This is a genomic window from Mesorhizobium sp. Z1-4, from assembly GCF_004000235.1.
GTDB lineage: Bacteria > Pseudomonadota > Alphaproteobacteria > Rhizobiales > Rhizobiaceae > RCIO01.
On sequence record NZ_RCIO01000002.1, the window covers coordinates 54,719 to 108,863 of the forward strand.

Below are 54,145 nucleotides of genomic sequence, written 5' to 3' on the forward strand. Positions count from 1 at the left end.
AGCGTGGCCTCCTTCTCGCCAAGCACCTGCAGCGCAATTGCCAGCCAGTGACCGGGAGGCGTTGGCGTCAGCATCGGGTCATCCGACCAGAAGCGGGCAATGGCCTCCTGATCTTCGGTAAGGCTCAGCGATACGTCATAGACTTCGCGCGCCTCGATGAAAAAGGACGAGCCGGGCTCCTCGCTATAGGCAGGAGGAGGCGGGAGACCACAGGTTGCTCCGTCCGGCATGGCAAATGTCCGGTTGCGGCCCCAATCGGGCAGCAGCGGAACCTGCTGCTGGCCGATAGTGCTGGTTGGCACCCAGTGTTCGGGGCCCGGTTTGAGTTCGTACCGGAACGGGAAGCCCATGTTTTCGACCACCGCGCCACCGTCCTGCGCGGCCCAGGCCAGCATATGCTCACCGAGCGCCTGGCCATAAGCGGTGCTGCGGTCGGCGATATCGGGATCCACCCCGGCCCGGGCAACCGCGTCGAGCTTGCGGGCAATCGCATCGATGGCCCGCTGGCCGGTCGGGCCCGTGTTCGCGAACAGGCTCTCCATGAGGAGCGAGACCGATGCCTGCAGGGCCATGGCGTCGTCATAATCGCGCCCGGGCTCGCGAACCGGAGGCGGCGTGAGGCCATTAAGCTGGCCCGCAAGCGTTGCGAACCCGTCGCGACCGCTCGCAACGGTCTCGTAGGCGGTGACGCCGAGATAAGCGAAGGCGCGGCTGGCAACAGGCGGCGAATAGGTCGGCGTGTGGCGGACAAGTTCCAGCGCCAGCCTGTACCAGGTGCCCAACACTTCCAGGTTGCGCGGTTCAGCCGATTGCGCCGGGGCAGCGAGGGCCGCCGTTACGGTCGCGATCGCCAATATCAAGCGGCAGGCCGCCGCGCGGAATGCAATGCGCACGATAATTCCCGCCATCCTAAATCGATTAGACAGCCTGCCGCAGCTAAGCACGGCAGTGCCGATGGCGACAAGGGGCGAGGGGACTATGCTTCCTTGATGGCGTAGCCGGCGCCGCGCACCGTGCGGATGACGTCTGGCATGCGGCCGGTGTTGACCGCCTTGCGCAAGCGGCCGACATGCACGTCGACCGTGCGTTCGTCGATATAGATCGTCTCGCCCCAGACATTGTCGAGCAGCTGGGCGCGCGAGAAGACGCGGCCGGGATGCTGCATCATGAATTCCAGCAGCCGGAACTCGGTCGGCCCCAGCCGGATTTCACTCTTTTTGCGGTAGACCCGGTGGGCCTCGCGGTCGAGCATGATGTCGCCGACCTTGAGCACCGACGACAGCACCTCGGGTTTGGCGCGGCGCAGGAGCGCGCGGACGCGGGCGATGAACTCAGGCGTGGAGAAGGGCTTTACGAGGTAGTCGTCGGCGCCGGTGGCCAGGCCGCGCACGCGGTCGCTCTCCTCACCGCGTGCCGTGAGCATGATGATCGGCAGCCGCTCGGTCTCGGCGCGCATGCGCAGACGGCGGCAGAGCTCGATGCCCGAGATCGCCGGGACCATCCAGTCGAGCACCAGGAGGTCGGGCGTGCTTTCCTGCAATCTGAGCTCGGCCTCGTCGCCACGATTGACGATCTCGACCTGATATCCCTCGGCCTCAAGGTTGTATTTGAGCAGCACGCATAGCGGCTCCTCATCTTCGACAACCATCACTTTCGGAGCGATCATCGGTGTCTTCCAATTATTCCGCGAGCGCCGCGATGGCGGTTTCGTCCTGCTTGGGACGCTGCGCGGGAAGCTGCTCGCCGGTGACCGTATAATACGCGTTTTCGGCGATGTTGGTGACGTGGTCGCCGATGCGCTCCAGATTCTTGGCGCAGAAGAGCAAATGCGTGCAGGCGGTAATGTTGCGCGGATCTTCCATCATATAGGTCAGGAGCTCGCGAAACACGGCGGTGTATTTGATGTCGATCTTCTCGTCGCGGTTGCGCAGCTCGCGCAGCGCTTCGGCGTCGCGGGCAACATAGGAATCGACCACGCCCTTCACCTGCACCAGTACCATTTCCGACATGGTTTCGATGGAGAGCGCCAAGGATTTCTGCGTTGGCGTCTGCACCACTGCGCCGACCCGCTTGGCGATGTTCTTGGCGAGGTCGCCGATGCGCTCCAGATCGGCCGCCATGCGGATTGCACCGACCACGCTGCGCAGATCGAGCGCCATGGGCTGGCGCTTGGCGATCAGCGTGATGGATGCCTCGTCGAGTTCGCGCTGGCGCGCATCCATGACGGAATCGTCGGAGATGATGCGCTGTGCAAGCGCGTTGTCCGAATTGACCAGCGCGCCGGTCGACGATTTGACCATCGAGCAGGCAAGATCGCCCATGTCGCGAATGAGCCGGTCGATATGTTCCAGTTCCTCGTCGAAGGAGGTGACGGTGTGCTCGCCCATAACAGGTCCTCGTGTGGTCGATCTCAGCCGAAGCGGCCGGTGATGTAATCCTGGGTGCGCTTTTCCCTCGGGCTGGTGAATATCTGGTCGGTCGGACCTTCTTCCACGAGCACGCCGAGGTGGAAAAACGCAGTGCGCTGCGAAACGCGTGCCGCCTGCTGCATGGAGTGGGTGACGATGGCGATCGTGTAGTTTTCGCGCAGTTCGTCGATCAGTTCCTCGATCTTGGCGGTTGCGATCGGGTCAAGAGCCGAGCACGGTTCATCCATGAGGATCACCTCGGGCGACACGGCAATGGCGCGTGCGATGCAAAGACGCTGCTGCTGTCCGCCGGAGAGGCCCGTTCCGGGTGCATCGAGACGGTCCTTCACTTCCTCGAACAGACCGGCCTTACGCAGGCTTGAAACCACGATCTCCTCGAGGTCGGTCTTGTTCCGGGCGATGCCGTGAATGCGCGGGCCATAGGCGATGTTTTCGAAGATCGACTTGGGGAACGGGTTCGGTTTCTGGAACACCATGCCGACACGGGCGCGCAGCTCAACAACATCGACGGCCTTGTCGTAGATATCTTCGTTTTCCAGCGTGATCTTGCCGGTGACGCGGCAGATATCGATGGTGTCGTTCATGCGGTTGAGGCAGCGCAAATAGGTGGACTTGCCGCAGCCGGAGGGGCCGATCAGCGCAGTCACCTGGTTTTCGCGAATGTCGAGATCGACATCGAAAAGCGCCTGCTTTTCACCGTAGAAGACGCAGACCTTGTCGCCACGCATCTTTACCGAATGTTTCGTGTCTGCCACGGCCACGTCTCCAGCCTGCAAAGCCACCTGATCGTTTGAATACATGTTCATGGACCTTGATTCCATTACCAGCGACGTTCGAAGCGGCGGCGCAGAAGTATCGCGATGCCGTTCATGACAATGAGAAACACCAGAAGCACGATGATGGCGCCCGATGCACGTTCGACAAAGGCGGGGTCGCCGCGCTGGGTCCAGTTGTAGACCTGGACCGGCAAGGCCGCGGCGGGGTCGAACAGGCCGCCGGGCGGTGCGTCGGGGAATTCGCGCACGAAGGCCACCATGCCGATGAGAAGCAGCGGCGCAGTTTCGCCGAGCGCCTGGGCAAGGCCGATGATCGTGCCAGTGAGAATGCCGGGCGCAGCCAGCGGCAGCACGTGGTGGAAGATCGTCTGCATCTTCGATGCACCGACGCCAAGCGCGGCTTCGCGGATCGAAGGCGGCACGGCCTTGAGTGCTGCGCGCGTGGCGATGATGATGGTGGGCAGCGTCATCAGCGTCAGCACCAGACCGCCGACGATGGGGGCGGACTGCGGCAGGCCAACATAGTTGATGAAGACGGCGAGGCCCAGAATACCGAAGACTATGGAAGGCACGGCTGCGAGGTTCGAAATGTTGACCTCGATAATGTCGGTCAGCCAGTTCTGCGGTGCGAACTCTTCCAGATAGATCGAGGCGGCCACGCCGATCGGAAGCGCCAGCGCCAGCACGATCAGCATCATATATGCAGAGCCGAGAATCGCGACACCGAGCCCGGCGGCCTCCGGCCGGGTGTCGGAGGCATCCGGCGCAGTGAAGAAGGCGAAGTTGAAGCGCGTCGACAGGGCGCCGGCGTCCTTCAGGGCGTCGGCCAGCATCAGCTGCTGCGGCGAGACATTGCGGTCGAGTTCGGCCGACGCCATCGTCACGCGGCCCTTGTAGTAACCGTCGACACGGCCGTTGGCGAGAAGCTCGAAGGTAACCGTTTCGCCAATCATGGAGGGGTCTGCCAGCACCGCATTGCGCAGCGTGGCGGGCGCTTCCTTGGAAACGATCTCGGCTGCGGCCTTGGCGTTCAGGCCTTCGATCTCGATTCCGGCCCCTTCCATCTTCGCCGCCATGGCTGCGCTGATCAGCGGCGCATACGAGAAGGTCGTCAGCTTCTGCAGCTCTTCGGGGTCGCGATTGCCGGACTTATCGAGCTTGGCCGGGTCGAGATAGATGTCGAGCGTGACGTAGGTCTGCCAGAAGGACGACGTACCGTTGTAGAGGATCGAGCCCAAGAGGCCGAACAGCGCCAGAATACCGAAGGTGACAGCCGCCAGGCCGAGCGCGCGGAACCGGCGCTCGGCGGTATGACGGCGGCGCGTGCGTTCGCCGCGCTCGTATAGCGAGCCGCCTTTTAGCTGCGCGGCAGCGGGAGATGCTGCGGTGACGTCGGTCATTCGTACTGCTCCCGGTATTTGCGCACGATGTAGAGCGCCAGAACATTGAGGCCGAGGGTGAAGGCGAACAGCGTCAGGCCGAGCGCGAAGGCGACCAGCGTCTCCGGGCTGGCGAATTCGGTATCGCCGGTCAGCTGCGAAACGATCTTCACGGTGACGGTGGTCATGGCCTCGAAGGGGTTGAGGTCGAGCCGGGCGGCCGCACCTGCACCCATGACGACGATCATGGTTTCGCCAATGGCGCGGCTGGCGGCCAGTAGAACCGCCCCCACGATGCCTGGAAGTGCTGCCGGCATGATGACACGGCGGATCGTTTCCGACTGCGTGGCGCCTAACCCGTAAGAGCCGTCACGCATCGATTGCGGCACGGCGTTGATGATGTCGTCGGAGAGAGACGACACAAACGGAATGAGCATGATCCCCATGACCAGGCCGGCGGTCATGACCGAGGATGACGAACTGCCGAGGCCAAGCGGCTGGGCGATCCAGTCGCGCAGGAACGGGCCGACCGTGATGAGCGCGAAGAGGCCGTAAACGATGGTCGGGATGCCTGCCAGAATTTCGATGGCCGGCTTGGCAAAGCCACGTAGCGAGCGGCCGGCATATTCCGACAGGTAGACCGCGATCATAAGGCCGACTGGAACGGCCAGGATCAGCGCCACCAGCGACACGTAGAACGTGCCCCAAAGAAGCGGGATGATGCCGAGATCGGAGCCGCCGCGGAATTGCGGGTCCCAGACGGTGGAGAAGAAGAACTCGCTCGCCGGGTACATGCCGAAGAAGTTCAGCGTCTCGAAAAGCAGTGAGCCGACAATGCCGAATGTCGTGAGAATGGCGACGAGCGACGAGCCCATCAGCAGCGCGCGGATGAAGGTTTCGCTCACATTGCGCGCCCGCATGGCGGGGTGAATTCGGCTCCATGCCCAGAGGCCAAAGCCGATCGCGGCGGCAAGCACCAGTATGTTGCGCGCCAAGGCGCCGGTCTTGCCGATCGCACGATATGACTTGGCGGCCTCGAAAACAGGCACCGATACGTCTGAGCCGAGCGCCACGCCCGCATTGGCGAGCATGTCGCGGATGCTGGTCGTTTCGGCGCTCAGGCCGGCGAGGTCGGTTTCGGTGAGCGAACCCCGGTCGACGATGATGTCGAGGCCGTCGGCGATGCGGCGGACATCGGACATCACGAGGCTTCGTACGCTGCCTTCCGGAATGGCGCTGTCGGGGATCTGCGTGCTGACTTGGCTTTCAATGAAGACCGGCTGGAGAAACAGCCATGCGCCCAGGAGAAAATAGGCGGGGATGGCGATGAAAAGCGCAACGCTCTGGCCGTAATAGTTCGGCAGGGAGTGAAGGCGTTCGCCGGAGGCGGAGGATCGCGCCAGGGCACGCTGCCGGCCGGCTATGTAGCCGACGATCGTAAGCGCCAGCACGATTAGTGCGAGAATGCCAGGTGTCATGCCACGTCCGCCCCGTTGAAATCGGGCGGCGTCCTGAAGGCGCCGCCCGATACTTTAGTACGCTTACTTCAGCGGGCCCATCGGGGTCCGGTTGGCGACCATTTCCTGGGTCTTGGCGAGCTCCGGATCGGAGACGAGGCCGTAGGCGGCCAGCGGGCCGTCAGGTCCGGCGATTTCGTCGGAAACGAAGAACTCGACATATTGCTGCATGCCCGGGATCACGTCGAGATGCGCGTTCTTCACGTAGAAGTAGAGCGGACGCGAGACCGGATATTCGCCGGAGGCGATCGACTCGACCGAAGGCACGACGCTGTTCATCGTCGCGACCTGCAGCTTGTCGGTGTTGTTCTGGTAGAACGAAAGACCGAACACGCCGATGCCGTTCTTGTTGGCGTCGATACGGGCAAGCGTCTCGGTGTAGTCGCCGTCGATGTCGACGGAAACGCCGTCGGTGCGCAGCGTGGTGCAGGCGTCTTCAGCGGCATCTTCGTCGCCGCCATTGGCAGCCATCAGGGCTTCCATGGTGCCGTTTTCCTCGCAGCCGTCCAGAATGACCTTCTCGTCGAATACTTCGCGGGTGCCGTGCTTGGTGCCCGGGATGAAGGCCAGGATGTCCTGTGCCGGCAGGTCCGGGTTGACGTCGGCCCAGGTCTTGTTCGGATTGTCGACGACCTGACCGTCCTTCACGACCTTGGCGGCCAGAGCGGCGTGCCAGTCAGCCGGGGTGAATGCGAATGCTTCGCCGTTGATGTCGGAAGCGAAGACAATGCCGTCATAGCCGATACGGACTTCCTGGATCTCGGTGACGCCGTTGGAGGCGCACAGATCGATGTCCGACTGCTTGATGCGCGAAGAGGAGTTGGCGATGTCGATGGTGTTTTCGCCTACGCCTTCGCAGAGCTTCTTGCGGCCTGCGCCCGAACCGCCGGATTCAACCACCGGGGTCGGGTACTCGAAGTTTTCGCCAAAAGCTTCGGCAACGATCGACGCGTAAGGAAGAACGGTCGACGAGCCGGCGATCTGGATCTGGTCGCGCGCGGCGGCGGAGCCAGCAGACATCGCAACGGCAATCGCCGCGGCCGATGCCGTGAGAAGGATTTTCGTCATGGAGCCTACTCCTGTTCGGAATTCGAGATTGCCGCCGTTCTTGGCGACAGGGCAGGCCATATCGACCCTGTGTAACAGTTCGATGACAGATTTGTGTAGCCGGCATTGCAGCCCTGCCGGCAAGAAAACCGTGCAATCTGAATCGGTTGCCGGGGAACTTTGTCGGCGTTGCATTTCATCGGCCAAAATCAGTGACTTGGCCGCTGCCCGCCGGGCGCTGGCGGGGCGTTCGGTGCAAGCTGGCGATGTTCAGAAAAAAAGCCGGGCAGGAGCGCGGTATCTTGGCTGCAACCGCCGCCGACCCCGACACAAGGCCGGAACGGGACACATTGGGGCTCAAAGTGATCCCGTCACTGGATCAGCGGGCCGCCTCTCCTGCCCGGAAGTTGCGAACCGGAAAACCCCCGTCCGCGGTGGTATTGTCCAAGGAATGGTCGCGCGCGACTATTGCGCGATCGCACCATATGGGATCAGGTCCGGTTTTGCAGCATTTCGATGCTGGTCCAGGGCACCAACGGAGAGAGTTTCATGACGGCGCGGGCCACGGCAATCGGCTTCTCGGCGGTCATCATGTGGGCGCTGCTTGCCCTTTTCACCGATGCCTCGGGGCACATACCGCCGTTCCAGCTTTCGGCAATGAGCTTCACGCTGGGCACTGCGCTCGGCTTCGCGCTTCGTGCGGTGATGAAGAGTGAGGCGCCGACTGCGCGCCCGCCGCTTGCCGCATGGGCGGTCGGTATAGCCGGCTTATTCGGCTATCATTTCTTCTATTTCACCGCGCTCAGGAACGCGCCGGCGGCGGAAGCCAGCCTCATCGCCTATCTGTGGCCGCTGTTCATCGTTGTCGGCTCGGCGCTGATGCCCGGCGAAAAGCTGCGATGGCATCACGTTGGCGGTGCTCTGCTTGGGCTTGGCGGCACGGCGCTGATCGTAACCAATGGCGGCGGGGTTGCATTCGATGCGCGTTTCGCGACCGGCTACGCGGCAGCTTTCACCTGCGCCTTCGTATGGTCGGGCTATTCGCTCTTGTCGCGCCGCTTCGTCGAGGTGCCGACGACGATCGTGACCTGGTTCTGTGCCGCGGCGGCGGTGCTTTCGGCGCTTTGTCATCTGGCGCTTGAGGAAACTGTATGGCCGGCTGACCCGATGCAATGGCTGGCGGTCGCGGGTCTGGGGCTGATGCCGGTGGGGGCGGCGTTCTACGCCTGGGACTTCGGAGTGAAGCGCGGCAACATTCAGGTGCTGGGGGCGGCGAGCTATGCTGCCCCGCTGCTTTCGACGCTGGTTCTGATCGCGGCAGGACGGGCACCGGCCACGGCGACGATCCTCGCCGCCTGCGTGCTGATCACCGTCGGCGCGGCGCTGGCCGCCAAAGACATGATCGGCCACAGGCGCCCGGCGGGCGCGGCGGAGGCCTGAGGTTATGCCCTTCGCAGGTGGGATCGAAGCAACGGAGAACGGATTGCTGCTTCTTTCGGCGGTGGCGGCGATCCTCTTTGGCTTCATGGTTCATCGTCCCGCCTCGTGGCGGCGCACTATAGCCAAGACCGCGGGTGTTTTCCTGCTCGGCCTGCTTGCATATTCCGCAGGCGGGCCGCTGCTTTTGGCGCTGGCGCTGATGGCAAGCGCGGCAGGCGATGCCGCTCTGGCCGCGGAAGAGGAACGCTGGTTCCTGCCGGGGCTCATCGCCTTCCTGATCGCGCATCTGCTTTATGTCGTTCTGTTCGTCACCGGCAGTGCCGGCGCGGGCATACTGATCGCGGAGCCGTTGCGCTGTGTTTGGGCGGGAGCGATCGTAGTTGCTGCCGCCCTGCTGCTGATGCGCCTGTTGCCTGCTCTTCCGGACGCTATGCGAATACCGGTGATCGTCTACACGCTGGCGATTGTGGCGATGGGCGTCGTTTCCGTTACGGTGCCAGGCTACGCGATCGCAATCGGCGCAACGCTCTTCATTGTCTCCGACGCGATCCTGGCGATCCGCAAATATCTGATGGCGGAAACATCTCCCCACGAGATCTGGGCGGGGTACGCAGTCTGGGTGTTCTATTACACCGCGCAACTCGTCATCACGCTCGGCGTATTGCTGGCTTAGGATACCGGCTCCCAGTCCGGCGCTGCCATCTCGAAACCTGCAAATTCGAAGCCAGGCGCCACCGTGCAGCCAACCAGCGTCCAGTCACCGAGGCTTCGTGCGCGCTGCCACCAGTTTGCCGGCACGATGTGCTGCGGCCGGGCCCCGGTCTCGATGTCGGGGCCGAGCGTCAGCGAATGCGCACCCCTGCCATCGGCGTCAGCAATCTCGAGGCAAAGCGGCGCGCCGGAATAAAAGTGCCAGACTTCGGCAGCGTCGCGTACGCGGTGCCAGGCCGACTGTTCGCCGGCTTTGAGCAGGAAATAGATGGCGGTCGAATAACCGCGTTCGCCGAGCGTGCCGCCCGGCGGCTTGTCGCGGAATGTCTGCCGGTACCAGCCCCCTTCGGGATGCGGTTCGAGACCAAGCCGGGCAATCACCGCATCGGCGGTTGCGGCCATCGTCAGAACAGATCCTTGCGTTTGCGGATTTCAGCGAACACTGCCTCATCGGAAGCGTCTTCCATGCCCAGATTGCGGCGGATCGCCGGGTCGTGCCAGCGCATGAACGGGTTTGTCGCCATCTCCTCGCCGATGGTGGTGGGAGCTGTCGGCTTGTTTTCAGCCCGCAACTTCCCGATCCGTTCTGACCGCTCCCTGAGCGCGGAGTTGGTGGGGTCGACGGTAAGGGCGAAACGTGCATTGCCGAGCGTATATTCGTGGCCGAAATAGACGGTCGTCTCGAGCGGCAGTTCGGCCAGTTTGCGCATGGAACCCAGCATGTCGGTCGGCGTTCCCTCGAACAGGCGGCCGCAGCCCAGCGCAAAAAGCGTGTCGGCGGTAAAGGCGATGCCGGAGTCCGGAAAATAATAACTTACATGACCGGCAGTGTGGCCGGGCGTGGAAATGACGCGGGCCGGCTCACCGGCGACGTCGATCGTTTCGCCGTCCTTCACGGTGCGGTCGATGCCGGGGATTTTCGACTTTTCGGCTTCCGGGCCGATGATGACGAGACCGAAACGCTGCTTGAGCGCCAGATTGCCTTCGACGTGATCGGGGTGGTGGTGGGTGATGAGGAGCACATCAGGTTTCCAGCCGGTGCGCTCGATGGCACGCATGATCGCGGCTTCTTCCGGTGCGTCGACCAGAAAGACCGTGCCGGTCTCTTTGTTGCGGGCGAGAATGCCGAAATTGTCGTCACGGCAGGCGAATTGCTCAATTTCCAGTGTCATGCGGTGTCTCCTGTCGCGGCCAACATAGTGAGCGCGGATATAAAGACAATGACTGCCGGGCTGTGGTCTGTTGAACAGCGGATGCTGCGTATATAGCTTCGGCGATATGTTCTCGGATATCGTCGACCTGCGCAATTTCTATGGCTCGCTGCTCGGGCGGCTGGCCGAGCGCTCCATTTCGCTCGCGCTGTCGTCTGTATGTCCAAAATCAAAAAACGAACGCGTCCTGGGACTGGGCTATACCGTACCCTGGCTCGACCGGTTCAAGCCGGATGCGGAGCGCGTGCTGGCCTTCATGCCGGCTGCACAGGGCGCGGTAAACTGGCCGGCGCAGGGGCCATCCGCCACGGCGCTGGTGTTCGATGAAGAGCTGCCGCTGTTCGATTCGTCCATTGACCGCGTGATCATGGTGCATGCGCTCGAACATGCGGAAAACCCAAGAGAAACTCTAAAAGAGGTCTGGCGGGTGCTGGCGCCGGGCGGGCGGCTCGTCATCGTGACGCCGAACCGGCGCGGTGTATGGGCGCGTTTCGAACATACGCCTTTCGGCACCGGTCGCCCGTTCTCGCGCGGACAGCTCACCGAGCTCTTGCGCGAGACGAACTTCACGCCGGGCGCCTGGACCGAGGCACTGCACTTTCCGCCGTCGCGGCGGCGTTGGGCGCTCAGATTCTATCAGCTGCTCGAAAAAGCCGGGCGACGCTTCTGGCCGATCTTCTCGGGCGTGATCGTGGTGGAGGCGCAGAAGCGGCTCTATCAGGGTCTGCCGGTGGCACAACGCGTTTCGCGGCGGGTTTTTGTGCCGGTGCTGGCGCCGCAAGGCGCTACGCGGTCGCTATCCGAAACGTCTGAGCCATTGTCGCGCAGCGGCGCCTGAAAGGACGATTGCCATGTGGCCCGATACCCGCATCACCGATCTCTTTGGCATCGAACTGCCGATCCTGCAGGCGCCAATGGCTGGCTCGCATGGTTCCGAGCTGGCCATCGCGGTGAGCGAGGCCGGCGGGCTCGGCGCGCTGCCCTGCGCGATGCTCTCGATCGACAAAATACGCGCCGAGATGGGTGTGATCCGCCAGCGCACCAACCGGCCGGTCAATCTCAATTTCTTCACGCATACCAACCCGGAACCGGACGCTGCGCGCGAGGCCGGTTGGCGCAGGCGGCTGGCGGGCTATTATGCCGAATTCGGCCTTGATGCAGATAACATTCCGGCCGGCCCCGGCCGCAACCCGTTCGACGAAGCGGCTTGCGAAGTGGTCGAGGAAACAAGGCCCGAGGTGGTGAGCTTTCATTTCGGGCTGCCGGAACCGAGCCTGCTGGGCCGCGTCAAAGCAACCGGCGCCAAGGTGATTGCGTCGGCAACGACCGTTGCGGAGGCGCGCTGGCTCGAAGCGCATGGATGCGACGCCATCATCGCGCAGGGTGCGGAAGCTGGCGGCCATCGCGGCATCTTTCTGGAAGACGATATCGCTTCGCAGCCGGGTACGATGGCGTTGGTGCCGCAGGTCGTGGACGCGGTATCGGTGCCTGTTATTGCCGCCGGCGGCATTGCCGATCATCGCGGCGTAGCCGCGGCGTTCATGCTGGGTGCGGCGGCAGTGCAGATCGGTACCGCCTATCTGCAAAGCCCCGAGGCGTTGACCTCGTCGGGACACCGCGCCGCGCTGGCCGAGGCCCGGGATGACCGTACGGTACTCACCAATGTGTTCACCGGCCGGCCGGCGCGCGGGCTTGTCAATCGCATTGTGCGCGAAGTGGGACCGATGAGCCTCGAGGCTCCGGCATTTCCGCTGGCGACGGGCGCAATCGCACCGCTGCGCAAACATGCCGAGGCCGCTGGTTCAGTCGATTTTTCGCCGCTATGGGCCGGGCAGGCGGCGGCTCTGGGCGCGGCGCAGCCGGCAGGCCAGTTCACGCGGGATCTGGCCGCTGAGACGCTGCGGTTGCTGAGCCGCCGTTAGCCGCCGTCCTTCCCGATCTCGTTCAGATCGTAGGGTGTGGTCTGGTAGGCCTGGTTCAGCCAGTTGCCAAACAGAAGATGCGCATGCGAGCGCCAGCGGTTGAGCGGTTTCCGGCCGGGATCGTTTTCCGGATAATATTCGTGGGGAACCTCGATCGACGTACCGGCGGCGACATCGCGGTCATACTCTTCCTTGAGCGAGGTGGAATCGTATTCGATGTGGTTGAACATATAGAGCCGGTTACAGGTCTTTTCCGAAACCAGGCATGGGCCGGTTTGATCGGACTCCATCAAAAGCTCCAGGTCTGGCACAGCGGCGATGTCGCTTGAGCGCACCTCGGTCCAGCGCGAAACAGGAATGGCGAAGTCGTCGGAGAAACCCGCAAGATAAGTCGAGGCGGGTGCGTTATTGCGGTGCCTGAACACGCCGAACGCCTTCTTGTCGAGTGTGTATTTGGGCACTTTATGAAAGTGCCAGGCGGCAGCCATCGCGCCCCAGCAGATGAAGAAGGACGAATGCGCATTGGTTTTGGTCCAGTCGAGAATGCGCGTCAGCTCATCCCAGTAGGTAACCTCGTGAAAGGGCAGCAGCTCGATGGGCGCTCCTGTGATGATGAAGCCGTCGAACTTGCGGTCCGCGACCTCTTCCCAGGTTTGATAGAACGAGATCAGGTGCTCTTCCGACGTGTTTTTGGCGCGGTGCGCGCCGATGCGCACCAGCGTGAGCTCCACCTGAAGCGGTGACACGCCCAGGAGGCGTGCGAGCTGGGTTTCGGTGCGCGTCTTGTTCGGCATCAGATTGAGCAGGCCGATCTGCATGGGCCGGATGTCCTGGCGCATTGCAGTGTGCTCATCCATCACGGACACGCCTTCGCGTACCAGAATATCCCGGGCGGGAAGCTGATCGGGGATCCTGATCGGCATTGTGCCAACTCCAAACAAAAAAACCGGCCGCAAATCGCTGGCCGGTTCACACGGTCCTTTAGCGACTTGTTTAACGTGGCTGCAAGCCGACCGGCCAAATCACCNCCGCAAATCGCTGGCCGGTTCACACGGTCCTTTAGCGACTTGTGTAACGTGGCTGCAAGCCGACCGGCCAAATCACCACGGGTTCGACGTTTTTCTAGTGCCGGGTCGGCTTTGCGTCAACGCAAAAGCTCTGATAGAGGCGATGGCGATCTTTGTGAGACCTTCCCAGATGAACCAGACAAACCGCCCACAGCCCAATCCGGGCATTATGGATATCGCCGCCTATGTGCCCGGCAAAGATGGCGCGCCAGGTGCCGCGAAAGTCTACAAACTCTCGTCGAACGAATCCCCTTTGGGTGCTTCCCCGGCCGCGCGTGCAGCGGCGCAGAAGCTGCTCGATCGCGCCGAAATCTACCCCGATGGCGCATCCACCGCGCTGCGCGAGGCGATTGCTGCCGCGCACGGGCTGAATGCGGCCAACATCGTCTGCACCAACGGTTCGGATGAGGCGATCTCGCTGCTTACCAAGGCCTATCTGCAGCCGGGCGACGAAGGCATTTTCACCGAGCATGGCTTTCTGGTCTATCGTATCGACATTCAGGCGGCGGGCGGCGTTCCGGTCTCAGTGCCCGAGACCGATGAGCGGGCCGACGCCGACGCTATCCTGGCCGCGGTGACGGAGCGGACCAGGATTGTCTTCCTGGCCAATCCCAACAACCCCACCGGCACCTACATGCCGGTGAATGAGGTGCGGCGTCTTCATGCAGGACTGCCGAAGAACGTGCTTCTGGTGCTCGACGCGGCCTATGCCGAATATGTGCGCCGCAATGATTATGAGTGCGGCATCGAGCTGGTGTCATCGAACGAGAATGTGGTGATGACGCGCACCTTCTCGAAGATCCATGGCCTTGCGGCGCTGCGCATCGGCTGGGTTTACGGGCCGGCGCATATCATCGACGCGCTGAACCGTATCCGCGGTCCCTTCAACGTGAACTCGCTGGCAATCGCTGCCGGCGTGGCAGCGGCCGGCGACCGAGCGCATGTCGAAAAGGCCGTGGCGCATAATGACGAATGGCTTGCCTGGCTGAACCAGGAACTTACCGGCCTGGGCCTGCGTCTGACGCCCAGTGTCGGCAATTTCGTTCTCATTCACTTCGACGGCTCCGGCACGAGCGCCGAGGAGGCGGACGCCTATCTCACCGAGTGCGGGTTTGTGCTGCGCAGGGTGACCGGATATGGTTTCCCTAACGCGCTGCGGATGACAATCGGGCCGGCTGAGGCCAATCGCGGCGTTGTGGAGGCGCTGCGCGCATTGCTGGGCAAATAGGCCATGGCACAAATTATCGGAAAACTTGCCGTTATCGGGCAGGGACTGATCGGCTCATCGATCACGCGCGCGGCCGTGGAGCGCGGCATTGCGCGCGAGATCGCGGTGACGGACGCCTCGGACAAGGTACGGCGCCGCGTGCGCGAACTCGGCCTCGGCGAAGCACGGGTGACCGAGACGGCCGCCGAGGCGGTTGCCGATGCCGACCTCGTCGTGATCTGCGTGCCGGTGGGCCAGATCGCCCAGGTTGCGCTGCAGGTTGCGCCTGCAATGAAGGCCGGCGCGATCCTGTCCGACGTAGGATCGGTGAAAGCGTCGGTCGTCGATGCCATCGTGCCGCAATTGCCGGAGCATATTGCGCTGGTTCCTGCGCACCCGCTTGCCGGAACCGAGCTATCCGGGCCCGAAGCCGGATTGCCGAGCCTTTTCATCAATCGCTGGTGCATTCTGACGCCGCCGGAAGGAGCCGACGCGGGCGCGATAGAAAAAGCCACGCAATTCTGGGAGGCGCTGGGCTCCAAGGCGGAGATCATGACGCCGCAGCATCATGACTACGTGCTGTCCATTACCAGTCATCTGCCGCATGTCGCGGCCTATTCGATCTTCCATACCGCACTTCGCTTCGAGCGCGAGACGAATTCGGATGTCGTGAAGTTTTCGGCCGGCGGGTTCCGCGATTTCACGCGTATCGCTTCGTCCAACCCCACTATGTGGCGCGACATTTTTCTTGGCAACAAGGAGCAGGTGCTGGAAATCCTGCGCCGGTTCCAGGGCGACCTCGAAGCCTTTGCCGAGGCGATCGCCAACGAGGACGGTGACAAGCTGGTGGAGCTTCTGTCGACCAGCCGGCTGACGCGCCGCAAGGTGATCGAAAAAGAGCATATCTCGCTGCAGCCGAAGCCCGATTCCATGAAATCGGACCGGGCGCTCGCGAGGCCCTATTCCTCGGATTTTTGAGGCATCGACTAGAGCGGCGGTATCCGGCCCAGTTCGATAAAGCCGAAAATCGCTACACCCTTGCGTATTCTGAGCGGCAGCGACTGATCCGGGCCGAGTGCGGCAAGCCCCGCCGACAGCGCCGCAAGCTGGGAACTCAAATGCGGATAGGCCGTCGCAAGGACCTCCATCAGCCGGGTGGTTTCACCGGTGTGGATTTCGAGTGTGGCATCGATCAAACCGTCTTGGCCAATGGCGACCGGACCGGCGACAGAGACACTTCCACCACCTTCGAATGTGAGGTCGAGGCGCTTAACGACGTAGCTCGATCCCAGCAAGGTGATGGCACCGCGCGCAAAACGGTCCACGCCGTTGTCTATCGCGATGTCGGCAATGCCCGACAGTGGCGGAAGGTCTGGGCCCGGTAGCGTGTCGCCGGCCTCGGCGCCGCTGATGCGCAAGCCAAGCTCGATGTCGTTTCCGGCTGGACGGAAATGGAGCTGCAGCTCCCGGGCACGCAGGAACTCGCCTTCCGTTTCGCCGGGCTCATCGATGTCTACCTTAAGCCGGCCAGCGACAAGCGAGGCGCGCTCGGGCAGTTGCGTCGTCAGGCGCGCGCTGGCGCGCACGCTTTCCCAGTTCAGCTTCAGCGGCAGCAAACCCGGCGCATTGATGCGGGCGGGACCGTCGAGTTCGGCAACAACCTGGCGTGGCGCGTATATCTGGGCCGCCGAGCGCAGAGCACCCGCCTGCAGGGCAAAGCCGTCGATGCGCCGTTCCACGAATATCGAATCGCAAAACAGACCGATGCGGAACGGGTAACCGCGCGCTTCGATGTTTTCGCAGCTGGCCCGGTCGCCGTTACCGCTCAAGCGCTTCAGCGCGGCATTCGCCTCAGTGGTCAGGCTTTGGGCTGCGAAATACCAGCCGCCGCTGTAGAGCGCGATCGCAGCAACAATAGCGGCCGCAAGCCAGGTGAAACGGCGCGCGGTGCCAGTTGAGCCGGTACGGCTTGACGTCATGCTGATGGCCTCGTTAACCCGGTGCCCGCAGGCTGCCACTTGCCGGCAAGCCGCATTCAACTTTCCGGGACAAGGGCATATGGGCGATTTTTGGGTCTTTGGCTACGGTTCGCTGATCTGGCGGCCGGGTTTTGCCCATGTTGAGACCAGCCGCGCGCGCCTGTTCGGCTACCGGCGCGCATTGTGTGTTGCCTCCTATGTTCACCGCGGCACGCCGGAGCGGCCCGGGCTTGTGCTCGGGCTCGACCGTGGTGGCTCGTGCGTCGGGTTGGCGTTCCGTGTTCCCGGTGGGCTGCGCCAGGAAGTTATGACCGCGCTGCGGGCGCGCGAGCTGGTGACCAATGTCTATCTTGAACGGGTGCTGCCCGTACGGCTCGCGACGGGCGAGCTGGTCCAGGCTGTCTGCTACATCGTCGACCGGGCACATGAACAATATGCCGGCGCACTGGATGTCGAGCATGCCGCGGCGCGCGTCTCCGGTGCTGCCGGCCAGTCGGGGCCGAACGAGCAGTATGTGCTCAATACCGTTGAACACCTGAGGGCGCTGTCGATCAGGGACCATTGGCTGGAGGCCGTTGCGAGCAAGGTTTCCGACTGACGCTACGCGCCTGCGGATTTCGTGCCCCCCAGTTCGGCCAGCCGCTTGCGTGCCGTTTCCGGCATTGGCGGCGCGTCCGGCGCTGCAGCGGCATCGACAAGAATCTGGTCGCAGGCGGCCTCGGTCTCGGCCACGAGACGGGCGTGGAACTCTTCCTTGCCGAGGCCCGGCGGAATCGGCGGCAGGAAGCGGGCACGAATTGTACCGGGGTGGCGCAGGAACTTGCGGCGCGGCCACCACAGCCCGGCCTGATGTGCGACCGGCACGACCGGCAGGTTCAGCTCCGCATAGAGCTCAACGATACCCCATTTGTATGCCGGTTCAGCGCCAGGTGGACGGCGCGTTCCTTCAGGATAGATGATCAGCTGGCGGTCGTTTCGACGCATTTCCTTGCGCGTGCGGGCGATCACGTCCTTGAGGGCGCGCGAGCGTTTGCCGCGATCCACGGGGATCATGCGCATCTTCATGACGTACCAGCCGAAAAACGGAATCCAGCGGAGCTCGCGCTTGAGGATGTAGAGCGGGTCGCGGATGTCGGACAGGAAGGCGATCGTATCCCAGAAGGACTGATGTTTCGGGGCCAGGATGTAGGAACCTTCCGGCAGATTTTCCTGGCCGGTGATTTCGCTGTGTGTACCCGCGAGCACCTTCATCAGCCAAAGCTCGGTGCGCGACCAGAATTTCGGTACGAACCATGCGAGATGGCGGGGCGCGAGAAAATAGAACGGCGTCCAGAGGATCATCTGAACGATCAGGTTGAGATAGAACGCGGCATTGAAGGCCAGCGAACGAATGTAGAGCATGGACCGCGCACCCGTTTCGGTGCCGACGTGGTTACATCATGAGGTCTGAATGGCCAAGCCTCGGCAGCCGACAGGCTGCTATCTGCCGAACGCGCCGCGCATGAGCGCGGCCAGATACTTGGTGTATTCGGTGAACAGCACACGCAGCGCTTCGCGGTTGCGCATCCATTCGCCTCCGCTGAGCGACGTATTGACGACCGGATAAGGTACGATGCGCAAGGTGGCGTCGGCCCGCCGCATTTCGAGCAGGCTGCGCGGCATATGGTAATTGTTGGTGACCAGAATGGCGCTGGTGAAGCCGTTGTCGGCTGCCCACCTGGCGCTTTCGGCTGCATTGCCGATGGTGTTCAGCGCCGCATGATCGATGTCGATACAGCAATCGAACAGCGCCTGCGCGGCGCCCGTGGCGCGCTGCAGGTCATCCGCGTCTGTGACGGGATTTACGCCGCTGATGAGAAGCCGCTGGCCCTTCCCTTCGCGCAAGAGGTCGACCGCCGCGTCGAGGCGGTAGTGCCCGCCCGTCAGTACGATTATCGATTCCGCTTCGTCCGGATTGCCGGGCGTTTCGAGGTCGCTGACGTGATTTGAGAAGAAAATGAAGCCAGCAACGAACGCGGCGGCCACCGCGACGGCCGCCCAACCGGCAATGCGCACTAACGCTTTGCCGTGTCGGTGCGATGGGGTCTCGGATCCGGGCGCCGGTTGGTTCATCGCGTTGATCTAATGCCTGATTGAGGCGCGTTGCCGGCGCCGGCGCGGCGGTTTGCGCGAGGGGATTTTCGCATCAGCCGTCGCTCGGTGTGGTGTCGAGGTCGTTGAGGTAGGACACCACGGTAATGTGCGTCGTCGCAGCCGTGAGGATCGATACCGCGATTACGATGACGCCGACGCCGGCATAACCGGCAATTCCAATTGCGAAGTTGCCGAACAATGCCGCGGCCTGGTCGCCTTCCGGTGTTGCCAGATTACGGCTCGACCACCATGAGAAACCGAGAAACACCAACGTTGCCAGCACGCCGCCCGTGGCAGCGCCTTTCATGCCTGTCAGCAGAAAATGGCTGCGGAACTGGCGCGCGATGAAGCCCGCTTCGGCGCCCACGAAATGCAGTACCTCGATGACGTGGCCGTTGCCCGACATTGCGCCTCGCGTGGCGAAGACGACCGTCAGCAGAGTGGCGCACAGGATGAGAACGAGAACTGAAACGCCGATCGCGACGGTGCTGCGGGCCATGGCGACCAGCCGGTCAACCCAAGTGCGGTGGTCATCGAGCGACGCATAAGGCACGTTTTGCGTGATCGCTTCGCGCATGGCGGCGAAATCGGGCGGATTGTCCGGGTCGATGGTGATGGTCACAAGGCGGGGGACCGGGAGCTCTTCCAGATCGACGCCGGAGCCAAGCCATGGCTCGAGGAGGCGAGCAGTGGCGGCGTCGTCGACGATGGCGGCGGAGCGAACCCCGTCAAACTCACGCGCGATCGCCACTGCCTGGTCGAGTGCAATCGTGATGTCGAATCCCTCGGCCGGCTTGACCTGAACGGTCGCCTCGCGGGCGATCTCGTTCTGCCACGTTGCGGCGGTGTCGCGAACCAGCGTAACGGCGCCGAGGGTGAGGCATGAAAGGAAGGTCATTATCGCGATGACCAGGACCATCGCATTGCCGGCTACGTTCTGCGGCGGCACGATCGGCATCGGTTTGCGCCGTCCTGCACGGCCGCCGCGGCCAGGAATCGGCAGCGCCCTCAACCGTTTTTTGCCCGTCTCTGGGGGCGGACCGGGTACGACCTCAGTCATAGACATCCAGCCTGCCATTGGCGAGCACCATGCGGCGGGCCTCGACCTGTTCCATCAGATTGACGTCATGTGTGGCGATGACCACGGCCGTGCCAAGACGATTGAGCTCGATAAAGAGCCGCAGCAGACGGCGCGCCAGAGGCGGGTCGACGTTACCGGTCGGTTCGTCAGCGAGCAGGATCTGGGGCTGCTCGATAAGCGCGCGGGCAATTGCTGCGCGCTGCTTTTCACCGCCGGATAGCACCGGCGGGAGCACATGCATGCGCTCGCCGAGGCCCACCCAGTTGAGCAGTTCGTTCACGTCGGCCCGGTATGATGCCTCCTCGCGGCCACGCACACGCAGCGGCAATGCGACATTCTCGAACGTTGTCAGGTGGTCGAGCAGGCGGAAATCCTGGAACACGACGCCGATCCGGCGGCGAATCAGCGGCAGGTCGCGGCGAGAGATTCGCGCGCGATCCTTGCCGAATACGGTGATCAGGCCGCGCGTCGGCTTCAGCGACATAAAAAGCAGCCGCAGAAGCGAAGTCTTGCCGGCGCCGGACGGACCGCTCAGAAACTGGAACGACCCTTCGGGCAGCTGGAACGAGATATCACGCAGGATTTCCGGGCCCATTCCATATCTGAGGCCGACATTCTCAAAACGAATCAAAGTGCGGTTTCCCGTTCGATCCCGACATGGCGCGTGTTTGTGGCACGGAACTCGCGGCCAGGAAATGCCTCCGGCGCCTTGTCTTCACGCCGGTGCCAGTCGCGAAGCATTAACCATTTGGGTTTACCCCAGAAGCCGGCTTTTCCGAAAGGCAAACATGTCCGACGAGCGCATGGCACGTCCGGTTTCCGGCGAAATCATGACTGACGGCCGGCACGATGGAGCGGACCGGCGGCGTCCGCATGCGGACGACGTGATCGACGCCGATTTCGAGACGATACTGCCGGGCAACACACAGCGTGCTGAGGAGAGGCAACCATCTGGTGCCGCCGCAGGTGCCGCACAGCCGGGCATGGATATGCTGCGAGCTGCCGGGCGCAGCGAACGCCGCAATGGCGGGCCCATCTTCTGGGTCTGCGGGCTCGCGCTGGTATTCGGTGCGTTCTGGGTGTCCGGCGGGCATGCAATCGTCAGTCGCGACGACAGCGCGCGGGGCGAGGTTGCCTCTGCATTGCCGTTCAAACAGCCGCTGCGCATTGTCGATGTTGTCAGCCGCATCGACCGCAGGGGAGACCGGTCGTTTCTTCTGGTTGACGGTGCTGTGGACAACCCAGGCGACCGGCCCGCGCTGGTGCCGTCGCTGGCGATTACGGTTACGGGGCTCGACGGGCGCGAGACCCATTATTATCTGGGGACGGATGAGAAAGCGCTGGCACCGGGCCAACGTTTTGCGTTCTCCAGCCGCTTGCATGCACCGGACGGTGGCGTAAGAACGGTAACAGTCGATTTCAGAAAAGAAGGCGGGGATTAATGCCTGTTGTCCGCGGCAAGGACATCGATGTTCTGTTCAGCGCATCGACGATAGCTCGACGCAATCTCGAATTGGCCAAGGAAATTGCTGCCCGCGATTATGACGACCTGCTGGTCGTTTCGATCCTCAAGGGGTCGTTCATTTTTGCGGCCGATCTGATCCGGGCGCTGCACGATATGGGGCAATCCCCCGAGGTCGAGTTCATTTTCATTTCCAGCTATGGCACGGGCACAACAAGCGGCGAAGTGCGGGTTCTGCGCGATATCGACAATGAAGTCGCTGGACGCGATGTGCTTCTGATCGACGACATTCTGGAATCGGGAAAGACGCTCCGCTTCACGCGTGAGCTGATGCTCGAACGCGGTGCCAGGAGCGTTTCGATTGCCGTTCTGCTCGACAAGCGCGGCAAGCGCCAGACCGAGCTCGACGCCGATTTTGTCGGCTTCGATTGCCCGGACTACTTCGTGGTCGGATACGGAATGGACGTCGCGCACGCGTTTCGCGAGCTGCCCTTTGTCGGTGTCGTGACGGGCGACGCCTGAGCGATAAGCGGAGATACCATGCCGAACCAGTCCAGGGTTCTGATCGTCGAGGACGATGAATCGGTACGCACCTTTACTGCGCGGGCGCTGCAGGCCGACGGCTATGCAACCGAGACGGCATGCGACGGGGAAGAGGGGCTTGAGCGAATCAGGGCGAAAGCCGGCGGTTTCGACCTGGTGCTTTCCGACATTCGCATGCCGGTCATGGACGGTATCGAGATGGCGGAAACCGCCGTCAAGGGTTTCCCGGGGCTACGCATCCTGCTGATGACCGGCTATGCCGAGCAGCGCGAGCGTGCAGCCGAGCTCGGCGGTGCGGTGCTGGGCGTCGTTCGCAAACCCTTCAGCCTGGCCGAGATTCGCTCGGAAGTGGCGCAGGCGCTGGCGCGGGATTAGTTACCGGCACTCGACCGAAGGACACGCGTCCCTGCGGGCGACTATTCCTGCAAGGGATGGTGATGCGTTACCGCGTATCCAGATCGAGCAGACGCTCCAGATAATTGCGTTCCAGTTCGGGACTGAGCGCATTGCCCAGCCGCCGGCGGATCGCTTCCAGAATTTCGCGGGCACGCTGGGAATCGATCTCATCCGGTACTTTTACCGAATCGCCGAAATCCGGGCCGGTGGTGGCGCGCGGCCGGCCCAAAGGATCGTTGTCGGAGCTTTGCTGGCGGCCGCCTTCCTCGCTGCCGCCCTCTTCGCCCTGCATGGCCTGTTGCATCTGCTGCATCATGTCCTGTGCACCGCGCCGCAACGCTTCGAGCGCGCGACCCTGTTCGCCGACTGCGCGGTTGCCCTCGCCTTCACCAAGCGCACCTTCGGCCTGGCCCATGGCTTCGCCGGCCTCGCCGAAGCCTTCGCCGGGCTGAATGCCCATGCCTTCCAGGCCTTCCATGAGCGATTCCAATTGCTGCTGAAGCTGGCCCTGCCCCTGCTGGAGCTGGCGTAGCGCCTCGGCAAACTCTTCGGGGGTCATCGGCTGACCCTGGCCGTTCTGCTGCTGCCCCTGCTGCCCCTGCCGCTGCTGACCCTGGTTCCGGCCGCGCTGCATCTGGTCGAGCTGGAATGTCTCGTTCATCAGTTCCTGCTGCCGGCGCATCATCTCGCCGAGCTGGTCCATCTGCTCGCGCATCTGGTTCTGGCCGCTCTGGCCCTGGTCAGCCTGCTGCTGGCCCATGCGCAGATTGTTCATCATCTGCTCAAGCTGCGAGAGCAGTTGCTCAGCCTGATCCCTGGCGCCGGATTTGGCGAGATCCTCGAGCTGATCGAGCATGCGCTCCAGGTCGGACTGGCGCATCTCCGAACCGTTTTCGGGCATCTGTTGCATGGCCGAATTGGGGTTCTGCATCGACCGCTCTGCGAATTCACGCATGAACTCCTGCATCGCCTCGCGCAACTCGGCCATCAGTTCTTCGATTTCCTGCTCGCTGGCGCCGTTTTCCAGCGCCTGTCTCAGCGCTTCCTGCGCCTGCCGCAGGCGGCGCTCTGCGGCGGTAAGATCGCCTTCCTCGATGCCAAGCGCGACTTCCCAGAGGTAATCGACGACACCGCGCAGCTCATCGTCTTCCTCGGCCATCATCAGCCGCGTCCGCGCTGTCATGATGCCGAGATAGTGCGAAGGGTTGTCGAACGTGTCCTCAGGGCGGAGCGTGACGGCATCCATCAGATCGAGCACCCGGCGCTGACGGTTGGCATCGAGTGCAAGCAGCCGGCGCTGCTCGATCAACGCACGCGCAAGCGGGTTGGAGAAGGCGCGTTCAGGCAGCAGGAAACGCTTCGGTTCCGACCGGCCCTGCTGGCCGGCGGCATCCCTGACCGTCAGCGTGAGATCGACCTGCGTTCCCGCCCACGGATGTTCCGTCAGGTCGCGGCTGGTTTTGGCCGCGATGTCGCTCGAACCCCTGCGCGGCAGCGCAAGCGGCATTTCCGGCGCTTGATAAAGCGCGCGGGCACCGGGCAACGGACGCTCGGCCAGCACAAAACCGGTCGTTGCTTCGGTTGCGCCGTAGTCGTCCTCGATCTCGTACTGCAGCTCAAGTGCGCCGTTCACGGCCCGTTTGGGGTCGCCGGCAAACCGTATCTGCGGCGCGGTGTCCGGTATGACTTCGAAGGTCCAGCTGCGCAGCGGCTGCTCGCCGCTTTGAAGCGACAGAATACCATCTCGTGCTAGCTTGCCGCTGAACTGGCGCGATGCTGGCACCGGGGCATCGTCCGGTATGAAACCGCCCTCGGGAGCTATTTCGGCGACGCCCGCTTCATCCTCGTAAGCAAGCGATTCGCGGGCTCCGCCGGTAATACGCACGGCAAATTCGCTGCCCTCAGGGACCCTGAATATGTCGCGTTCGGAATTGCCCTCGGCGGTGAGGAACACGGGGGCGCGGCCGGTATAAGGCGGCGGCGTCACCCAGGCATCGATGCGGGCCGGAACGGGCTCAGCACCCGGCGGGGTGCGGAAGGCGTCGGCAATGCTGCCGCCGCGCGGCCCGAAGGAATAGGCGAATGCGGTGACAAGAAGCAGTGCCACGAGCGCCCGTGCGCCCCAGGGGTCGCGTTCCGGTACGCGGGCACGGGGCATGTCGCCCTCGAGCCGTCCGAGGCTTTCCGCCATGCGGCGGCGATGCTCCTGCCAAAGCGCATTGGCGAAAGCATCGCGCTCGTTGCCTGACAGCCGGTCGGTGATGGTGGTGACCGGCGCATGCTGGAGCGCATTGGCGCGTTCGATGCGGCGGTCGATCTCTGCTGGCCCAGGTGCACGGTACCGTGTCAGTGGCCAAGCTGCTGCTGCAAGCCCGAGGCCGAACACAACAATCGATGCGATGCGCAGCCAGGTCGGCACCAGCGCAAATAGGCCGAACCAGGCAACAGTAAGGAACAGCGCGGCAACAATGACCGCAGGCAAGGCCAGCGGCCACAGACGCTCGACAACCATCGAGGCCCGGGTGATGGAGCGTGTCCGCCACAGCCGGGAGAACCTGCCCATGCCACGGGCAGTGTGCAAACGCGTTTCCTTTTCGGCCGCCATCTATGCTCCGCCGAGCGTCGGCGCATGCCGCTCGAATCTTGGGCGCCGAGAAAAGAATAGCATCGAACACGGCAAAGGCGAGGCAGGCACGAATTCGTGATGGGCCGGCGGTCAGCCGAAGTCGACGGCACCTGTGTTGGCGCCGCAGACAAGCACTGCGACGCGCTCGCCATCTTCAGGAACGTATCGACCGGCATGCAGGGCGGCGAAGGCCGTTGCCCCGCCCGGCTCGGCCACGATGCTCATTGTTTCCCACAATGCCGATTGTGAAGCGCGGATTTCGTCGTCGGTTACCAGAAGCGACGAAGCAACGCCCGCCTGGGCGATCGGAAACATCAGGCTGCCGATCATCTTTGGCGCCAGCGAGTCGGCGGCTATGCTTCCGGCAGGCGCTTCCACCGGCCTGCCGGCCGCCAGTGCCACGTTCAGCGTCGGCGCCCCTTCCGGCTCGACCGCCACAATCCTGACCCTGTTTTCGAACCATGCGGCAATGCCGCCGATCAGCCCGCCGCCGCCCACTGCGACAAGCAATGTATCGAGACCGGGGATATCGGCTTCGATTTCGAGCCCGAGTGTGCCTTGGCCAAGCAGCGTTTCGGTCTGGTCATAGGCGTGAACGGACAGAGCGCCGGTATTCGCGATGAACGCTTCGCATGCAGCCAGTGCATCCACATAACGTTCCCCGCCGACCTCGAGCTTCGCGCCGTATAGGCGAATGCGCTCGATCTTGGCCAGCGAGGTGATTTCGGGAACGAAGATCGTTGCCGGAATTCCGAGCTTGTTCGCGGCGTAGGCGACGGCCGCGCCATGATTGCCGCCCGATGCGGCCGCAACGCCTGCAGCGGGGATGTCTCGGCCCAGCAGATTTGCGAATGCTCCCCGCGCCTTGAACGATCCGGAATGCTGAAGCTGCTCCAGCTTCAGCACGACGGGATGCGCCGGCTTGCCAAAGTCCGCCATATTGACGGGCAGAACCGGTGTGTGCCGGACATAGGGCCGGATCACCTTTTCAACTTCACGAATCCTGCCGGCGTTGATGGTTTGCATGCCGCCCCTTCAGATCCAGTCGGGGACCGAATCCAGCCCGATCAGTTCGTCATAGGTCGGGCGGCGGCGTACCACGTGGTAGCGATCGCCGCTGACCAGCACTTCGGGGACCAGAAGACGCGAATTGTAGGTGCTCGCCTGCACCGCGCCATACGCGCCCGCGGTGGCAAAGGCGATCACGTCGCCGGCGGCAAGCCGCGGAATATCGCGGTCGAGCGCCAGATAATCGCCTGTCTCGCAAACTGGTCCGACAACATCGGCGACAATGCGGGGTGCGTCCGGTGCCGGGGACTGCACCGGTCGGATGGTGTGGAATGCGTCATAAAGTGTGGGGCGGATGAGGTCGTTCATCGCAGCGTCGATGATGACGAAGTTCTTCGCCCCGCCTTCCTTCACGAAAATGACTTCCGAAACCAGAATGCCGGCATTCGCCGCGATTAGCCGGCCCGGCTCGAAGATCACCTTGAGGCCGAGTGCCGACATGTGGCGGTGCACGATCTTCGCATAAGCATCCGGCAGCGGCGGCGGCTGGTTGTCGTCCTTGTAGGGCACGCCAAGTCCGCCGCCGAGGTCGACATGTTCTATCGCGTGGCCGTCGGCCCGCAGTTCGCCGACGAGCTGCGAAAGCAACGCGAAGGCATCGTCGAAAGGCTGCAACTCGGTGATCTGGCTGCCGATATGCATGTCGATGCCCGACACGTGCAGTCCTGGCAGGGCGGCTGCGCGGGCATAGGCCTCGCGGGCGTGCTGGCTCGGAATGCCGAACTTGTTCTCCGCCTTGCCGGTCGAGATCTTGTGATGCGTGCGTGCGTCGACATCCGGATTGATACGCAGCGAGACATGAGCGGTCTTGCCAAGTGCGGTGGCGCGGGCCGACAGCAGCTCAAGTTCCGGTTCCGATTCCACGTTGAAGCACAGAATGCCGGCGTGAAGTGCGAAATCCATTTCCGCGGCCGTCTTGCCGACGCCGGAAAACATGATCCGCTCGGCCGGAATGCCGGCCGCCAGCGCACGCCGCAACTCGCCTTCGGACACCACGTCGGCTCCCGCGCCAAGACCGGCGAGCAGTTTCAGCACGGCCTGGTTGGAATTTGCCTTCATGGCGTAGCAGACCATGGTGTCGAGGCCGGCGAAGGCCTGCGAAAACACGGTGTAGTGGCGCGTCAGGGTGGCTGCCGAATAGCAGTAGAACGGCGTGCCGACCTCCGCTGCGATGTCCGGCACCGGTACATCCTCGGCGTGAAGAACGCCGTTGCGATATTCGAAATGGTTCACCGGGAAACTCCGAAGAGCTCAGATCAGCGGATCGAGGAAGAAGGGTTTGTCGGCCACCGGCGGTTCGGGCTCCGGCGGAACGTTTTCGTCGTTGTTTTCGATGGCCTGTTTGCGCGCTTCGGTCGCCGCCTGGAAGGGCGTGTCAAGCGGCGCCTTGCGGCCGCAACCGGTCAGGGCCAGCCCGGCAAGAGCCAGCGCAAAAAGCGCAACCATCTTCCTGTGCAATATCATGCGGTCCTGCCACTCATCATCCCGTGCAGCATGTCTAGCGAAGATTGGCCGGGCGTGCACCCCGTTTCAAGCGTTTGCGCCAATAGCGTATCTGGCGCCTCACCTCCGAAGGTGCGGTTCCGCCGTAAGACGTGCGGCTTTTCACCGAACTCGCAACGGAGAGCACGGAAAACACCTCTTCGGTGATCGCGGAATGGATTTCGCGGTATTCCTCGAGGGTAAGCTTGTCGAGCGACCGCCGCGTCTGTTCTGCAAGTGCGACGGCTCGGCCGGACACGTGATGCGCCTCGCGGAAGGGCAGCCCGGCAACGCGCACCAGCCAGTCGGCAAGGTCGGTCGCGGTGGCGAAACCGGCACCGGCAGCCTTCTTCATCGCCGGTTTGTTGACTTCCATGTCGCCGACCATGCCGGCCATTGCGGCAAGCATGAGGTCGAGCGTCTCGGACGCGTCGAATACCGCTTCCTTGTCTTCCTGCATGTCCTTGGAATAGGCGAGCGGCAGGCCTTTCATGACCGTGAGGAGCGCCACGAGGTCGCCATTGATGCGGCCGGTCTTGGCGCGGATCAGTTCGGCGGCGTCAGGGTTCTTTTTCTGCGGCATGATCGAGGAGCCGGTGGAGAAGGAGTCCGACAGCCTTACGAAACCGAATTGCGGCGTCGACCAGATAACGATCTCCTCGGCCAGACGCGACAAGTGCGTGCCGCAGATCGCGGCGACCGACAGGAACTCGAGCGCGAAATCGCGGTCGGACACGGTGTCGATGGAGTTGCGTGTCGGCTCGCGGAAACCGAGCTCCTTTGCTGTCATAGCGCGATCGATCGGGAAGGACGTACCGGCAAGTGCGGCAGCGCCCAGCGGGCTTTCATCCATCCGGTCGATTGCATCGCGCACGCGCCAAAGGTCGCGGCCGAACATCTCGACATAGGCCATCATATGGTGACCGAACGTGACCGGCTGCGCCGACTGCAAATGGGTGAAGCCCGGCATGACGGAGGAGGCGTGTTCCTCCGCACGGTCAAGCAGGGTTTCGATCAGCATGGCGAGTGCGGACGCGGTGCGCTCCAGCGCATCCTTCACCCACAGCCTGAAATCAAGCGCCACCTGGTCGTTGCGCGAGCGCGCCGTGTGCAGCCGTCCGGCGGCGGTACCGATCAGTTCGGCCAGCCGTGCCTCGACGTTCATGTGAATGTCTTCCAGCTCGGGCTTGAAGGTGAACTTGCCAGCCTCGATCTCTGACAGGATCGTGTTCAGGCATTCTGAAATCTTGTTTTGATCCTCGGCCGAAATTATGCCCGTTTCAGCCAGCATGCGGGCATGTGCGAGCGAGCCGCGGATGTCCTGGGCGTATAGCTTGCGGTCGAAGCCGATCGAAGCATTGATCGCTTCCATGATCGCCGAGGGCCCCGCGGCAAAACGGCCGCCCCACATCTGGTTGCTGGTTTTCTTGTCGCTCATGATGCTAGTCCGTCGGGACGCTTGGCCCAGGGTGTGCTGGAGTTGAACATGGCCGAAAACGGCTCGAAAAAAACGATATTTGCCGCGCTCGCCGGTGCACTGGCCGCCGGCGCAATCGCTGGCGGGCTTGCGCTATACGTGACCGGCGGCCTGTCTGGCAACATCGTAGCCTCCGCTCCTGAGGATGGCGGCAGCTGCGAAATCGATCCCGCGACGCTTGCCGCGGTGGACAAGGCCATTGGCGGCGAGGTGGCGGCCATGGCCCTGGCCGATCCGCCTCAGCCGCTGTCGGAGCTTGCCTTCAACGATCCGGAGGGCAACGCGATGACGCTGGGCGACCTTGCCGGCAAGACGCTGCTCGTCAATCTGTGGGCGACATGGTGCGCGCCCTGCCGCGCCGAAATGCCGGCGCTGGACGAACTGCAGGCCGAGCTTGGCGGCGAAGATTTCGAAGTCGTCGCGATCAATGTCGATACCGGCAGCGACGAGAAGCCGCGCAAGTTTCTCGACGAGATCGGCATCAAATCGCTCGGCTACTACCGCGACGACACGATCGGCGTGTTCAATGATCTGAAAAGGCGTTCGCTCGCGCTTGGCCTGCCGGTGACCTTGCTGGTCGACGAGAATGGGTGCCTGATCGCCAATATGAACGGCCCCGCCGAATGGGCAAGCGACGACGCCAAAGGCCTTGTGCGGGCGGCGGTGGGAGGCTGACGGCCGGACCGGGCCGGCCGAACTCCTTAGTATCTGCGCTGCGCTAGGTGGTCCCGGTCGCTAGCCTGTATCCAGCGTAGAGGAAGAAACAGCCTAGCGCGCCCTCGATCCAGCGCCGCGCGCGCTGGTAGCCCGCGCGTACCGGCGCGGAAGACAAGAGCAGCGCATATCCGCCATGTCCGGCGAAGGAGTTCACGAAAGCCCCGGCGATGAAGATAACCGCAATTGAGGCAGGTGCGTCTCCAATACCGCCGACACTGGCAACGGCAAGCCAGAAGATGATCGCCTTCGGATTGGTGATCTGCAGAAAAAAGCCGGCCAGACCCGTGCGCCAGACGCCGAGCGGCCGTACGTCGGCAAGGTTGAGGGCCGGCGGTGCGGCAGCTGTCCTGAAGGCCTTCCACGCGAGCCAGACAAGATAGGCGGCGCCGATAAGCCGGATGACTGTCATCACGCCGGAGATCTGAGCGAAAACAACCGCGATGCCGAGCACAGTTGCCGTGGCGAGGACGACAGCGCCGCAGGCGACGCCGAATGCCGTCACAACCGACGGCAGGCGCCCCCGGCTGGTCGCAACGCCCATGATGAGGGCTACGCTCGGCCCCGGAGAAACAACGCCCGTCAACTGGATGGACCAGGCCAGCAGAAGCTGCGGCAGGTAGTCCGCCACGAGCCAGGTGGCCGTCATTGCCCGGCCGTCAGCGGGTCGGGACCGGGACTTCGCCGCGGTAGTCGTAGAAACCGCGGCCGGCTTTGCGGCCCAGCCATCCGGCCTCGACATATTTCACCAGCAACGGGCAGGGCCGGTATTTGCTGTCGGCAAGGCCCTCGTAGAGCACCTGCATGATCGACAGGCAGGTATCGAGGCCGATGAAATCGGCCAGCTGCAGCGGGCCCATCGGGTGGTTGGCGCCGAGTTTCATCGCGGTGTCGATCGCTTCGACCGAACCGACGCCTTCATAGAGCGTGTAGATTGCCTCGTTGATCATCGGCAGCAGGATGCGGTTGACGATGAAGGCCGGGAAATCCTCGGAAACGGTGATGGTCTTGTCGAGCTTGCCGACAAACTCCTGCGCCAGTTCGAAGGTTGCATCCTCGGTGGCAATGCCGCGAACCAGCTCCACCAGTTTCATCACCGGCACCGGGTTCATGAAATGAATGCCGATGAAACGTTCCGGCCGGTCGGTTTGCGAGGCGAGGCGGGTGATCGAAATCGACGAGGTGTTGGTGGCCAGCAGCGCTTCGGGATTGAGCACCGGGCAAAGCTGGGCGAAAATCTTGCGCTTGACCGTCTCGTCCTCGGTAGCCGCCTCGATGACCATATCGCAGCCGGCCAGGTCCTGCATGGTTTCGGCCGGACGGATGCGCGAAAGCGCCGCCTTGCGGTCCTTCTCGTCCAGCTTTCCCGAACTGACCTGCCTCGCCATGTTTCCGGAAATGGTGGCGATGCCGTGTTCGATCTGCTCGGCCGAAACATCGTGCAGAAGAACGTCGAAGCCGGCGGCCGCCGCGACATGCGCGATGCCGCCGCCCATCTGCCCGGCGCCGACGACACCGATCGTCTCGATTTTTCCTGTCATTCAAATCATCCCGTCGCGGGAGCACCATGCCCGCCTCTTGTGCAGTGCACAGTAAATGGCCGGAGCGGACTTCGTCCACCCCGGCCATGCATTTCTAGACGGTGACGGGTTGTCGCGTCAAAGCGCCTTTTCGAATTCCGGCAGAACGTCGAAAAGGTCTGCAACGAGGCCATAGTCGGCGACCTGGAAGATCGGCGCTTCCTCGTCCTTGTTGATCGCGACGATCACCTTGGCGTCTTTCATGCCGGCAAGATGCTGGATGGCGCCGGAGATGCCGCAGGCGATGTAGAGTTCTGGTGCGACCACCTTGCCGGTCTGGCCGACCTGCCAGTCGTTCGGTGCGTAGCCGGCGTCGACAGCGGCGCGCGAGGCGCCAACCGCCGCGCCGAGCTTGTCGGCGACGGGCAGAATGACCTCCTCGAACTTCTCCTTGGAACCGAGTGCGCGGCCACCGGAGATGATGATCTTGGCGGAGGTGAGTTCGGGGCGGTCGCTTTCGGCGATCTTGTTCTCGACAAAGCTCGACAGGCCCGGATTGTCGGCTGCCTTGACTGTTTCGACAGAAGCCGAGCCGCCTTCAGGCGTTGCCTGGAAGGAAGACGTGCGGATCGTCAGCACCTTCTTGGGGTCGCTCGACTGGACGGTCTGGATCGCATTGCCGGCGTAGGTTGGCCGCTTGAAGGTGTCTGCGGAGACGACCTCCATCACTTCCGACACCTGCATCACGTCGAGTAGCGCTGCGACGCGCGGCATGATGTTCTTGCCGTTGGTGGTGGCCGGTGCGACGAGCGCGTCGTAGCCACCGGCCAGCGACACGACGAGCGCTGCGGTCGGCTCGGCGAGCATCTGCTCCAGTTCGTCCGCCTCGGCCAGCAGCACCTTGCGCACGCCCTTGAGCTTGGCGGCGGCATCGGCCGCGCCCTTGGCGCCCTTGCCTGCAACGAGGATGTCGACATTGGAACCGACGGCGGCAGCCGCGGTCAACGCCTTGGCGGTCTGGTCTGAAAGCGACGCGTTGTCATGTTCGGCAACGAGAAGAATGGCCATCAGAGTACTCCCGCTTCGTTTTTGAGCTTGTCTACAAGTTCAGCGACGTCCTTCACCTTGACGCCGGCCTTGCGGCCACCCGGCTCTTCGGTCTTCAGCACCTTGAGGCGCGGAGCCGGGTCGACGCCATAGTCGCCGGCCGTTTTTTCATCGAGCGGCTTTTTCTTCGCCTTCATGATGTTGGGCAGCGAGGCGTAGCGCGGCTGGTTGAGGCGCAGGTCGGTGGTGACGATGGCCGGCAGCTTGAGCTCCACGACCTGAAGGCCGCCGTCGATCTCGCGCGTGACCTTGGCCTTGCCGCCATCGATCTCGACCTTGGAAGCGAAAGTGCCCTGGCTCCATCCGAGAAGGGCAGCCAGCATCTGGCCGGTCTGGTTGGCGTCGTCGTCGATGGCCTGTTTGCCGAGGATGACGAGTTCCGGCTTCTCCTCGTCAACGACACCCTTGAGCAGTTTGGCGACTGCCAGAGGCTCAACCGTGTCATCGACCTTGATCAGGATGCCGCGGTCGGCGCCCATTGCAAGCGCGGTGCGGATCGTCTCCTGGGCCTGCTGCGTGCCGATTGAAACCGCAACGATCTCTTCGGCCTTGCCGGCCTCTTTCAGGCGGATTGCCTCTTCGACGGCGATCTCGTCGAAGGGGTTCATCGCCATTTTGACGTTCGCAAGTTCCACGCCGGAGCCGTCGGCTTTGACCCGCGGTTTCACGTTGGCGTCGATAACCCGCTTCACGGGCACAAGAATCTTCATGGCAGGCAATACCTCTCCCGATGGTCACTCTGGCCGGATTTCATATCTTCCGGCCGCGGCGCTGTTGAAACGGGCAAATGCGTCGTTTTCGGTCGCAGCTTGGACATGCGGTCACGGGCACCGGCTGGGCCAAGCGCGCGGAACCTATTCACCATGGCGCAGGGCGTCAATACACGCATGCTGCGGCAAATCGATTGAACTATTGACGGCCCCAGGGGCCTTGCGGAGTGGTTTCGCCGCGCATGTCCGGGGTGACGACTTCGACCGCTGCCGGAGAGACGATCTCACGGTCGAACAGGGGAACGGCCCGGCGGCGGAACAGCAATACCAGCATGGCGCCTGCAAGGATGCCGCCGATATGGGCTGCCCAGGAGACCTCGTCGTCGCCCGCAAGCAGGAACATGACCACCTGCAGCGCGATCCATGCTGCAAGCGCGATCCAGGCCGGAATGCGCAGCGGCACGCGGCCGAAGGCCAATATCCATACCTTCACGCGCGGATGCAGGATCAGATAGGCCGCCACCACGCCAGCGACCGCGCCGGATGCGCCTATCAGCGGAGCGTTCGACCGCGTATCGACCATGCCGTGCACAAGCGCTCCGGCAGCTGCGCAGATCAGAAAAAACAGGAAGAAGCGCACATGCCCCATGGCGTCTTCGACATTGTCGCCGAATACCCAAAGGAAAAGCATATTGCCGCCTATGTGCCAGATGTCGGCGTGCAGGAACGCGTAGGTGATGTAGGTCGCGTTTTCAGGGATCAGCACATATTGCGCCGGCAGCTCCGCGTGGTCGAAAACCACGGACGGTATGTAACCGAGGCTCAAGGCCGCTGCCTGGGTAGTCGCCTCGCCGCCAAGGGCGGTGATCAGAAACACGATTACATTCGCGGCGATCATTCCGAGCGTGACGTACTGGAGGCGAATGTGCTTCAGGCTGTTTGCGTCGTGCAGCGGTATGAACATGCGGTCCCCGAACTGGCCGCATTGCCCCGGCCCTGATGCGTCACCTGTTTTCGCCGGGAACCCATAACACGTCGGCTTCGCCATTGTCATTGACGACACGCGCGGCGACGAAAAGCAGGTCGGAGACCCTGTTGATGTAGCGGATCGCGTCGGCGCTGACTTTCTCGCCGTTGCGCGTCGAAAGCTCGACGATACCGCGCTCGGCACGCCGGGCCACCGTGCGCGCGAGGTGAAGCGCCGCCGACGCAGGGTGGCCGCCCGGCAGCACGAAGGACCGCAGCGGCTTCACCCGGCGGGTGAGGGCGTCGATGTCCTTTTCAACGCGGTCTACCTGGCTGGCGACGATGCGCAGCGGCTCATATTCGAGCTCTTCGCCGTTGTCGGGTGTCGCGAGATCGGCGCCGAGGTCGAAAAGATCGTTCTGGATGCGCGACAGCATGGCATCGAGTTCGGTGTGTCGGGCTTCGAGCGCGGCACGCGCAACGCCGATACAGGAATTGGCCTCGTCCACTGTGCCAAAGGCTTCGATGCGCAGATCGTATTTGGGGCGGCGTTCGCCGGTGCCGAGCGCGGTGGAGCCGTCGTCACCGGTGCGCGTATAGAGCTTGTTGAGAACGACCATGGAAACTCTCCCTTGAGCGGCGCCGGGGGCGCGGCATGTCATGCGTCCGCTTCGAGTGCTAGGTCGGGACCGGTACGGAAATAAGAGACGTTGTTGGTGAAGGTCGTCTCGGGCACGAGGCGGACGAAGCGCCCAGCAGCGCTCTCGATCCTGGCGATGTTCTCGATGAACCAAGGGTTCCAGCCGGCCTCGTCGGGTCCGAGATATCTGGCAAGCAGACGGCGAAAGCGCGCCGGCGAATTCGGCTCAACAGTGGCGCGGCCACGGAAACCCAGGTGCATCAGGATGCCTGCTTCATTGTCGTAGCGCACGATCTCGACGGCGCAGCGGGGATCCTCGCGCAGCCTGCGGACGGCGCTGCCCTGGTTGGAACCCAGCATCCAGAGTGCGTCATCCTCCCACATGTACCAGACCGGCGAGTTGCGCGGGCCATCCACCTCCGATGTCGCCAGGTTCGCCATCAGCGGCAGGTCGAGCAGCAGCCTGGGATCGAATTTGTGGCCCATGGCTACCTGCCCGAGAAATAGAGCGCCAGCATGATCAGCACCAGCGCGACGAACTGCAGTAACACACGCGCCTGCATGAGCTTGTTGGAGGTATTGCCGGAGCCGCCGCGCATCATGTTGACAAGGCCGCGCAGCAGAACGATCACCACTGCGATCATCACCAGAATGGCCAGAATGTTAAAAAGGGTCGGCAAGGGTCTCTCCTGTGTGCTGCATTCCCGCAGACGCGCGCTCAACCTTGGCGCGACATCACCTGATAGAACATAGAGGCCGGCAGCAGCCTTTTCAGGGTCACGCCGATTTTTGCCGGGATCGTGACTACGTAATGCGGCCTCGGGCGCGGGCTCTCCAGTGCGTGTTTCAACACCTCATATACGGCATCGGGTTTGCGTTTCAGGCGCGACTTGGTGCCGCCGCTGCGCAACCGTTCGAGCTGCGGCAGGTAGGCATCGCGGTGAACCGATTGTTCCCAATCGATGTTCCTTTCGAACCACGGCAGGCCGTTGGCGGCGATCTTCGATTCCACCGGGCCGGGCTCGATCAGGGAAACATGAACTCCCGAACCCTCAAGCTCCATGCGCATGCACAGGGTCAGTGCCTCGAGCGCATGTTTGGAAGCAGCGTAGGGGCCACGAAATTTGGCGGGCACGAGGCCGAGGATCGACGAGCAGTTGACGATGCGACCGTGGCCTTGCGCGCGCATCGCAGGGATCACCCGGCGGGTGAGGTCGTGCCAGCCGAAGAGATTAGCCTCGAACTGATACCGCAGTGCGTCCACCGGCACATCTTCCACAGCTCCCGCCTGCGCATAAGCGCCGTTGTTGTACAGCGCATCGAGCCTGCCGTCCGTGCGCCCGAGTATTTCGTCTGCGAGCTCTTCGATAGAGGCCGGCTTTGTGTAGTCGAGGTAAAGAGCGTCGATTCCATCGGCTCGGAGCGCAGCGATATCTTCGTGCTTTCGGGCCGTGGCGAATACACGCCAGCCGTCAGTCTTGAGGGCGCGAGCACACCAGGCGCCGATCCCCGAGGACGCGCCGGTGACAAGGATGCTGCGTTGCGCGGTTGCTGGCGCTTTCGTGTTCACGCGGTTCCGCCGGGTTGCGTTCTGGGCCGAAGCCTTCACATATTCGGTGCGGCGAGGCAATCGAAGGCAGGAAAGTGCGGAAGCTGATAGCGGCGAAACGTGTTCTGGGCGACGCGTTCGGACATTTTTCCGATGACGACGGGTGGGCCATGGCCAGTCACCTGGCGATTACCGCGCTCATGGCGCTGTTTCCATTCCTCATCTTTTCGACCGCGCTCGCCTCGTTTCTTGGCGCAAAGGCATTCGAAGACACTGCCGTTCACATCGTTTTCGACACCTGGCCCGAACAGATCGCGGAGCCGATCGCGCGCGAAGTGGTGAACGTTCTTACTGTTCAGCGCGGCGATTTCCTGACCGTCGGCATCATCGTCGCGGCGTTTTTTGCCTCCAACGGCATCGAAGCGCTGCGCGTCTCGCTGAATCGCGCATACCGGGTCGAGGACAGGCGGTCCTTCATCTACCGGCGTCTGCAGAGCCTCGCGTTCGTCTTCATCACCACGCTGGGTTTTCTGACCATCAGCGTGCTTCTGGTGCTGGCGCCGCTGCTTGGGCGCGTTGCGGTCGATGCCATGCCCTGGCTGAAGCCGTTCATGGGCACGATCACCATATGGCGCTACATCATCGCGTCGTCGGTCATCGTGCTGGCGCTTGTCGCGGTACATGCCTGGCTGCCGGCGGGAAAACGCAGCTTCGCGGACATTGCACCGGGGATCATTTTCACGCTTGCGGGATGGCTGGTGGGGTCCACGCTGTTTGCGGAATATCTCGACCGGTTTTCATCCTATGTCTCGACCTATGCCGGCCTCGCCTCGATCATGATCGCCGTGGTGTTTCTCTATATCGTTTCGGCGATCTTCATCCTGGGCGGCGAGATCAATGCTGCGATCAGGCGTTATTCGGACGCCCGCGCGCGGGTGCCGGGCTGAGCGGCAAGCCAGACGCCGCCCGCTGCGACCGCCATACCGACCAGCTGCAAAGGCGACAGCGTTTCGTCGAACAGCGCCCAGGCGATCAGGGCAGTGACGCCGGGGACAAGGTAGAAAAGCGAAGCGACGCGCGACACCGCGCCCTGCCGGATCAAAAACATCAGCAGAAAGATCGCGCCGACCGAAAGCACCAGCACCAGCCACAACATGGCAAACACCAGCTCGCCGGTAAGCGTAAAGTTTCCGGTTTCGAAGATGACAGCCATGACGAGCATGGTGAGGCCGCCGCCGACATATTGCCATGCGGTGCCGGCAACAAGATCGGTCCGGCCACCGAACCGCTTCTGCCAGATGGTGCCGGCGGTCATGCCGAGAACCGCGAGCGTGCAGGCCGCGACATTGACGGGCGTCACGCCTCCTCCAGCCTCGGCGAGCTTGGGTGAAAGCACCAGCGCCACGCCTGCGAAACCGACGAAGAGACCTGCCCAGTGCCGGGCCGTGACCGGCTCGTTCAACAAACGTCCGGCCGCAACGGCAGTGATCAGCGGCTGCAACCCGACCAAAAGCGCGGAGAGCCCGGCCGGCATGCCGTTGTCGATGGCCCAGAATACGCCGCCAAGATAGACGCCGTGCATCAGGAAACCAGCGACCGCCTGATCGAAAGCGGCGCGTCGGGAAAGCATTCTGGCACGCAGCGGAACGGCGATCGCGGCCAGCACCAGGATCGTCAGGGCAAAGCGCGCGGCAAGAAACCAGAACGGTTCCGCCCATGGCATTGCGTAGCGAGCGCCAATGAACCCGGTCGCCCACAAGGCGACGAACAGTGCGGGGATATATCGGGCGGCTTGCGACATGGCGTGCTTCGGTATTTCGGCGAGAAGGTCAGCGTCTAATTCGACGGGCGGTGTCAAGCAAAGCGAAAGGAATCATTGATAGGATTTTCCGCGAGGTGGACCAACAGCCCGGCCGTATCGCGGAAGGTGGAAGCGACAATGATCTGGGATATCGATTTTGCATGGCTTTTGATGGCGATCGGCGCTGTGTCGGCGTTTGCCTACATGCTTTCACTGATGCTGGAGTCTAGCCTGGGCGGCGAAACGATGGGTCCTTTCGTCAACGCGGCGCTCATCACCGGCGGGTTTTTTCTCGGCATCGCAGGCGCCAATTATTACGGCATTGCGATCTCGGAGCTGAAGCTGGCGCTGATCGTCGGCCTGTCGGGCTCTTTCGCGATGTTCTTCTCGGTGCTTCTGGTGCGCGGTATCTGGGCGCGCTTCTAAAGGCCTACCATACGTCTCACATCGGCTGGCGTCGCGCCGGCCAGTCGCAGAGCCGAAAGTCCACCGTCGCCTTTGCTTTTCGACAGCTTGCGTCCCGTTTCGTCCAGCAGCAGCCTGTGGTGGTGATAAGCCGGCGGCGCAAATCCAAGCAGTTCCTGCAGAAGCCGGTGAACGGATGTGGCGTGAAAGAGATCGCGCCCGCGCACGACATGGGTAATGCCCTGCAGCGCATCGTCGATCACGACCGAGAGATGGTAGCTCGTCGGAACGTCCTTGCGGGCAATGACCACATCGCCCCAGCGCGCGGGGTCGGTCGGCACCGCACCGGCCTCGCCATCCGGGCCGGCGCCGCTCTCAAGCCAGTCGAGCTTGCCGCCAGAACGAGAGAGAGCGGCGGCCATGTCGAGGCGCCACGCATAAGGTTCGCCGTCGGCCATGCGCTGCCGGCGTTCCGAAGAGCTGCGTTCGCGGTCGAGCGGCGGTGCGTGTGGTGCGCCGTCAGGATCGCGGGGCCAGGGCGCGCCATCCTGCTCGGCTTCCGCAACGAAGGCGCGCGCCTCGCCGCGGCTCATGAAGGCCGGATAGGCAAGCTCCTCGTCGATCAGCGCGTCGAGCGCCGAGCGGTAGTCGTCGAAATGTTCTGATTGCCGGCGAACGGGTTCCTCCCAATCGAGGCCAAGCCAGGCGAGGTCGTGAAAAATCGCGCGTTCGAACTCAGGCTGGCTGCGCCCCGTGTCGATGTCCTCGATGCGAAGCAGAAATCGGGCGCCTGCATCAGCCGCCATGTCATGATTGAGCATGGCGGAATAGGCGTGGCCCAGATGCAGCGGGCCGTTGGGGCTTGGGGCAAAGCGGAAAACGGGTTGTGTCATGAGACCCGCTCAGTGTGGATTGTGGCCGACATAGCACGATTGCTACTGTGGCTGCGCGGCACCAACAAGTGCGGTGCTGCGAGATTTGCCGAAGCGGAGCTGTTTGCGTGACACGGCGCATCGATACCATGGATGAGGTTGCCGAGGGGCTGGCCGCCCTGCGCACGATCGATGCGCGCCTCAAGCCTGTGATTGCAGGTGCCGGCGATGTGCCGTTGAGGCGCACGGCACCCGGTTTCGCCAGCCTGGCTTCGATCATCGTATCGCAGCAGGTTTCGCGGGCGAGTGCGGATGCGATCTTCGGCAGGCTGGTCAAGCTGGTCGATCCGCTGGAGGCTGAAAACGTGCTCGCGGGCGGCGCCGGGCCGCTTGTCGAAGCGGGCCTGTCGCGGCCGAAACAGGCCGCGCTCATGGCGACGGCCGAGGCGGTTGCTGGCGGCGCGCTTGATCTTTTCGGCCTTTGCGACATGCCACCCAAAGATGCGCTCGGTCAGCTGACAGCCGTGCACGGGATCGGCGAATGGACGGCGGAGGTCTATCTGCTTTTCGCGGCCGGGCATGCCGATATTTTTCCGGCAAAGGACCTCGCGCTGCAGGTGGCGGCGGGCGACATTCTGGGCCGAACGGAGCGGCTCGATGATCGTGCCTTGCGTGCCTTGAGCGAATCATGGGCGCCATGGCGCGGCGTCGCGGCCAGGCTGCTATGGGCGCATTATCGCGTGCTGAAGGGCCGCGAAGCCGCACCGGTGGCCTAAGTGCCGCGGATTCAACGCGGAATCCCCGCGTTTCGGCGTCACTTTCATGTATTTGCCGCTTCACATTCCTGTCACGTCCGGCTTACAGTATCCGCGCCGATCGGGACCATCCGAAGGAGATGAGCAAGTGACGATCGCGGTCTCGCCGGACGGACTTCCCGCTCTGGTGCTGAATGCGGATTACCGGCCGCTGAGCTATTACCCGCTGTCGCTGTGGTCGTGGCAGGATGCCATCAAGGCCGTCTTCCTCGACCGGGTGAACATCGTTGCCGAATACGAACACGCGGTTTCGTCGCCCTCATTCTCGATGAAGCTGCCAAGCGTCGTCTGCCTCAAGTCCTTCGTCAAACCCTCGCGCCACCCGGCCTTCACGCGTTTCAACGTGTTTTTGCGCGACCGGTTTCAGTGCCAATATTGCGGGACCAGGGACGATCTCACTTTCGACCATGTAGTGCCGCGGCGGTGCGGTGGTGCAACGACGTGGGAAAACGTGGTCGCGGCATGCTCGAGCTGCAATCTGAGGAAAGGCGGGGAAATGCCTGCACAGGCCAAGATGTGGCCGTTGCAGAAGCCTTATCAGCCTACGGTCCATGACCTGCACAATAATGGCCGGCTCTTCCCGCCGAACTACCTGCACGAAAGCTGGATGGATTTCCTTTACTGGGATGTCGAGCTGGAACCGTAAGGGTTTCTAAGGTGCAGCCATTATCCCCGCGCTTGTCCCGAGGATCTACTGACAGCTCGACGATGAACCCTGGCGTACCCTCTCCGTCGCGATTTTCATCAACGACGGTAGGCCCTGGGGACAAGCCCGAGGGTGACGTAGGGCCGCGTTCTCACCCCTCCCAGAACTGATCGAGCCAGATGTTGAGGCCGAGGAAGCCGGCAGGGTCGATTGCGTAGATGCGTTTGGTGCCTTCGGCACTGACGCTGACCAGTCCCGCCTCCAACAGCACTTTCAGGTGCTGGGATACGGCTGGGCGCGACACGTCGAGCCCGGAGGCAAGTTCGGTGACGCTTTTGGGGCCACGGCGGAGTTCCTCCAGAACATAACGCCGGTTGCCGTCGGAGATCGCCATGAACGGGTCAGGATTGGACATGTGCCATTCTTAGGCGGGCGGCGCAAAAGCTCAATGGTGTCCGGTCTATTCCTCGGCCTCGGTGTCGCTGCGCGGATCGAGCATCACCGCATTCTGCGTGACCGCGCGCTCCGCCGGCAAGGTCTTGAAGGCTTCGCGTTCGTCGATCGGCACCGGCGCGCGGCGCGAAATACGAAGCACCGCATATCCCGCCAGGGTGAGATGCGCCCAGGCGGTGGCAAGGAAGATACCCTCGGAACTGACATAGTCCATCAGCGGCGCTGCAACCAGCGGGCCGATCATGGTGCCGCCGCCATAAAGCAGCAGTAATCCGCCGGAGACTTTCACGAAATCCTCTGCCGGAGCGTGGTCGTTGGCGTGGGCGACGGCGATCGAATAGAGGATGTAAGCCATTGCTCCATACAGCGCGGTCATGGTCAGGATCACGGCTCCCGATTTCGGCGCGATGAGTACGATCAGGATGGCAAAGACTGCGGCGCCGGCGGCGGCTCCTGCAAGCACGTAGCGGCGGTCGGTGCGGTCGGAAAGACGGCCGGCCGGCAGCTGTGTCACGGCGCCCGCCACCACGACGAGGCTCATCATCAATGCGATTTCCGCCGTCGAGATGCCGGCGCGGGCGCCATAGACCGCGCCAAGCGTGCCCCAGGCGCCATTGGCGACGCCGACGAGCAGGCAGGCGGCAAAAGCGATCGGAGAGTTGCGATAGAGCGCCGGCAGGTCGAGCGACACTTCCGCCAGCGGTTTGGGCGTTACCGCGGTCGAAACCGCGGTCGGGATCAGCGACAGGCAGAACAGAATGCCGGTCATCATGAACAGCGTTGCGGTGGTAACGTCGCCCGCAGCGACGGTCAGCTGCCCGCCCATGATCGCGCCGTAGGTGACCATCATATAGAGCCCGAAAACGGTGCCGCGGGTCTCGTTGGTCGAACGTTCATTGAGCCAGCTTTCGATGATCATGAAGGCGCCCGCCATGACGAAGCCGGTAAGCACGCGCAGGGCGATCCAGATCAGTTCGCCGACGAGCAAACCAGAAAGCAGCGCGATGATCGCGCCCGAGGCTGCGAACGCTCCGAAGGCGCGGACGTGGCCGACGCGCTTCACCAGGCGTGGCGCAAGCAAACATCCGGCGACAAAGCCGAGCGACCAGGCGGTGCCGAGCAGGCCGAGCGTCGTGGTCGAAAAGCCTTCCGCCTGGCCCCGCAGCGGCAGGAGCAGGCCATGAAGGCCGGAACCGGCGAGCAGAAAGGCCGTGCCCAGAAGCAGAGCGAGGATCGAGCCGAAGGTCGAGAACATGCGGATTTCTACCGGTTTCTGTGCGTGGTCTGTGTGTTAGCTGCGGAACAGGGCGTCGGCTGCCGCCTTGGTTGCGCCCTTTTGCGAAAGCTCCTGCTCAAGGCGCGCAATTTCCTGCTTCAGGACCTCGATACGGGCGTGAAGTTCGTCGACTGACAGAAGTGACAGATCCTGACCGATTTCATGCGCCCTGGCTCGTTTCAGCGGTTCCTCGTCGATAAAGGCCATGGCTGTCTCCTGCGTTCGTCGCGGCACCGTTTGCCTGCGTTGCCTGCAAGGGTACATAGTCGAGGCGGCTTGATGCAATGCAGGTCTCGAATCAGAAGGAGCGCAAATGCCAGCGTCGCAGAAACTGCCGGAAAAGATGATGGCGATCGCGATCAGCGAGCCAGGCGGTCCGATGGTGCTGAAGCCGGAAAAGCGCGACGTTCCCGCGCCGGGTGCCGGCGAAATCCTCATCAGGGTGAAGGCGGCGGGCGTCAACCGGCCTGATGTTGCGCAGCGCATGGGCGCCTATCCGCCGCCGCCGGGGGCTTCCGACCTGCCGGGCCTCGAGGCGGCCGGGGAAGTCGCGGCTGTCGGCGATGGCGTGACGCGATGGCTCCCGGGGGATCTGGTGACCGCGCTCACGCCCGGCGGTGCCTATGCCGAATTCTGTCTGACACATGAAAGCAATGCGCTGCCGGTGCCGCGCGGATTTGCGCTCACGGAAGCCGCAGCGGTGCCGGAAACCTACTTCACGGTATGGCACAATGTGTTCGAACGCGGGGCGCTGAAGCCCGGCGAGACACTGCTGGTCCACGGCGGAAGCTCCGGCATCGGCACGACCGCAATCCAGCTTGCCAGTGCTTTCGGCTCGAAGGTCATCGCAACGGCTGGCAGTGCCGGCAAATGCCAGGCCTGTCTAGATCTCGGAGCCACAAGGGCGATTAACTACCGCGAGGAAGACTTCGTCGAGGTTGTGAAGGAAGCGACCGGCGGCGCGGGTGCCAACGTCATCCTCGACATGGTCGGCGGAAGTTACGTGGCCCGCAATTACCGTGCTGCGGCCGTCGATGGGCGCATCGTGCAGATCGCTTCGCTTGGCGGAGCTGAAGCCGAGGCAAATTTTTCCATGCTCATGGTAAAACGGCTTACCCACACCGGCTCCACGCTTCGGCCCCGCACGGTCGAATTCAAGGGCGAAATCGCTGCGGCGCTGCGCGACAAGGTGTGGCCGCTTCTGGAAGAACGGAAAGTGGCGCCGGTGATGGACATGATCTTCCCGCTCAAGGAAGCCTGGCGCGCGCATGAGCGCATGGAAACCAGCGACCACATCGGCAAGATCGTTCTCGACGTGGGCTAGGCGGAAATTGGGCGGCGGCGTGCAAGAATTCTTGCTCCAGCCCCGCAAGACCGCTATATAGCCGCCCATTCCCACAGATTTGGTGGCATGAACCACCGCCCGCGCCAGGGACGCGGGCGAAGAAGAGGATTCGCATATATGGCCAATACGCTGCTGATGCCCAAGGCGACCGCTGTATGGCTGGTCGACAATACGGCGCTTTCGTTCGAGCAGATCGCACAGTTCTGCAAGCTGCATCCGCTTGAGGTGGGCGCCATCGCCGATGGCGATTCCGCGCAGGGCATCAAGGGTATGGACCCGATCATGACCGGCCAGCTCAGCCGCGACGAAATCGAAAAAGGCGAAGCCGATCCCGACTACCGTCTCAAGCTTTCGGAGCCGAAGGTGCGGGTGCCCGAATCCAAGCGCAAGGCGCCGCGCTACACGCCGGTATCCAAGCGCCAGGACCGCCCCAATGCGATCCTTTGGCTGGTGCGCAATCATCCTGAACTCAAGGATGCGCAGGTTTCGCGGCTGGTCGGAACGACCAAGGCGACCATCGAGCAGATCCGCAACCGTACGCACTGGAACTCTTCCAACCTGGTGCCGATGGACCCGGTGACGCTAGGCCTGTGCACGCAGATCGACCTCGATATGGAAGTGCAGAAGGCCGACCGCGGCCGCGATCACACGGCGGTGCCGTCGGGCGACACCCTGCTGCCTGCGTCCGAAACCGAGACGCTCAACCCCGATGCCGCCGCTTCGTCGGAGCCGGAAGAGGAAGAGCTCGACGCAAGCAAGGTGTTTGCAAAGCTGTCGTCGCTGAAGTCGACCGATGAAGCTGACGGCGAAGACAAGGGCTGACGCTTCTGCTTCCGGCGAGCGGCAGCCAGGCGGAGCTGAGCCGCAGCGCTGCTAGCGCCGCAGTCCGTGGGTTTCGAAATCGCGGTAAAAGTCCGCCAGCTGCTTGCCTCGCTCGGGCTTGAACTTGCGCCCGGCGTCGCGGATCTCGACGATTCTGTCGATACGAAATGCGCGGAAATCCTCGCGCATTTCGCACCATGCGACCAGCGTCCAGACCTTGCCCCAGAACCACAGTCCGAGTGGCCGAACATCGCGCTCCGTGCTGCGGCCAGCCTCGTCGGAATAGGCGAAGTTGAGAACGTTTCGAGTGTCGATCGCCCGTTCAAGGCGATCGAGCGCCTTTCGGGCGTCCTCACTGATCACCCAGTCCGGCATGTGGATTTCCGTGCGCGCGACGCGAGCCTTCTCGGCGTCGGGCAGCACGGCACTGATCTTGATCAGCGCCTCCTCGGCAGCGCGCGCCATCGCGGCGCCGCCAAATGCGCGCACCATACGGGCCCCGGCAACGAGCGCGACTATCTCATCCCGCGTAAACATCAGCGGCGGCAGGTCGAACCCCTCGCGCAGCAGATAACCGACGCCAGCCTCGCCATCGATCGGCACTCCGGACGACTGCAGGTCGGCAATATCGCGGTAGATGGTGCGCTCCGACACCTCGAGGCGTTCGCCCAGCATGCGCGCCGTGACCAGACGGCCGCCGCGCAGTTGCTGAACGATCTGGAACAGCCGGTCAGCGCGCCTCATGACGCGCCGCCTGCCGAATTGGGTTCAAACCTGATCTCATAGAGCTAAGCCGAAAACACGCCGATGCTGTTGCCGTCGGGATCGAGGCAATAGGCGAAGCGGCCAGCGGGCAACTCGATCACCGGGCTCACGACCTCGCCGCCATTGGCCCTGACCCGCTCCATCGCGGCATCAACGGAATCGACGGCCAGGTGCACGGTCGGCCCGGTGCCCCGAGGCGCGGGATTGCCCGGATAAATGTTTCCGCCGATCGACTCCGACTCCTTGGCCACGAATATCGACATCGGATTGGGGCCGCCTTCCTGGTCTTTGAGCTCATTGCCGACGACCGCTGAATAGAACGCTTTTGCACGTGCCATGTCGGAGACCGGAAGTTCGGCCCACACGACCGCGTTTTGTGGGATGAAACCTGCCATGATCGTACCTTTCTTTCAGAAGAAATGTCAGGGGAGGATACGCGCCAAGACTAGTCCGTACCCGAAAAACGCTCGCTATCGGGCCAGCCTATGTCTTTGCGCAGGCGCGCCGGAAGCCCAATGAGAACACGCTCCGCGCGCTTGCGTCGCAGGCTTTCGCGGTAGGTGCGTACACCGTCGAACAAGACTGCAAGTGCTGAGCCGCTGCCGGACATTGCGTGGTTCCCTTCGTGCTTTCGACGATGCCACAATCGCACATGCCTACTGACAACCTTCTGTCAGGATCAGATGCCGCTGCCGGAAGAGTGCCGGGGTTTGTCGCTTTGCAGTGGCGCCGCGGCGTGGGTCTTCCTATGGTCCGCGAAAAAGCGAGGTTTCATTATGCCGGTGTCGAGACGTATCCTAGTCGTACTTCTGTTGTTCGCATTCGTGTCGGTCGGGCGCGGCTATGCGCGCGACTGGGGTGCGATACCCTTCCCGTCTCTTGGCGAGGGCGTGGCAGTCTGCGAAGGCACCGGCAACCACCATCTGTGTTTCGGTCTTCGCTGTGCATCCGCTGACCGGATCCCGGAGTGGTTCACGTTCCAGACGGGCGGGGATTCGGCGACAGGTGACGTCAAGGTGTCGGTGGTGCTCGACGGATCGCGACATCACAATTTGCCGATGTCCGAAAAGCGGCGGCAAGAACTTGGGGAATGGGAATTCGCAGCGCAATTCGAATGGGCGCGCGACAGCCTATTCGTAGATCAACTGAAGGCGGGTTCGAGCATCTACGTCCTGATTGGGAATGTCTCGGGCGGAAGGCTTTCTTTGCAAGGGTCGACACGTGCGATCGATTCCATCCTGAAACAGTGCCGCCCGGTCCAGAAAAGCACAATGCCGGCTTCTCCGGCGGACGACGGCCAGGGTCTGAACGCGTCGCTTCTGGTAAATCCGGAGGCTGAAAGCCTTGCTCTCAGCCGTGCCGACATGCCGGCGCCGCTGGTTGCCGCTCTCAACGAGATTGACGCTGAATGCGGCTCCGAACGGGTTGATCCCGATGACAGCGGCTTTGTGGCAGAAGACATTGACAGCGATGGCATCTATGACTTCCTGCTCGACCATCAGGCATTCTGCCCGGCGCGGCGGCAAATGATCTGCGGCGCCTCGCATTGCCCCTATACGGCGGTTATTTCGGCGCAGGGCCAGTGGAAGCGGTTCGACTACATTCTGCAGGGATATCGCGGCTTTTCTTCCGAGGGGTTTCTCTTGCCGTGCCCCGACGGCAGCGATGCCGGCATCTGGCGGCAAGGCGACCGGCTGCTCAGGAAGTTCTGTGACGCACGCCCGGAGGTGGTGGCGACCTATTCGGCCGCTGCTCCTGAGCAGTCCGGCTATCCGAAAAACATGGTGACCCTGATGAACGGCATCCGCGAGGTTTGCGCGGCCGGGGGGAGTGCGGTTTCGTTTGACGGTGCGATTTCGCGCTTCGACTTCAACGGCGACGGCGAGGATGACTATCTGCTCGACACTGCTCAAATGCAGTGCCGCGAAAAAATGCAATACTGCGCGGTCAACGCCTGCCAGATCACGCTATTTGTGTCCCATGAGGGCCGGCATGTTGAAGGCGGATTTCTTTCGGCGGAACCGCGCATCGATGGCGACCGCCTGATGATACCGTGCCCAAGCAGCGCTGGCTTCTCCACCGTCACCTTCACAGAGGGGCGCTTCGAACAAACCTCTTGCCAGTGACGGAGGCTGCTATTTCTCGGGCTTGACCGCGACCGTGTAGTTAAGGGGCAGCCGGCCGCCGTCGGCGTAGATCGTCTGGCCGGTGATATAGCTGGCCTGGTCGGAGGCTAGGAAGGCGGCAATCGACGCGATCTCCGAAGGCTCGCCGACGCGGCCGAGCGGGGTGCGCGACAGCAGCCTCGTTCGCGATGCCGGATCGTCGTTCACACTGGCAAGCATGTCGGTCATGATCGAGCCTGGACCGATGGCGTTGACCCGTATCCCATGTTGGGCAAGGGACAGCGCCATGACCCGCGTTAGCTGGCCGACACCGCCCTTGGAAATCGAATAGGGCACCTGGTCGGGAATCGCCAAGGTCGCATTGACCGACGACATATTGATGATGCTGCCCGCCGTGCCGCCTTTCTCGACCTTCTCGACCATGAATTTCGCGACAGCCTGTCCGGTGAGGAAACTGCCTTTCAGATTGACGCGCAGCACGCGGTCGAAATCCTCTTCCGTCAGGTCAAGGAATTCGGCCCGGTGGACAATACCGGCATTGTTCACCAGAACATCGATGTCGCCGAACGTATCGATGGTCGCGGCCACCAGGTTGTGCACGTCGAGCCGGCGGCCAACATCTGCCTTGATGAACCGGCATTCGCCGAGTTGCTCCAGATTTGCGAGGGCGTTGGCGCCCTTGTCGCTGTTGACGTCGGCAAATACCACCTTGGCACCGTCGCGCAGGAACCGTTCCGCGATTGCGAAGCCAATGCCGCCGGCTCCACCGGTTACGATCGCGATTTTGCCGTCCAGTGCCATCAGGAACTCCCGTTTTCGGAACAGCTGGCATAGGCCTGCGGGCGGCGACCGGTCAACAGCGGGAGCCCCCGAAGCGGCGTCGGGCGTCCAGCGCCAGCCCCATTCCGACCGAGCCGAACTGGTCCGACTCCGGGGTGTGTGCATGCGGAAACCGTGCAGTTGCGACCGCCCGGACGATTGGAACCTGCGCGCCGCCGCCGGTGAGGATCACGGTTTCGATGTCGCGGGCCTCCACGCCGGCGAGGTGCAGCACGTCGCCGATCGCGCGGTCGATACGCTGAACCAGTTCGCGCGCCGTCGCTTCGAACTCGGTTCGCATGACCGGATGAATGAAGTCCAACCCCGGCTCGGAAAAGCGGATCTGTGCTTCCGGTTCCGTGGTCAACTCGATTTTGGCGGCCTCGACATGTGCCGCCATGCGATGGCCGGACCGATTTTCCAGCAAATGCCGGTACCTCTCCAGCTTGGCCGGTTCCGCCGCTTCACGTATCAAGGAACGGATGTCGCGCATCGTCGCACCGGTATAAAGCCGGTTGATCCTGTGCCATGTCGCCATGTCGTTGAAGTACCAGACCGGCAGGTGGCGCTTGCCGTCGAGCGTGCGGGTGCCAAGCCCGAAATGCGGCATCACATGCGCGATGCTGAGCTGGCGGTCGAAGTCCGTGCCGCCGACGTGAACCCCTGACGTGCCCAGAATATCGCCTGCGCGATCCACATTGCGGGCGCGCCGGGGCGAGAGCCGCAGAACGGAAAAATCCGACGTGCCGCCGCCGATGTCGACCACAAGCGCAAGGGTTTCGTCGGAGAGCATGTGTTCGACATGAAGGGCAGCGGCCACGGGTTCGAACTGGAACTCCACATGGCCGAAACCTTCAGCATGCGCCGCGGCTTCCAACTGTTCCTGCGCGCGCCGGTCTGCTGCGTTATCGTCATCGACGAAACGTACGGGGCGCCCGAATACGACCTTCTGGGGCACCTCACCGTGAGCGGCTTCGATACGCTGGCGCAGGTGGCCGAGAAAGCGGCCGATGATGCGCTGGAAAGTCAGCCGGTCGCGCCCAACCAGTGTTGTCTCTTCCATCAAGCCGGTGCCCAGGATCGATTTGAGAGCACGCATGAAACGGCCTTCGGCGCTGTTCATGTAGCGGGACACTGCGTCTCGCCCGAATGACACGCCGCCGCCGTCGAGGCTAAAGAACAGGGCAGAGGGTATCGTGCCTTCCCCGCGTTCCAGTGGCACAAGAGCGGGTGCTCCGCCGGCGTCGCAAACACCGACGGTGGAATTGGTGGTGCCGAAATCGACACCACAAAAAAGAGCTGACATTGCCGGTTGCTCGCAATGCTGCGCCGGGCGCCGAAAAGCACCCCGCTGGGTGGACTTCATGGAAGAGGGAGGCCCGTCTACAGCAATGCGGCTTGGGAGGAAACCCTGCCGGCGGCGTTTCTAGGCGCCGATGCCCTTTTCCTTCAGTGCCGCGCCGATCTCGTCGAGGATTGCCGGGTCGTCGATCGTCGCCGGCATCGACCATTCCTCGCCATCGGCGATCTTCTGCATGGTGCCGCGCAGGATCTTGCCGGAGCGCGTCTTGGGCAGCCGCTTTACCGCGACCGTGAGCTTGTAAGCCGCAACCGGGCCGATACGCTCGCGCACCAGCGCCACGACTTCCTTTTCGATCTCGGCGGCGTCGCGGCTGACGCCTGCATTCAGCACCACGAAACCGCAGGGTATTTGCCCCTTCAGCGCATCGGCCATGCCGATGACGGCGCATTCGGCAACGTCCGGGTGTTCGGCGATCACCTCTTCCATGCCGCCGGTCGAGAGCCGGTGGCCGGCGACATTGATGATGTCGTCGGTACGCGCCATGATGAAGAGGTAGCCGTCCTCGTCGATATAGCCCGCGTCCGCGGTTTTATAATAGCCGGGGAACTCCACGAGATAGGCATCGCGGAAACGCTGGTCGGCGTTCCACAGTGTCGGCAGGCAGCCAGGCGGCAGCGGCAGTTTCACGACCACATTACCGAGCGTGCCGGTGTCGACCGGGTGCCCCTCGTCCGACACCACCTGAACGTCGTAACCCGGCATCGAAACAGCGGGTGAGCCGTATTTGACCGGCAGCATGCCGAGCCCGATGGGGTTGTTGGAAATCGGCGAGCCAGTCTCGGTCTGCCACCAGTGGTCGATGACAGGCACCTTGAGCTGGTTTTCCGCCCATTTGATCGTCTCTGGGTCGGCGCGCTCGCCGGCCAGGAACAGCGTGCGGAAGTTAGACAGATCGTATCTGCGAACGAACTCGCCCTTCGGGTCCTGTCCCTTGATGGCGCGGAAGGCGGTCGGTGCCGTAAAGAGCGCGGCAACCTTGTGCTCCTCGATCACGCGCCAGAATGTGCCGGCGTCAGGCGTGCCGACCGGTTTGCCCTCGAACAGGATCGTCGTGCAGCCATGCAGCAGCGGCGCATAGACGATGTAGGAATGGCCGACGACCCAGCCGACATCGGAGGCCGCCCAGAACACTTCTCCGGGGTCGACGCCATACTGGTTTTTCATCGACCATTTGAGCGCGACCATGTGGCCGCCATTGTCGCGCACCACGCCCTTGGGCTGGCCGGTGGTGCCGGATGTATAGAGCACGTATAGCGGGTCGGTGGCCGCGACCGGAACGCAGGGCACTTGCCTGCCGGCCGCCTTGGCGACCGAAACCGCCTCTGCGTAATCGACATCGCGGCCAGGCGTCAGCTCGCATTCGAGCTCCGGCCGCTGGAGAATGACGCATTTCGAAGGCTTCGACTTCGCCAGATCGATCGCGCCGTCGAGCAGCGGTTTGTAAGCGACCACCCGGCCAGGTTCTATCCCGCATGAGGCGGAGATGATCGTGACCGGCTTTGCGTCGTCGATGCGGGTAGCGAGTTCGCGCGCGGCGAAGCCGCCGAATACGACGGAATGGATCGCGCCGATGCGCGCGCAGGCGAGCATGGCGAAGGCAGCTTCGGCGACCATCGGCATGTAGATCAGGACGCGGTCGCCCTTTTTGACGCCATTGTCCTGCAAAACGGCAGCGAGAGCTTCGACTTCGCGCTTCAGCTCGGCATAGGTGAATTTGCGCTGCGTGCCGGTGATCGGGCTGTCATGGATGAGAGCCAGCTGGTCGGCGCGGCCGGTTTCGACATGTCGGTCTACGGCGTTGTAACAGGTGTTGCATTGCGCGCCCGCGAACCAGCGGCCGTAGACGCCCTGGTCGGGATCGAACACCTTGTCCCAGGGCTTCGACCAGTCGATCTCCCTCGCGGCTTCCGCCCAGAATGCTTCCGGATCGGCTTTCCAGGCGGCATAGACTTGCGAATAGCGCGTTGGCATCACCTTCCTCCCATTGCCATCACTGACTTATGGCGGGCATCGAACATTGTCTATCAACCGAAGGTCTGACGCGGCGCATTGACCGGGGTCAAGGTTTCGCCTGCCGGCAGAAGCCGCTAGGTATCGGTCCGAACCCGGAGATTCGGCCGCCATGGCAAAGATCATCTCACTGCTGCTTCTGGGCCTGATGGTGGTGCACATCATCCGGCCGCTCGGACTGCCGGGTCTCAGGAAGCGCGCCGACTTCTGGAAGATCGCCGTTGTTGCGCTAGCCGCGATGATGCTGACCGTTGCGGTGCGGCCCGGCTAGGCAGAAGCCCGGATACCAACGTCCAGATATGGTCGGCCCAGGCCGCATAACCGGCCTCCGAAGCATGAAAGCCGTCGCTCGAAAATCCGGATGCGTCAAAGATTGGCAGGCGCGAGGCAGCCAATGCGCCGCGCTCCTGGCAAAGACGCGTCCCCATGCCGTTGATGAGGTCGGCCCGGATACCGAGTATGCGGCCAAGCAGAGGCGGTAAAGCCGGAACCTTCTCCATTTCCACCACGGGCGACCAGACGATCTGCGCCTCGGGCCATTTGGCGCGCAGCGCATAGAGCAAACCGCCGAATTCGCGCTTGAAACGTGACACGGTGTGAAAGTTCTTGGCGTCGTTGGTGCCGACCGAAAGCACGATCAGGTTCCAGCCGTCATGCGCGAGATTGGGCAGAACATGGTCGCGCAGCTGGCCGGCGGTCGCCGAATTGAAACCGGCGGCGCGCCAGTCGACCGGGCAGCCGGTTTCAGCGGCAATCCGGGCGGCCAGAAGCGCGGCAAGCCCGCGTTCCGTCTTGCCGATGCCGACCGAGGCGGCGGAGGAATCGCCGACCACCAGCAGCCTTACCGGCTCGCCTTTGCCGGGTATGTGGTGAATGACCGGACCTTCGGCCGGCAGCAATCGCTCGGTGCGCAGCCGCACGCCGACGCCCTGCCAGACATAAGCAGGTAAAGCGAGCCAGGAGAGGAGGGATTTGAAGATCATTTCCGCTACTCTCCTGTCCGCTCGGCACACTAGCCCGCGCGCGAGGCCTCGAAGATGCCGTCGATCGTTGAAGCAAGCGCTTCGTTGAATTCGGCGTCGCTCTGGCCCGCTGACAGGCCTTCGGTCAGCGCGCGCGAGAAGCTCGCGATCATGCCGGTGTTCTGCGCCAGCTTGGCGTTGGCATCCTCGCGCGAGTAACCGCCCGACAGCGCCACGACGCGCATGACGCGCGGATCGTCTGTCAGCGGCTTGTAGAGGTTCGGCTTGTTCGGCAGGGTGAGCTTCAGCATGATCTGCTTGCCGGCCGGCACCGTGTCGAGCTGCCTGGTGATTTCGGCGAGCAGCATGTCCTCGGCCTCGGCCTTGTCGGAAATCGAGATCGTCACTTCCGGTTCGATGATCGGCACCAGCCCATGCGACAGGATCTGGTTGCCGATTTCAAATTGCTGGGCCACGACTGCTGCTATGCCCTTCGGGTTGGCGGCGTCGATGACGGAGCGCATCTTGGTGCCGAACACGCCCTTGGCGACCGCACGTTCCAGCAGCGCGTCGAGACCCGGCATCGGCTTCATCAACTTCACGCCGTCCGTCTCGTCGGCGAGGCCCTTGTCGACTTTCAGGAACGGCACCACACCGCGATTTTCCCACAGATACTGCGCGGTCGCCACGCCATCCACCTCGCGGTCCATGGTCTGCTCGAACAGGATCGCGCCCATCACCTTGTCGCCGGTGAAGGCAGGCGACTTGATAATGCGCGCACGCATCTGGTGGATGAGATCGAACATCTCATCGTCATTCGACCATGCATCTTCGGAGACGCCATAGAGCTTGAGCGCCTTCGGGGTCGATCCGCCCGACTGGTCGAGGGCCGCGATGAAGCCATCCTTGTTCGCGGCCTGCGCCGCCATTTGCGTGTTCGTCATCTCGTTCTCCCGATGTCGATATGGTTCTGAAAGTTGTCGCGAACGGGTGCGGTCAGGGCTTTAGAGCCTCGACGCCGGGCAAGTCTTTGCCTTCCATCCATTCAAGGAATGCGCCGCCGGCGGTTGAAACATAAGTGAAGTCGTCCGCGACGCCGGCGTGGTTGAGTGCCGCCACCGTGTCGCCGCCGCCGGCAACCGAAACCAGCAGGCCTTCGCGTGTACGGGCCGCAGCAAATTTGGCCGCATCCACTGTCGCGCGATCGAAAGGGGCTATCTCGAATGCGCCGAGCGGGCCGTTCCAGACCAGCGTCTTTGCCTTTTCCAGCCAGCCGGTAACCGCCTTCACGGTCTCCGGTCCGGCGTCGAGGATCATGGCGTCGGCAGGTACTTCCGTCACCGGCACGGTTTCGCTTTCCGCGCCTGCCTCGAATTTCCCTGCCACAACGGCATCGCTCGGCAACACGATGACACAGCCGGCACCTGCGGCTTCGGTCATGATGGTCTTCGCCGTCTGGGCGAGGTCATGTTCGCAAAGCGACTTGCCGACATCGGTGCCGCGTGC

The 54,145-nt window shown here is 63.0% G+C and carries 61 protein-coding genes and 2 riboswitches (2 of these 63 cut by a window edge); of the genes, 18 read left to right on the plus strand and 43 right to left on the minus strand.

Features of this window, described 5'->3' with window-relative positions:
* The 7 genes from EP165_RS07240 to EP165_RS07270 all read right to left on the minus strand — a co-directional run.
* Positions 1-893 carry the 5' portion of a vanadium-dependent haloperoxidase gene (locus EP165_RS07240; RefSeq protein WP_245440072.1) on the minus strand. The gene continues 439 nt to the left of window position 1, outside the view, so only the first 893 of its 1,332 coding nucleotides appear in the window; the start codon lies at positions 891-893; its stop codon lies off the left edge, out of view.
* An 83-nt stretch (positions 894-976) separates the two neighbouring features.
* A complete protein-coding gene (phoB, locus tag EP165_RS07245; protein ID WP_127520984.1) occupies positions 977-1,666 on the minus strand; it encodes a phosphate regulon transcriptional regulator PhoB in 690 nt (229 codons plus the stop codon).
* 13 nt (positions 1,667-1,679) lie between these two features.
* On the minus strand, positions 1,680-2,387 hold the full coding sequence (gene phoU, locus EP165_RS07250; RefSeq protein WP_127520986.1) for a phosphate signaling complex protein PhoU: 708 nt from the start codon (positions 2,385-2,387) through the stop codon (positions 1,680-1,682).
* A gap of 23 nt (positions 2,388-2,410) precedes the next feature.
* Positions 2,411-3,157 (minus strand): phosphate ABC transporter ATP-binding protein PstB, encoded by a 747-nt coding sequence (gene pstB / locus EP165_RS07255; protein ID WP_245440102.1) that lies wholly within the window; start codon positions 3,155-3,157, stop codon positions 2,411-2,413.
* Between the two features lie 92 nt (positions 3,158-3,249).
* The gene (gene pstA / locus EP165_RS07260; RefSeq protein WP_127520988.1) at positions 3,250-4,605 is read right to left on the minus strand and encodes a phosphate ABC transporter permease PstA; all 1,356 of its coding nucleotides are present in this window, start codon (positions 4,603-4,605) and stop codon (positions 3,250-3,252) included.
* A complete protein-coding gene (gene pstC / locus EP165_RS07265) occupies positions 4,602-6,062 on the minus strand; it encodes a phosphate ABC transporter permease subunit PstC (RefSeq protein ID WP_127520991.1) in 1,461 nt (486 codons plus the stop codon). Before pstC ends, pstA begins: the two co-directional genes overlap by 4 nt.
* Before the next feature lie 63 nt (positions 6,063-6,125).
* On the minus strand, positions 6,126-7,169 hold the full coding sequence (locus tag EP165_RS07270; protein WP_127520993.1) for a substrate-binding domain-containing protein: 1,044 nt from the start codon (positions 7,167-7,169) through the stop codon (positions 6,126-6,128).
* A gap of 528 nt (positions 7,170-7,697) precedes the next feature.
* On the opposite strand from EP165_RS07270, the gene yddG reads away from it, so the two are divergent.
* Both yddG and EP165_RS07280 read left to right on the plus strand, forming a co-directional pair.
* Positions 7,698-8,588, plus strand: coding sequence for an aromatic amino acid exporter YddG (yddG, locus tag EP165_RS07275; RefSeq protein ID WP_127520995.1), 891 nt, complete (start codon positions 7,698-7,700; stop codon positions 8,586-8,588).
* A gap of 4 nt (positions 8,589-8,592) precedes the next feature.
* On the plus strand, positions 8,593-9,261 hold the full coding sequence (locus EP165_RS07280) for a lysoplasmalogenase family protein (RefSeq protein WP_127520997.1): 669 nt from the start codon (positions 8,593-8,595) through the stop codon (positions 9,259-9,261).
* On the opposite strand, the gene EP165_RS07285 is transcribed toward EP165_RS07280, so the two are convergent.
* Both EP165_RS07285 and gloB read right to left on the minus strand, forming a co-directional pair.
* A complete protein-coding gene (locus EP165_RS07285) occupies positions 9,258-9,701 on the minus strand; it encodes a cupin domain-containing protein (protein ID WP_127520999.1) in 444 nt (147 codons plus the stop codon). The two genes, EP165_RS07280 and EP165_RS07285, sit on opposite strands and share 4 nt — an antisense overlap.
* 2 nt (positions 9,702-9,703) lie before the next feature.
* Positions 9,704-10,471 (minus strand): hydroxyacylglutathione hydrolase, encoded by a 768-nt coding sequence (gene gloB / locus EP165_RS07290; RefSeq protein ID WP_127521001.1) that lies wholly within the window; start codon positions 10,469-10,471, stop codon positions 9,704-9,706.
* A 106-nt stretch (positions 10,472-10,577) separates the two neighbouring features.
* Between gloB and EP165_RS07295 the strand changes: the two genes are divergently transcribed.
* Together EP165_RS07295 and EP165_RS07300 are read left to right on the plus strand one after the other, a co-directional pair.
* The gene (locus tag EP165_RS07295; RefSeq protein ID WP_127521003.1) at positions 10,578-11,348 is read left to right on the plus strand and encodes a class I SAM-dependent methyltransferase; all 771 of its coding nucleotides are present in this window, start codon (positions 10,578-10,580) and stop codon (positions 11,346-11,348) included.
* A 13-nt stretch (positions 11,349-11,361) separates the two neighbouring features.
* On the plus strand, positions 11,362-12,432 hold the full coding sequence (locus EP165_RS07300) for an NAD(P)H-dependent flavin oxidoreductase (protein WP_127521005.1): 1,071 nt from the start codon (positions 11,362-11,364) through the stop codon (positions 12,430-12,432).
* On the opposite strand, the gene metA is transcribed toward EP165_RS07300, so the two are convergent.
* Positions 12,429-13,355, minus strand: coding sequence for a homoserine O-acetyltransferase MetA (gene metA / locus EP165_RS07305; protein WP_127521007.1), 927 nt, complete (start codon positions 13,353-13,355; stop codon positions 12,429-12,431). The two genes, EP165_RS07300 and metA, sit on opposite strands and share 4 nt — an antisense overlap.
* 38 nt (positions 13,356-13,393) lie before the next feature.
* Positions 13,394-13,471, minus strand: a riboswitch (SAM riboswitch).
* Positions 13,472-13,549: riboswitch (SAM riboswitch) on the minus strand. It lies immediately after the preceding riboswitch.
* 80 nt (positions 13,550-13,629) lie between these two features.
* On the opposite strand from metA, the gene hisC reads away from it, so the two are divergent.
* Together hisC and EP165_RS07315 are read left to right on the plus strand one after the other, a co-directional pair.
* Positions 13,630-14,727 (plus strand): histidinol-phosphate transaminase, encoded by a 1,098-nt coding sequence (gene hisC, locus EP165_RS07310; RefSeq protein ID WP_127521009.1) that lies wholly within the window; start codon positions 13,630-13,632, stop codon positions 14,725-14,727.
* A gap of 3 nt (positions 14,728-14,730) precedes the next feature.
* Positions 14,731-15,684, plus strand: a complete 954-nt coding sequence (locus tag EP165_RS07315; RefSeq protein WP_127521011.1) for a prephenate dehydrogenase/arogenate dehydrogenase family protein — start codon at positions 14,731-14,733, stop codon at positions 15,682-15,684.
* Positions 15,685-15,692: 8 nt separating this feature from the next.
* Here EP165_RS07315 and EP165_RS07320 read toward each other — a convergent pair whose 3' ends face one another.
* Positions 15,693-16,685, minus strand: coding sequence for a DUF2125 domain-containing protein (locus EP165_RS07320; protein WP_127521013.1), 993 nt, complete (start codon positions 16,683-16,685; stop codon positions 15,693-15,695).
* A gap of 79 nt (positions 16,686-16,764) precedes the next feature.
* On the opposite strand from EP165_RS07320, the gene EP165_RS07325 reads away from it, so the two are divergent.
* Entirely contained in the window at positions 16,765-17,283 is a 519-nt protein-coding gene (locus tag EP165_RS07325; RefSeq protein ID WP_127521015.1) for a gamma-glutamylcyclotransferase, read from the plus strand.
* Between the two features lie 2 nt (positions 17,284-17,285).
* Here the strand turns inward: EP165_RS07325 and EP165_RS07330 are convergent, their stop codons facing one another.
* The 4 genes from EP165_RS07330 to ftsE all read right to left on the minus strand — a co-directional run bounded on the left by EP165_RS07330 (position 17,286) and on the right by ftsE (position 20,530).
* Positions 17,286-18,086: a lysophospholipid acyltransferase family protein gene (locus EP165_RS07330; protein ID WP_127521017.1), complete on the minus strand. Its 801-nt coding sequence runs from the start codon at positions 18,084-18,086 to the stop codon at positions 17,286-17,288.
* 78 nt (positions 18,087-18,164) lie between these two features.
* Positions 18,165-18,740: a YdcF family protein gene (locus tag EP165_RS07335; protein WP_245440073.1), complete on the minus strand. Its 576-nt coding sequence runs from the start codon at positions 18,738-18,740 to the stop codon at positions 18,165-18,167.
* A 130-nt stretch (positions 18,741-18,870) separates the two neighbouring features.
* Positions 18,871-19,878, minus strand: coding sequence for a cell division protein FtsX (locus tag EP165_RS07340; RefSeq protein ID WP_127521021.1), 1,008 nt, complete (start codon positions 19,876-19,878; stop codon positions 18,871-18,873).
* A complete protein-coding gene (ftsE, locus tag EP165_RS07345) occupies positions 19,871-20,530 on the minus strand; it encodes a cell division ATP-binding protein FtsE (RefSeq protein WP_127521023.1) in 660 nt (219 codons plus the stop codon). Before ftsE ends, EP165_RS07340 begins: the two co-directional genes overlap by 8 nt.
* Positions 20,531-20,687: 157 nt before the next feature.
* On the opposite strand from ftsE, the gene EP165_RS07350 reads away from it, so the two are divergent.
* From EP165_RS07350 to EP165_RS07360, 3 genes are read left to right on the plus strand one after another with little or no spacing between them, the layout of a single operon-like run.
* Positions 20,688-21,341 (plus strand): hypothetical protein, encoded by a 654-nt coding sequence (locus EP165_RS07350; protein WP_245440074.1) that lies wholly within the window; start codon positions 20,688-20,690, stop codon positions 21,339-21,341.
* The gene (gene hpt / locus EP165_RS07355; RefSeq protein WP_127521025.1) at positions 21,341-21,883 is read left to right on the plus strand and encodes a hypoxanthine phosphoribosyltransferase; all 543 of its coding nucleotides are present in this window, start codon (positions 21,341-21,343) and stop codon (positions 21,881-21,883) included. The genes EP165_RS07350 and hpt overlap by 1 nt, the downstream gene beginning before the upstream one ends.
* Positions 21,884-21,901: 18 nt before the next feature.
* On the plus strand, positions 21,902-22,279 hold the full coding sequence (locus EP165_RS07360; RefSeq protein ID WP_127521027.1) for a response regulator: 378 nt from the start codon (positions 21,902-21,904) through the stop codon (positions 22,277-22,279).
* A gap of 67 nt (positions 22,280-22,346) precedes the next feature.
* Here the strand turns inward: EP165_RS07360 and EP165_RS07365 are convergent, their stop codons facing one another.
* The 5 genes from EP165_RS07365 to argH form a co-directional block, all read right to left on the minus strand.
* Positions 22,347-24,905 carry a TIGR02302 family protein gene (locus EP165_RS07365; protein WP_245440075.1) on the minus strand — a complete coding sequence of 853 codons (2,559 nt, stop codon included), beginning with the start codon at positions 24,903-24,905 and terminating at the stop codon, positions 22,347-22,349.
* A 111-nt stretch (positions 24,906-25,016) separates the two neighbouring features.
* Complete coding sequence (locus EP165_RS07370; protein ID WP_127521029.1) at positions 25,017-25,952, minus strand: threonine/serine dehydratase; 936 nt, start codon at positions 25,950-25,952, stop codon at positions 25,017-25,019.
* A 9-nt stretch (positions 25,953-25,961) separates the two neighbouring features.
* Entirely contained in the window at positions 25,962-27,227 is a 1,266-nt protein-coding gene (gene lysA / locus EP165_RS07375; protein ID WP_127521031.1) for a diaminopimelate decarboxylase, read from the minus strand.
* Between the two features lie 18 nt (positions 27,228-27,245).
* Positions 27,246-27,458 carry an LPS translocon maturation chaperone LptM gene (gene lptM / locus EP165_RS07380; protein ID WP_206075881.1) on the minus strand — a complete coding sequence of 71 codons (213 nt, stop codon included), beginning with the start codon at positions 27,456-27,458 and terminating at the stop codon, positions 27,246-27,248.
* A gap of 34 nt (positions 27,459-27,492) precedes the next feature.
* The gene (gene argH, locus EP165_RS07385; protein WP_127521033.1) at positions 27,493-28,914 is read right to left on the minus strand and encodes an argininosuccinate lyase; all 1,422 of its coding nucleotides are present in this window, start codon (positions 28,912-28,914) and stop codon (positions 27,493-27,495) included.
* A 48-nt stretch (positions 28,915-28,962) separates the two neighbouring features.
* Here argH and tlpA point away from each other — a divergent pair, with 48 nt between their 5' ends.
* On the plus strand, positions 28,963-29,628 hold the full coding sequence (tlpA, locus tag EP165_RS07390) for a thiol:disulfide interchange protein TlpA (RefSeq protein ID WP_127521036.1): 666 nt from the start codon (positions 28,963-28,965) through the stop codon (positions 29,626-29,628).
* 43 nt (positions 29,629-29,671) lie between these two features.
* Here tlpA and EP165_RS07395 read toward each other — a convergent pair whose 3' ends face one another.
* From EP165_RS07395 to EP165_RS07435, 9 genes are all read right to left on the minus strand, one after another.
* Positions 29,672-30,316: a LysE family translocator gene (locus EP165_RS07395; RefSeq protein WP_127521038.1), complete on the minus strand. Its 645-nt coding sequence runs from the start codon at positions 30,314-30,316 to the stop codon at positions 29,672-29,674.
* 10 nt (positions 30,317-30,326) lie between these two features.
* Positions 30,327-31,208 (minus strand): 3-hydroxybutyryl-CoA dehydrogenase, encoded by an 882-nt coding sequence (locus EP165_RS07400; protein ID WP_127521040.1) that lies wholly within the window; start codon positions 31,206-31,208, stop codon positions 30,327-30,329.
* A 117-nt stretch (positions 31,209-31,325) separates the two neighbouring features.
* Positions 31,326-32,255 (minus strand): electron transfer flavoprotein subunit alpha/FixB family protein, encoded by a 930-nt coding sequence (locus EP165_RS07405; RefSeq protein ID WP_127521042.1) that lies wholly within the window; start codon positions 32,253-32,255, stop codon positions 31,326-31,328.
* Complete coding sequence (locus EP165_RS07410; RefSeq protein ID WP_127521044.1) at positions 32,255-33,004, minus strand: electron transfer flavoprotein subunit beta/FixA family protein; 750 nt, start codon at positions 33,002-33,004, stop codon at positions 32,255-32,257. Before EP165_RS07410 ends, EP165_RS07405 begins: the two co-directional genes overlap by 1 nt.
* A gap of 199 nt (positions 33,005-33,203) precedes the next feature.
* A complete protein-coding gene (locus tag EP165_RS07415) occupies positions 33,204-33,968 on the minus strand; it encodes a rhomboid family intramembrane serine protease (protein WP_127521046.1) in 765 nt (254 codons plus the stop codon).
* A gap of 40 nt (positions 33,969-34,008) precedes the next feature.
* The gene (locus EP165_RS07420) at positions 34,009-34,590 is read right to left on the minus strand and encodes a cob(I)yrinic acid a,c-diamide adenosyltransferase (RefSeq protein WP_127521048.1); all 582 of its coding nucleotides are present in this window, start codon (positions 34,588-34,590) and stop codon (positions 34,009-34,011) included.
* A 38-nt stretch (positions 34,591-34,628) separates the two neighbouring features.
* A complete protein-coding gene (locus tag EP165_RS07425) occupies positions 34,629-35,096 on the minus strand; it encodes a pyridoxamine 5'-phosphate oxidase family protein (protein WP_127521050.1) in 468 nt (155 codons plus the stop codon).
* Between the two features lie 2 nt (positions 35,097-35,098).
* Positions 35,099-35,290 carry a twin transmembrane helix small protein gene (locus tag EP165_RS07430; protein ID WP_127521052.1) on the minus strand — a complete coding sequence of 64 codons (192 nt, stop codon included), beginning with the start codon at positions 35,288-35,290 and terminating at the stop codon, positions 35,099-35,101.
* Positions 35,291-35,328: 38 nt separating this feature from the next.
* Positions 35,329-36,180, minus strand: a complete 852-nt coding sequence (locus EP165_RS07435; protein WP_127521054.1) for an SDR family oxidoreductase — start codon at positions 36,178-36,180, stop codon at positions 35,329-35,331.
* Between the two features lie 74 nt (positions 36,181-36,254).
* On the opposite strand from EP165_RS07435, the gene EP165_RS07440 reads away from it, so the two are divergent.
* Positions 36,255-37,106, plus strand: a complete 852-nt coding sequence (locus tag EP165_RS07440) for a YihY/virulence factor BrkB family protein (RefSeq protein WP_127521056.1) — start codon at positions 36,255-36,257, stop codon at positions 37,104-37,106.
* Here the strand turns inward: EP165_RS07440 and EP165_RS07445 are convergent.
* Positions 37,073-37,960: a DMT family transporter gene (locus EP165_RS07445; RefSeq protein WP_127521058.1), complete on the minus strand. Its 888-nt coding sequence runs from the start codon at positions 37,958-37,960 to the stop codon at positions 37,073-37,075. The genes EP165_RS07440 and EP165_RS07445 overlap by 34 nt on opposite strands.
* A 138-nt stretch (positions 37,961-38,098) precedes the next feature.
* Between EP165_RS07445 and EP165_RS07450 the strand changes: the two genes are divergently transcribed.
* Positions 38,099-38,386: a hypothetical protein gene (locus EP165_RS07450; RefSeq protein WP_127521060.1), complete on the plus strand. Its 288-nt coding sequence runs from the start codon at positions 38,099-38,101 to the stop codon at positions 38,384-38,386.
* Here the strand turns inward: EP165_RS07450 and gluQRS are convergent.
* Positions 38,383-39,258 (minus strand): tRNA glutamyl-Q(34) synthetase GluQRS, encoded by an 876-nt coding sequence (gene gluQRS, locus EP165_RS07455; RefSeq protein ID WP_127521062.1) that lies wholly within the window; start codon positions 39,256-39,258, stop codon positions 38,383-38,385. The genes EP165_RS07450 and gluQRS overlap by 4 nt on opposite strands.
* 128 nt (positions 39,259-39,386) lie before the next feature.
* On the opposite strand from gluQRS, the gene EP165_RS07460 reads away from it, so the two are divergent.
* Positions 39,387-40,013 (plus strand): DNA-3-methyladenine glycosylase family protein, encoded by a 627-nt coding sequence (locus EP165_RS07460; protein WP_127522534.1) that lies wholly within the window; start codon positions 39,387-39,389, stop codon positions 40,011-40,013.
* Positions 40,014-40,140: 127 nt separating this feature from the next.
* Positions 40,141-40,698 (plus strand): HNH endonuclease, encoded by a 558-nt coding sequence (locus EP165_RS07465; RefSeq protein WP_127521064.1) that lies wholly within the window; start codon positions 40,141-40,143, stop codon positions 40,696-40,698.
* Between the two features lie 151 nt (positions 40,699-40,849).
* Here the strand turns inward: EP165_RS07465 and EP165_RS07470 are convergent, their stop codons facing one another.
* From EP165_RS07470 to EP165_RS07480, 3 genes are read right to left on the minus strand one after another with little or no spacing between them, the layout of a single operon-like run.
* Positions 40,850-41,113, minus strand: coding sequence for an ArsR/SmtB family transcription factor (locus EP165_RS07470; protein WP_127521067.1), 264 nt, complete (start codon positions 41,111-41,113; stop codon positions 40,850-40,852).
* Positions 41,114-41,158: 45 nt separating this feature from the next.
* Positions 41,159-42,406 carry an MFS transporter gene (locus tag EP165_RS07475; RefSeq protein WP_127521069.1) on the minus strand — a complete coding sequence of 416 codons (1,248 nt, stop codon included), beginning with the start codon at positions 42,404-42,406 and terminating at the stop codon, positions 41,159-41,161.
* Positions 42,407-42,442: 36 nt separating this feature from the next.
* Positions 42,443-42,634, minus strand: coding sequence for a DUF1192 domain-containing protein (locus EP165_RS07480; RefSeq protein WP_127521071.1), 192 nt, complete (start codon positions 42,632-42,634; stop codon positions 42,443-42,445).
* A 106-nt stretch (positions 42,635-42,740) separates the two neighbouring features.
* Between EP165_RS07480 and EP165_RS07485 the strand changes: the two genes are divergently transcribed.
* Both EP165_RS07485 and EP165_RS07490 read left to right on the plus strand, forming a co-directional pair.
* Positions 42,741-43,751 carry an NAD(P)H-quinone oxidoreductase gene (locus EP165_RS07485; RefSeq protein ID WP_127521073.1) on the plus strand — a complete coding sequence of 337 codons (1,011 nt, stop codon included), beginning with the start codon at positions 42,741-42,743 and terminating at the stop codon, positions 43,749-43,751.
* Between the two features lie 138 nt (positions 43,752-43,889).
* Positions 43,890-44,594, plus strand: coding sequence for a DUF1013 domain-containing protein (locus tag EP165_RS07490; RefSeq protein ID WP_127521075.1), 705 nt, complete (start codon positions 43,890-43,892; stop codon positions 44,592-44,594).
* A gap of 51 nt (positions 44,595-44,645) precedes the next feature.
* On the opposite strand, the gene EP165_RS07495 is transcribed toward EP165_RS07490, so the two are convergent.
* From EP165_RS07495 to EP165_RS20380, 3 genes are read right to left on the minus strand one after another with little or no spacing between them, the layout of a single operon-like run.
* On the minus strand, positions 44,646-45,338 hold the full coding sequence (locus EP165_RS07495) for a helix-turn-helix transcriptional regulator (RefSeq protein WP_127521077.1): 693 nt from the start codon (positions 45,336-45,338) through the stop codon (positions 44,646-44,648).
* A 44-nt stretch (positions 45,339-45,382) separates the two neighbouring features.
* Complete coding sequence (locus EP165_RS07500) at positions 45,383-45,754, minus strand: VOC family protein (protein ID WP_127521079.1); 372 nt, start codon at positions 45,752-45,754, stop codon at positions 45,383-45,385.
* Positions 45,755-45,804: 50 nt separating this feature from the next.
* A complete protein-coding gene (locus EP165_RS20380; RefSeq protein WP_164742981.1) occupies positions 45,805-45,969 on the minus strand; it encodes a hypothetical protein in 165 nt (54 codons plus the stop codon).
* A gap of 166 nt (positions 45,970-46,135) precedes the next feature.
* Here EP165_RS20380 and EP165_RS07505 point away from each other — a divergent pair, with 166 nt between their 5' ends.
* The gene (locus tag EP165_RS07505) at positions 46,136-47,485 is read left to right on the plus strand and encodes a hypothetical protein (RefSeq protein WP_127521081.1); all 1,350 of its coding nucleotides are present in this window, start codon (positions 46,136-46,138) and stop codon (positions 47,483-47,485) included.
* Between the two features lie 9 nt (positions 47,486-47,494).
* Here the strand turns inward: EP165_RS07505 and EP165_RS07510 are convergent, their stop codons facing one another.
* From EP165_RS07510 to EP165_RS07535, 6 genes are all read right to left on the minus strand, one after another.
* Positions 47,495-48,286 (minus strand): SDR family NAD(P)-dependent oxidoreductase, encoded by a 792-nt coding sequence (locus EP165_RS07510; RefSeq protein WP_127521083.1) that lies wholly within the window; start codon positions 48,284-48,286, stop codon positions 47,495-47,497.
* Positions 48,287-48,338: 52 nt separating this feature from the next.
* The gene (locus tag EP165_RS07515; protein ID WP_127521085.1) at positions 48,339-49,610 is read right to left on the minus strand and encodes an Hsp70 family protein; all 1,272 of its coding nucleotides are present in this window, start codon (positions 49,608-49,610) and stop codon (positions 48,339-48,341) included.
* Between the two features lie 120 nt (positions 49,611-49,730).
* Positions 49,731-51,638, minus strand: a complete 1,908-nt coding sequence (locus tag EP165_RS07520) for a propionyl-CoA synthetase (RefSeq protein ID WP_127521087.1) — start codon at positions 51,636-51,638, stop codon at positions 49,731-49,733.
* 227 nt (positions 51,639-51,865) lie between these two features.
* Positions 51,866-52,660 (minus strand): SGNH/GDSL hydrolase family protein, encoded by a 795-nt coding sequence (locus EP165_RS07525; protein ID WP_127521089.1) that lies wholly within the window; start codon positions 52,658-52,660, stop codon positions 51,866-51,868.
* A 29-nt stretch (positions 52,661-52,689) separates the two neighbouring features.
* Positions 52,690-53,583, minus strand: coding sequence for a fructose bisphosphate aldolase (locus tag EP165_RS07530; protein WP_127521091.1), 894 nt, complete (start codon positions 53,581-53,583; stop codon positions 52,690-52,692).
* Positions 53,584-53,635: 52 nt separating this feature from the next.
* On the minus strand, positions 53,636-54,145 hold the 3' portion of the coding sequence (locus EP165_RS07535; protein ID WP_127521093.1) for a phosphoglycerate kinase. Its footprint extends 684 nt past the window's final position; the window shows 510 of its 1,194 coding nt (coding positions 685-1,194); its start codon lies beyond the right edge, outside the window; its stop codon occupies positions 53,636-53,638.

Excerpts from the sequence above, each read along its gene's own strand:
- phoB (WP_127520984.1), bottom strand. The coding sequence starts at position 1,666 with ATGATCGCTCCGAAAGTGATGGTTGTCGAAGATGAGGAGCCGCTATGC.
- phoU (WP_127520986.1), bottom strand. The coding sequence starts at position 2,387 with ATGGGCGAGCACACCGTCACCTCCTTCGACGAGGAACTGGAACATATC.
- pstB (WP_245440102.1), bottom strand. The coding sequence starts at position 3,157 with ATGCGTGGCGACAAGGTCTGCGTCTTCTACGGTGAAAAGCAGGCGCTT.
- pstA (WP_127520988.1), bottom strand. The coding sequence starts at position 4,605 with ATGACCGACGTCACCGCAGCATCTCCCGCTGCCGCGCAGCTAAAAGGC.
- pstC (WP_127520991.1), bottom strand. The coding sequence starts at position 6,062 with ATGACACCTGGCATTCTCGCACTAATCGTGCTGGCGCTTACGATCGTC.
- EP165_RS07270 (WP_127520993.1), bottom strand. The coding sequence starts at position 7,169 with ATGACGAAAATCCTTCTCACGGCATCGGCCGCGGCGATTGCCGTTGCG.
- yddG (WP_127520995.1), top strand. The coding sequence starts at position 7,698 with ATGACGGCGCGGGCCACGGCAATCGGCTTCTCGGCGGTCATCATGTGG.
- EP165_RS07280 (WP_127520997.1), top strand. The coding sequence starts at position 8,593 with ATGCCCTTCGCAGGTGGGATCGAAGCAACGGAGAACGGATTGCTGCTT.
- EP165_RS07285 (WP_127520999.1), bottom strand. The coding sequence starts at position 9,701 with ATGGCCGCAACCGCCGATGCGGTGATTGCCCGGCTTGGTCTCGAACCG.
- gloB (WP_127521001.1), bottom strand. The coding sequence starts at position 10,471 with ATGACACTGGAAATTGAGCAATTCGCCTGCCGTGACGACAATTTCGGC.
- EP165_RS07295 (WP_127521003.1), top strand. The coding sequence starts at position 10,578 with ATGTTCTCGGATATCGTCGACCTGCGCAATTTCTATGGCTCGCTGCTC.
- EP165_RS07300 (WP_127521005.1), top strand. The coding sequence starts at position 11,362 with ATGTGGCCCGATACCCGCATCACCGATCTCTTTGGCATCGAACTGCCG.
- metA (WP_127521007.1), bottom strand. The coding sequence starts at position 13,355 with ATGCCGATCAGGATCCCCGATCAGCTTCCCGCCCGGGATATTCTGGTA.
- hisC (WP_127521009.1), top strand. The coding sequence starts at position 13,630 with ATGAACCAGACAAACCGCCCACAGCCCAATCCGGGCATTATGGATATC.
- EP165_RS07315 (WP_127521011.1), top strand. The coding sequence starts at position 14,731 with ATGGCACAAATTATCGGAAAACTTGCCGTTATCGGGCAGGGACTGATC.
- EP165_RS07320 (WP_127521013.1), bottom strand. The coding sequence starts at position 16,685 with ATGACGTCAAGCCGTACCGGCTCAACTGGCACCGCGCGCCGTTTCACC.
- EP165_RS07325 (WP_127521015.1), top strand. The coding sequence starts at position 16,765 with ATGGGCGATTTTTGGGTCTTTGGCTACGGTTCGCTGATCTGGCGGCCG.
- EP165_RS07330 (WP_127521017.1), bottom strand. The coding sequence starts at position 18,086 with ATGCTCTACATTCGTTCGCTGGCCTTCAATGCCGCGTTCTATCTCAAC.
- EP165_RS07340 (WP_127521021.1), bottom strand. The coding sequence starts at position 19,878 with ATGACTGAGGTCGTACCCGGTCCGCCCCCAGAGACGGGCAAAAAACGG.
- EP165_RS07350 (WP_245440074.1), top strand. The coding sequence starts at position 20,688 with ATGTCCGACGAGCGCATGGCACGTCCGGTTTCCGGCGAAATCATGACT.
- hpt (WP_127521025.1), top strand. The coding sequence starts at position 21,341 with ATGCCTGTTGTCCGCGGCAAGGACATCGATGTTCTGTTCAGCGCATCG.
- EP165_RS07360 (WP_127521027.1), top strand. The coding sequence starts at position 21,902 with ATGCCGAACCAGTCCAGGGTTCTGATCGTCGAGGACGATGAATCGGTA.
- EP165_RS07365 (WP_245440075.1), bottom strand. The coding sequence starts at position 24,905 with ATGGCGGCCGAAAAGGAAACGCGTTTGCACACTGCCCGTGGCATGGGC.
- EP165_RS07370 (WP_127521029.1), bottom strand. The coding sequence starts at position 25,952 with ATGCAAACCATCAACGCCGGCAGGATTCGTGAAGTTGAAAAGGTGATC.
- lptM (WP_206075881.1), bottom strand. The coding sequence starts at position 27,458 with ATGATATTGCACAGGAAGATGGTTGCGCTTTTTGCGCTGGCTCTTGCC.
- argH (WP_127521033.1), bottom strand. The coding sequence starts at position 28,914 with ATGAGCGACAAGAAAACCAGCAACCAGATGTGGGGCGGCCGTTTTGCC.
- tlpA (WP_127521036.1), top strand. The coding sequence starts at position 28,963 with ATGGCCGAAAACGGCTCGAAAAAAACGATATTTGCCGCGCTCGCCGGT.
- EP165_RS07395 (WP_127521038.1), bottom strand. The coding sequence starts at position 30,316 with ATGACGGCCACCTGGCTCGTGGCGGACTACCTGCCGCAGCTTCTGCTG.
- EP165_RS07400 (WP_127521040.1), bottom strand. The coding sequence starts at position 31,208 with ATGACAGGAAAAATCGAGACGATCGGTGTCGTCGGCGCCGGGCAGATG.
- EP165_RS07405 (WP_127521042.1), bottom strand. The coding sequence starts at position 32,255 with ATGGCCATTCTTCTCGTTGCCGAACATGACAACGCGTCGCTTTCAGAC.
- EP165_RS07410 (WP_127521044.1), bottom strand. The coding sequence starts at position 33,004 with ATGAAGATTCTTGTGCCCGTGAAGCGGGTTATCGACGCCAACGTGAAA.
- EP165_RS07415 (WP_127521046.1), bottom strand. The coding sequence starts at position 33,968 with ATGTTCATACCGCTGCACGACGCAAACAGCCTGAAGCACATTCGCCTC.
- EP165_RS07420 (WP_127521048.1), bottom strand. The coding sequence starts at position 34,590 with ATGGTCGTTCTCAACAAGCTCTATACGCGCACCGGTGACGACGGCTCC.
- EP165_RS07425 (WP_127521050.1), bottom strand. The coding sequence starts at position 35,096 with ATGGGCCACAAATTCGATCCCAGGCTGCTGCTCGACCTGCCGCTGATG.
- EP165_RS07445 (WP_127521058.1), bottom strand. The coding sequence starts at position 37,960 with ATGTCGCAAGCCGCCCGATATATCCCCGCACTGTTCGTCGCCTTGTGG.
- EP165_RS07450 (WP_127521060.1), top strand. The coding sequence starts at position 38,099 with ATGATCTGGGATATCGATTTTGCATGGCTTTTGATGGCGATCGGCGCT.
- gluQRS (WP_127521062.1), bottom strand. The coding sequence starts at position 39,258 with ATGACACAACCCGTTTTCCGCTTTGCCCCAAGCCCCAACGGCCCGCTG.
- EP165_RS07460 (WP_127522534.1), top strand. The coding sequence starts at position 39,387 with ATGGATGAGGTTGCCGAGGGGCTGGCCGCCCTGCGCACGATCGATGCG.
- EP165_RS07470 (WP_127521067.1), bottom strand. The coding sequence starts at position 41,113 with ATGTCCAATCCTGACCCGTTCATGGCGATCTCCGACGGCAACCGGCGT.
- EP165_RS07475 (WP_127521069.1), bottom strand. The coding sequence starts at position 42,406 with ATGTTCTCGACCTTCGGCTCGATCCTCGCTCTGCTTCTGGGCACGGCC.
- EP165_RS07480 (WP_127521071.1), bottom strand. The coding sequence starts at position 42,634 with ATGGCCTTTATCGACGAGGAACCGCTGAAACGAGCCAGGGCGCATGAA.
- EP165_RS07485 (WP_127521073.1), top strand. The coding sequence starts at position 42,741 with ATGCCAGCGTCGCAGAAACTGCCGGAAAAGATGATGGCGATCGCGATC.
- EP165_RS07490 (WP_127521075.1), top strand. The coding sequence starts at position 43,890 with ATGGCCAATACGCTGCTGATGCCCAAGGCGACCGCTGTATGGCTGGTC.
- EP165_RS07495 (WP_127521077.1), bottom strand. The coding sequence starts at position 45,338 with ATGAGGCGCGCTGACCGGCTGTTCCAGATCGTTCAGCAACTGCGCGGC.
- EP165_RS07500 (WP_127521079.1), bottom strand. The coding sequence starts at position 45,754 with ATGGCAGGTTTCATCCCACAAAACGCGGTCGTGTGGGCCGAACTTCCG.
- EP165_RS20380 (WP_164742981.1), bottom strand. The coding sequence starts at position 45,969 with ATGTCCGGCAGCGGCTCAGCACTTGCAGTCTTGTTCGACGGTGTACGC.
- EP165_RS07505 (WP_127521081.1), top strand. The coding sequence starts at position 46,136 with ATGCCGGTGTCGAGACGTATCCTAGTCGTACTTCTGTTGTTCGCATTC.
- EP165_RS07510 (WP_127521083.1), bottom strand. The coding sequence starts at position 48,286 with ATGGCACTGGACGGCAAAATCGCGATCGTAACCGGTGGAGCCGGCGGC.
- EP165_RS07515 (WP_127521085.1), bottom strand. The coding sequence starts at position 49,610 with ATGTCAGCTCTTTTTTGTGGTGTCGATTTCGGCACCACCAATTCCACC.
- EP165_RS07520 (WP_127521087.1), bottom strand. The coding sequence starts at position 51,638 with ATGCCAACGCGCTATTCGCAAGTCTATGCCGCCTGGAAAGCCGATCCG.
- EP165_RS07525 (WP_127521089.1), bottom strand. The coding sequence starts at position 52,660 with ATGATCTTCAAATCCCTCCTCTCCTGGCTCGCTTTACCTGCTTATGTC.
- EP165_RS07530 (WP_127521091.1), bottom strand. The coding sequence starts at position 53,583 with ATGACGAACACGCAAATGGCGGCGCAGGCCGCGAACAAGGATGGCTTC.